At 33.3% G+C, this 57671-nt stretch carries 46 protein-coding genes and 2 pseudogenes (1 of these 48 running past the window's edge); 27 read left to right on the forward strand and 21 right to left on the reverse strand.

Annotated features, from left to right (window positions below; translation table 11 throughout):
- Both NBRC110019_RS13055 and NBRC110019_RS13060 read right to left on the reverse strand, forming a co-directional pair.
- Nucleotides 1-1353: PKD domain-containing protein (locus NBRC110019_RS13055; protein WP_281755553.1), on the reverse strand; the 1353-nt coding region annotated here is incomplete at its 3' end.
- Nucleotides 1354-1374: 21 nt separating this feature from the next.
- On the reverse strand, nucleotides 1375-1779 hold the full coding sequence (locus NBRC110019_RS13060) for a hypothetical protein (protein WP_281755554.1): 405 nt from the start codon (nucleotides 1777-1779) through the stop codon (nucleotides 1375-1377).
- Between the two features lie 308 nt (nucleotides 1780-2087).
- Here NBRC110019_RS13060 and folE point away from each other — a divergent pair, with 308 nt between their 5' ends.
- The 6 genes from folE (at nucleotide 2088) to NBRC110019_RS13090 (ending at nucleotide 7127) form a co-directional block, all read left to right on the forward strand.
- Entirely contained in the window at nucleotides 2088-2768 is a 681-nt protein-coding gene (gene folE, locus NBRC110019_RS13065) for a GTP cyclohydrolase I FolE (RefSeq protein WP_281755555.1), read from the forward strand.
- 63 nt (nucleotides 2769-2831) lie between these two features.
- Nucleotides 2832-4325, forward strand: coding sequence for a cysteine--tRNA ligase (gene cysS, locus NBRC110019_RS13070; protein ID WP_281755557.1), 1494 nt, complete (start codon nucleotides 2832-2834; stop codon nucleotides 4323-4325).
- A gap of 5 nt (nucleotides 4326-4330) precedes the next feature.
- A complete protein-coding gene (gene yidD / locus NBRC110019_RS13075; RefSeq protein ID WP_281755559.1) occupies nucleotides 4331-4573 on the forward strand; it encodes a membrane protein insertion efficiency factor YidD in 243 nt (80 codons plus the stop codon).
- 71 nt (nucleotides 4574-4644) lie between these two features.
- Complete coding sequence (gene lgt, locus NBRC110019_RS13080; protein WP_281755561.1) at nucleotides 4645-5589, forward strand: prolipoprotein diacylglyceryl transferase; 945 nt, start codon at nucleotides 4645-4647, stop codon at nucleotides 5587-5589.
- Between the two features lie 27 nt (nucleotides 5590-5616).
- Complete coding sequence (locus tag NBRC110019_RS13085) at nucleotides 5617-6126, forward strand: DUF192 domain-containing protein (protein WP_281755563.1); 510 nt, start codon at nucleotides 5617-5619, stop codon at nucleotides 6124-6126.
- Nucleotides 6127-6302: 176 nt separating this feature from the next.
- Nucleotides 6303-7127, forward strand: a complete 825-nt coding sequence (locus NBRC110019_RS13090) for an HAD family hydrolase (RefSeq protein WP_281755565.1) — start codon at nucleotides 6303-6305, stop codon at nucleotides 7125-7127.
- A gap of 14 nt (nucleotides 7128-7141) precedes the next feature.
- Here the strand turns inward: NBRC110019_RS13090 and NBRC110019_RS13095 are convergent, their stop codons facing one another.
- The 7 genes from NBRC110019_RS13095 to tgt form a co-directional block, all read right to left on the reverse strand.
- A complete protein-coding gene (locus NBRC110019_RS13095; protein WP_281755645.1) occupies nucleotides 7142-7564 on the reverse strand; it encodes a secondary thiamine-phosphate synthase enzyme YjbQ in 423 nt (140 codons plus the stop codon).
- 14 nt (nucleotides 7565-7578) lie between these two features.
- Entirely contained in the window at nucleotides 7579-8796 is a 1218-nt protein-coding gene (locus NBRC110019_RS13100) for an asparagine synthetase B (RefSeq protein ID WP_281755567.1), read from the reverse strand.
- Between the two features lie 73 nt (nucleotides 8797-8869).
- On the reverse strand, nucleotides 8870-10414 hold the full coding sequence (dnaB, locus tag NBRC110019_RS13105) for a replicative DNA helicase (protein WP_281755569.1): 1545 nt from the start codon (nucleotides 10412-10414) through the stop codon (nucleotides 8870-8872).
- A 166-nt stretch (nucleotides 10415-10580) separates the two neighbouring features.
- Nucleotides 10581-11534 (reverse strand): acetyl-CoA carboxylase carboxyltransferase subunit alpha, encoded by a 954-nt coding sequence (locus tag NBRC110019_RS13110; protein ID WP_281755570.1) that lies wholly within the window; start codon nucleotides 11532-11534, stop codon nucleotides 10581-10583.
- A 52-nt stretch (nucleotides 11535-11586) separates the two neighbouring features.
- Nucleotides 11587-12489 (reverse strand): DMT family transporter, encoded by a 903-nt coding sequence (locus NBRC110019_RS13115; protein WP_281755572.1) that lies wholly within the window; start codon nucleotides 12487-12489, stop codon nucleotides 11587-11589.
- A complete protein-coding gene (locus tag NBRC110019_RS13120; protein WP_281755574.1) occupies nucleotides 12476-13549 on the reverse strand; it encodes an LptF/LptG family permease in 1074 nt (357 codons plus the stop codon). The genes NBRC110019_RS13115 and NBRC110019_RS13120 overlap by 14 nt, the downstream gene beginning before the upstream one ends.
- Complete coding sequence (gene tgt, locus NBRC110019_RS13125) at nucleotides 13549-14679, reverse strand: tRNA guanosine(34) transglycosylase Tgt (protein ID WP_281755576.1); 1131 nt, start codon at nucleotides 14677-14679, stop codon at nucleotides 13549-13551. Before tgt ends, NBRC110019_RS13120 begins: the two co-directional genes overlap by 1 nt.
- Before the next feature lie 245 nt (nucleotides 14680-14924).
- Between tgt and NBRC110019_RS13130 the strand changes: the two genes are divergently transcribed.
- Both NBRC110019_RS13130 and NBRC110019_RS13135 read left to right on the forward strand, forming a co-directional pair.
- Nucleotides 14925-15770 (forward strand): transketolase, encoded by an 846-nt coding sequence (locus tag NBRC110019_RS13130; protein ID WP_281755578.1) that lies wholly within the window; start codon nucleotides 14925-14927, stop codon nucleotides 15768-15770.
- A gap of 26 nt (nucleotides 15771-15796) precedes the next feature.
- Entirely contained in the window at nucleotides 15797-16753 is a 957-nt protein-coding gene (locus tag NBRC110019_RS13135; protein ID WP_281755580.1) for a transketolase family protein, read from the forward strand.
- A 98-nt stretch (nucleotides 16754-16851) separates the two neighbouring features.
- On the opposite strand, the gene lysA is transcribed toward NBRC110019_RS13135, so the two are convergent.
- On the reverse strand, nucleotides 16852-18120 hold the full coding sequence (lysA, locus tag NBRC110019_RS13140; protein ID WP_281755582.1) for a diaminopimelate decarboxylase: 1269 nt from the start codon (nucleotides 18118-18120) through the stop codon (nucleotides 16852-16854).
- Nucleotides 18121-18324: 204 nt separating this feature from the next.
- Between lysA and NBRC110019_RS13145 the strand changes: the two genes are divergently transcribed.
- Nucleotides 18325-19569 carry an ABC transporter permease gene (locus NBRC110019_RS13145; protein ID WP_281755584.1) on the forward strand — a complete coding sequence of 415 codons (1245 nt, stop codon included), beginning with the start codon at nucleotides 18325-18327 and terminating at the stop codon, nucleotides 19567-19569.
- A 2-nt stretch (nucleotides 19570-19571) separates the two neighbouring features.
- Here the strand turns inward: NBRC110019_RS13145 and NBRC110019_RS13150 are convergent, their stop codons facing one another.
- Nucleotides 19572-20042 (reverse strand): DUF6495 family protein, encoded by a 471-nt coding sequence (locus NBRC110019_RS13150; protein ID WP_281755586.1) that lies wholly within the window; start codon nucleotides 20040-20042, stop codon nucleotides 19572-19574.
- A gap of 85 nt (nucleotides 20043-20127) precedes the next feature.
- Here NBRC110019_RS13150 and NBRC110019_RS13155 point away from each other — a divergent pair, with 85 nt between their 5' ends.
- From NBRC110019_RS13155 to uvrB, 4 genes are all read left to right on the forward strand, one after another.
- A complete protein-coding gene (locus NBRC110019_RS13155; RefSeq protein ID WP_281755588.1) occupies nucleotides 20128-21909 on the forward strand; it encodes a T9SS type B sorting domain-containing protein in 1782 nt (593 codons plus the stop codon).
- A 55-nt stretch (nucleotides 21910-21964) separates the two neighbouring features.
- On the forward strand, nucleotides 21965-24268 hold the full coding sequence (locus tag NBRC110019_RS13160; protein ID WP_281755590.1) for a T9SS type B sorting domain-containing protein: 2304 nt from the start codon (nucleotides 21965-21967) through the stop codon (nucleotides 24266-24268).
- Nucleotides 24269-24416: 148 nt separating this feature from the next.
- Nucleotides 24417-29204: a T9SS type B sorting domain-containing protein gene (locus tag NBRC110019_RS13165; protein WP_281755592.1), complete on the forward strand. Its 4788-nt coding sequence runs from the start codon at nucleotides 24417-24419 to the stop codon at nucleotides 29202-29204.
- 151 nt (nucleotides 29205-29355) lie between these two features.
- Nucleotides 29356-31344 carry an excinuclease ABC subunit UvrB gene (uvrB, locus tag NBRC110019_RS13170; protein WP_281755595.1) on the forward strand — a complete coding sequence of 663 codons (1989 nt, stop codon included), beginning with the start codon at nucleotides 29356-29358 and terminating at the stop codon, nucleotides 31342-31344.
- A gap of 187 nt (nucleotides 31345-31531) precedes the next feature.
- Here the strand turns inward: uvrB and NBRC110019_RS13175 are convergent, their stop codons facing one another.
- On the reverse strand, nucleotides 31532-31963 hold the full coding sequence (locus tag NBRC110019_RS13175; protein ID WP_281755597.1) for an Hsp20/alpha crystallin family protein: 432 nt from the start codon (nucleotides 31961-31963) through the stop codon (nucleotides 31532-31534).
- 167 nt (nucleotides 31964-32130) lie between these two features.
- Nucleotides 32131-32538, reverse strand: coding sequence for a TerB family tellurite resistance protein (locus NBRC110019_RS13180; RefSeq protein WP_281755599.1), 408 nt, complete (start codon nucleotides 32536-32538; stop codon nucleotides 32131-32133).
- Nucleotides 32539-32613: 75 nt separating this feature from the next.
- On the opposite strand from NBRC110019_RS13180, the pseudogene NBRC110019_RS13185 reads away from it, so the two are divergent.
- Both NBRC110019_RS13185 and NBRC110019_RS13190 read left to right on the forward strand, forming a co-directional pair.
- Nucleotides 32614-32892: pseudogene (locus NBRC110019_RS13185) on the forward strand (DUF1456 family protein); the annotation flags it as partial.
- 74 nt (nucleotides 32893-32966) lie between these two features.
- Nucleotides 32967-33210: pseudogene (locus NBRC110019_RS13190) on the forward strand (integrase core domain-containing protein); the annotation flags it as partial.
- 60 nt (nucleotides 33211-33270) lie between these two features.
- On the opposite strand, the gene secDF reads toward NBRC110019_RS13190, so the two are convergent.
- The 5 genes from secDF to asnB form a co-directional block, all read right to left on the reverse strand.
- Nucleotides 33271-36261, reverse strand: a complete 2991-nt coding sequence (secDF, locus tag NBRC110019_RS13195; RefSeq protein ID WP_281755603.1) for a protein translocase subunit SecDF — start codon at nucleotides 36259-36261, stop codon at nucleotides 33271-33273.
- A 179-nt stretch (nucleotides 36262-36440) separates the two neighbouring features.
- Nucleotides 36441-37367, reverse strand: a complete 927-nt coding sequence (gene mdh, locus NBRC110019_RS13200) for a malate dehydrogenase (protein WP_281755605.1) — start codon at nucleotides 37365-37367, stop codon at nucleotides 36441-36443.
- 109 nt (nucleotides 37368-37476) lie between these two features.
- Nucleotides 37477-38496, reverse strand: a complete 1020-nt coding sequence (locus NBRC110019_RS13205; protein WP_281755608.1) for a DUF6588 family protein — start codon at nucleotides 38494-38496, stop codon at nucleotides 37477-37479.
- Nucleotides 38497-38591: 95 nt separating this feature from the next.
- Nucleotides 38592-40529: a DNA topoisomerase (ATP-hydrolyzing) subunit B gene (gene gyrB, locus NBRC110019_RS13210; RefSeq protein WP_281755610.1), complete on the reverse strand. Its 1938-nt coding sequence runs from the start codon at nucleotides 40527-40529 to the stop codon at nucleotides 38592-38594.
- Nucleotides 40530-40878: 349 nt separating this feature from the next.
- Nucleotides 40879-42552 carry an asparagine synthase B gene (gene asnB, locus NBRC110019_RS13215; protein ID WP_281755611.1) on the reverse strand — a complete coding sequence of 558 codons (1674 nt, stop codon included), beginning with the start codon at nucleotides 42550-42552 and terminating at the stop codon, nucleotides 40879-40881.
- 246 nt (nucleotides 42553-42798) lie between these two features.
- On the opposite strand from asnB, the gene NBRC110019_RS13220 reads away from it, so the two are divergent.
- The 3 genes from NBRC110019_RS13220 (at nucleotide 42799) to NBRC110019_RS13230 (ending at nucleotide 46638) form a co-directional block, all read left to right on the forward strand.
- On the forward strand, nucleotides 42799-43443 hold the full coding sequence (locus NBRC110019_RS13220; RefSeq protein ID WP_281755612.1) for a DUF2911 domain-containing protein: 645 nt from the start codon (nucleotides 42799-42801) through the stop codon (nucleotides 43441-43443).
- Between the two features lie 99 nt (nucleotides 43444-43542).
- Nucleotides 43543-45774, forward strand: a complete 2232-nt coding sequence (locus NBRC110019_RS13225) for an FUSC family protein (protein ID WP_281755614.1) — start codon at nucleotides 43543-43545, stop codon at nucleotides 45772-45774.
- Between the two features lie 105 nt (nucleotides 45775-45879).
- The gene (locus NBRC110019_RS13230; RefSeq protein ID WP_281755616.1) at nucleotides 45880-46638 is read left to right on the forward strand and encodes a glycosyltransferase family 2 protein; all 759 of its coding nucleotides are present in this window, start codon (nucleotides 45880-45882) and stop codon (nucleotides 46636-46638) included.
- Here the strand turns inward: NBRC110019_RS13230 and NBRC110019_RS13235 are convergent, their stop codons facing one another.
- Nucleotides 46639-47460 carry a glycosyltransferase family 2 protein gene (locus NBRC110019_RS13235; protein ID WP_281755618.1) on the reverse strand — a complete coding sequence of 274 codons (822 nt, stop codon included), beginning with the start codon at nucleotides 47458-47460 and terminating at the stop codon, nucleotides 46639-46641.
- Nucleotides 47461-47526: 66 nt separating this feature from the next.
- Here NBRC110019_RS13235 and NBRC110019_RS13240 point away from each other — a divergent pair, with 66 nt between their 5' ends.
- The 3 genes from NBRC110019_RS13240 to NBRC110019_RS13250 are packed head-to-tail and all read left to right on the forward strand — an operon-like array spanning nucleotide 47527 to nucleotide 50338.
- Nucleotides 47527-48594, forward strand: coding sequence for a glycosyltransferase family 9 protein (locus NBRC110019_RS13240; RefSeq protein ID WP_281755620.1), 1068 nt, complete (start codon nucleotides 47527-47529; stop codon nucleotides 48592-48594).
- Between the two features lie 7 nt (nucleotides 48595-48601).
- On the forward strand, nucleotides 48602-49405 hold the full coding sequence (locus tag NBRC110019_RS13245) for a glycosyltransferase family A protein (protein ID WP_281755622.1): 804 nt from the start codon (nucleotides 48602-48604) through the stop codon (nucleotides 49403-49405).
- A 9-nt stretch (nucleotides 49406-49414) separates the two neighbouring features.
- Nucleotides 49415-50338 carry a glycosyltransferase family 2 protein gene (locus NBRC110019_RS13250; protein ID WP_281755624.1) on the forward strand — a complete coding sequence of 308 codons (924 nt, stop codon included), beginning with the start codon at nucleotides 49415-49417 and terminating at the stop codon, nucleotides 50336-50338.
- On the opposite strand, the gene NBRC110019_RS13255 is transcribed toward NBRC110019_RS13250, so the two are convergent.
- Complete coding sequence (locus NBRC110019_RS13255) at nucleotides 50325-51386, reverse strand: glycosyltransferase family 4 protein (RefSeq protein WP_281755626.1); 1062 nt, start codon at nucleotides 51384-51386, stop codon at nucleotides 50325-50327. The two genes, NBRC110019_RS13250 and NBRC110019_RS13255, sit on opposite strands and share 14 nt — an antisense overlap.
- 45 nt (nucleotides 51387-51431) lie before the next feature.
- Here NBRC110019_RS13255 and NBRC110019_RS13260 point away from each other — a divergent pair, with 45 nt between their 5' ends.
- The 6 genes from NBRC110019_RS13260 (at nucleotide 51432) to NBRC110019_RS13285 (ending at nucleotide 57200) form a co-directional block, all read left to right on the forward strand.
- Nucleotides 51432-51992: an L-threonylcarbamoyladenylate synthase gene (locus tag NBRC110019_RS13260; RefSeq protein WP_281755628.1), complete on the forward strand. Its 561-nt coding sequence runs from the start codon at nucleotides 51432-51434 to the stop codon at nucleotides 51990-51992.
- Nucleotides 51993-52064: 72 nt separating this feature from the next.
- Entirely contained in the window at nucleotides 52065-53483 is a 1419-nt protein-coding gene (locus tag NBRC110019_RS13265) for a CCA tRNA nucleotidyltransferase (RefSeq protein ID WP_281755647.1), read from the forward strand.
- A gap of 1 nt (nucleotide 53484) precedes the next feature.
- Nucleotides 53485-54501 carry a COX15/CtaA family protein gene (locus NBRC110019_RS13270; protein WP_281755630.1) on the forward strand — a complete coding sequence of 339 codons (1017 nt, stop codon included), beginning with the start codon at nucleotides 53485-53487 and terminating at the stop codon, nucleotides 54499-54501.
- Between the two features lie 44 nt (nucleotides 54502-54545).
- A complete protein-coding gene (locus NBRC110019_RS13275; protein ID WP_281755631.1) occupies nucleotides 54546-55073 on the forward strand; it encodes an IS1096 element passenger TnpR family protein in 528 nt (175 codons plus the stop codon).
- A gap of 40 nt (nucleotides 55074-55113) precedes the next feature.
- Nucleotides 55114-56172: a nucleoid-associated protein gene (locus NBRC110019_RS13280; protein WP_281755633.1), complete on the forward strand. Its 1059-nt coding sequence runs from the start codon at nucleotides 55114-55116 to the stop codon at nucleotides 56170-56172.
- The gene (locus NBRC110019_RS13285) at nucleotides 56172-57200 is read left to right on the forward strand and encodes a TlpA disulfide reductase family protein (RefSeq protein WP_281755635.1); all 1029 of its coding nucleotides are present in this window, start codon (nucleotides 56172-56174) and stop codon (nucleotides 57198-57200) included. The genes NBRC110019_RS13280 and NBRC110019_RS13285 overlap by 1 nt, the downstream gene beginning before the upstream one ends.
- On the opposite strand, the gene NBRC110019_RS13290 is transcribed toward NBRC110019_RS13285, so the two are convergent.
- Nucleotides 57189-57671, reverse strand: partial view of a hypothetical protein gene (locus NBRC110019_RS13290; protein WP_281755637.1) — the final stretch only. 582 nt of this gene lie beyond the right edge of the window; only the last 483 of its 1065 coding nucleotides appear in the window; its start codon lies beyond the right edge, outside the window; its stop codon occupies nucleotides 57189-57191. The two genes, NBRC110019_RS13285 and NBRC110019_RS13290, sit on opposite strands and share 12 nt — an antisense overlap.

Raw genomic sequence — 57671 nt, forward strand, 5'->3', positions numbered from 1 at the left:
ATCTACAACAATTAATTGTAATGTGGTGGTGCTGTAACATCCATAAACCATATTCTCTACCTTTACATATAAGGTCTCACCTCCACTTATACTATTCACGTAGTTACTAGATAATGGGTCAATATTGTTCTCTAAATTAAACATACTTTGATAATACACCACATTGTATCCCGTCTGAGCATTTAAAATTTCAGCGTTTTTCTGATTTAACGAAAAATCAGCAAAACCGTCACCGTCATCATCACAACCATACAAAGGTGTTGGATCTACAGGTTCCGGTTTATCGTAAACTTCAATTTCAAAAGAGTTTAAACTGTAGCAACCAGTAGTTCCGTTATCAAGACGTACAAAAATATCCTCTAAATAAGCATTTCCATTAGTATAAGTATCTGGATTTGTAATTTCATTATTTCCAGCTTGTGCATCTGCGAAATTATCATAAAAAGATATACTAACCCCTACTTGCCCATTAATAATATAATCAGACAACGTAGTAAGATCAAATTCTTCGTAACCATCATTTCCGCTCTCATCACACAAACCAATACCATCTATAGAACTTAACATACTAGGTACATCATGATATGTAATCTCAATAGAAGTAATAGATGTATTACCTATACTATTTGTAACTTCAAGACTATATTCACCCGATTGCCCCATAGGAACTGTATAAGTACCTCCAGTAGCTCCGGCAATTACCTCTGGTCCTACTCCATTGGTATAATCCAAATCATCATAATACCACTGATAACTTGTAATTTGCCCAGAAGTTGAAGAAGTAATAGTTACTGTCTCTCCGTCACAAGGATCTGTCTCAGCTGATAACGACGGTTCTAATACAGAACAGTCTGTACTACCAGAACCCGATTCAATTAAACTAATGGTTCCAGCGGCACCATTAAAATTAGTAATTAAAAGAATATAAATTTCTCCTGCTTGCGCTCCGGATATAGTAAATTGTTCAGTAGCCGATCCCGAATAACTACATCCGACTTCATTTCCAGAATTTAAATTAGCAGAACCACAAGAGGCTTCAGATGTAAAAGGCCCCCACGCAATAAAATCTACATCAATAGGGGTTCCTGAGTTACTCGTTTGGCTAATGTCAAAAGTTATATCTCCACTAGTTCCTATCTGCAGGTAATACCATGCAGGATTAGGTTCAGATCCTAAACAACCATAATCTATACCACTCTCTGCAGTAGAACCATCACTTACATTATCAAAATTTAAAGAACCGTTCGCATCTGCACAAAAAGGTTGAATATCTGCACAAGTAGAACCACCTTGAGCCTGAACATAGCTTAAGCTTAAAACAAAAAATATAAATAGGTATAAATATTTATTCATCGATATCATTTAGTTTAGAGATTAATCAATAAAGGAAAAATAATTCCATTCAGTTGTTTTTTCACATGCGCCAGAGCTAATAACTAGTCTGTACTTAAAACATTTAGCCATCATCTTAATATGATACACTTTTTGCTCTCCTTTAGCCTCTTCTATTTTCATCTTAAAAGAGTCTCTAAAATCTTTAGCGTGTATTTCGTTCCAGCAATCTAAAACGGGTACAACTTCAATCTGAACATTAGAATCAGTGAAGTTTAATTTAGAAAAGTCCCAAGCAAATGTTGCATATTTATCTCTGTTAGATAAGAGCTCATCGCATTTTTTAATCTCAAAACTGTACATAAAATCACAAGTATTTGTAGATTTTTGAGCAAACCCTTGGACAAACACCAAAAACACAGGTAAAAACAATAATAATCTTTTCATCTTGTTAACGGGAAAATAAAATATGTTAATTAATTCGGTTTCGTTAGTTCATTAACAGTTTCATAATAATTAAGCCTTCCATCTATAAAACAATAAAAAAACTTTATAATGATTAACTTATCATTAAATTGTATTGTTATAAACTTCAATATATCATCATTATTGTTAACTAATTATTGCTAACAGGGTCGAAATTTAACAATTTTTAAGTAATTTATAGCTTTTTTCTAAATATTTTGTCATTATTTAACTAACAGGAATTAAATGCAGATTACGTATCTTTGCATCTTTGACTTAAGATTGAATACATGAAAATTGATAAAGCTTTAGAGCAACGTTTTGAAGAGATTGGTGATAACCATATAGCTTCTTCTGCAGATACTCCTTTAAGAAAGGACGCTTTTGACCTTTCGGATGATGAAAAGATGGAACGTATAGAAAGCAACGTCTACGATATACTAGAAACGTTAGGAATGGATCTCACTGATGACAGTTTAAAAGGAACCCCTAGAAGGGTAGCTAAAATGTTTGTAAGAGAAATTTTTGGAGGTTTAAATCCTGATAAAAAACCTAATGCTTCTACTTTCGAAAATAAGTATAAGTATAACGAAATGTTGGTAGAAAAGAACATTGTTTTATATTCTACTTGCGAACACCATTTACTACCTATAGTAGGAAGAGCCCATGTTGGATATATTTCTAATGGTAATGTTGTTGGTTTATCTAAAATGAACCGTATTGTTGACTATTACGCTAAAAGACCTCAGGTTCAAGAACGCTTAACTATGCAAATAGTGCAAGAACTGCAACGTATCTTAAATACAGATGATGTTGCTTGTGTAATTGATGCTAAACACTTATGCGTTAATTCAAGAGGTATTAGAGATATTGAAAGTAGCACCGTTACAGCTGAGTTTGGTGGTAAATTTAAAGATGAAGCTACACGTAAAGAGTTTTTAAATTACATTAATTTAACTACCGAATTCTAAATTTTACTACAACGCAAAAAATAAACAATTTTTTTAGTCATCATTTCCTAAAACTAAAATAGAATGCAACCTTATAAAGAGCAGGAAATACAAGTTTACAATTCCATATCGGGAAAAAAAGAAAAATTTATTTCAATTCACGAAGGTTATGTAGGTATGTATGTCTGCGGACCAACAGTATATAGCAACGTCCATCTTGGTAACGTTAGAACGTTTATGTCGTTCGATTTAATATTCAGATATTTTAAACATTTAGGATATAAAGTTCGTTATGTGCGAAATATTACAGATGCAGGACATTTGGAAAATGATGCAGATGAAGGAGAAGATAGAATTGCTAAAAAAGCAAGATTGGAACAAATTGAACCGATGGAAGTTGTTCAACGGTATACAGTTGATTTCCACAATATTTTAGATAAATTCAATTTTCTACCTCCTAGTATTGAGCCTACTGCTACCGGACATATTATTGAACAAATTGAAATTATTAAGGATATTCTTGAAAAAGGATATGCTTACGAAATAAACGGATCTGTTTATTTTGATGTGGTAAAGTATAACGAAGATCACCAATATGGTACCTTAAGTAAGCGTAATATTGAGGATATGATTCATAACACTCGTGAATTAGACGGACAGAGTGACAAGAAAAATCCTCAAGATTTTGCATTATGGAAAAAAGCCGAACCACAGCATATTATGAGATGGCCTTCTCCATGGAGTGACGGATTCCCAGGATGGCACCTTGAATGTACCGCAATGAGCACAAAGTATTTAGGCGAACACTTTGATATTCATGGTGGTGGAATGGATCTTAAGTTTCCGCATCACGAATGTGAGATTGCGCAAGCTGAAGCATGTAATGGTCACAATCCTGTAAATTATTGGATGCACGCCAATATGCTTACCCTAAATGGTAAAAAAATGGCCAAGTCTACCGGTAATAACATTTTACCAAATGAATTATTTACAGGTGACAACCCTAATTTAACGAAAGCATACACGCCCAATGTTGTTAGGTTCTTTATTTTACAGGCACACTATAGGAGTATTTTAGATTTTAGTGATGACGCATTACTTGCAGCTGAAAAAGGATATAATAGATTAGCTGAAGGATTAAAGTTAGTAGATAAACTTACTACTTCTTCAAACTCTTCTATAGACATAGCGAAATGGAAACAAAGTTGTTACGACGCTATGAATGATGACTTTAATTCTCCTATTGCCATTGCAAACTTATTTGATGCTGTTAAGTACATCAACCTTATTAAAGACGGTAAGGAAACCATCACAGTTGAAGACTTGAATACATTACAAACAACATTAGAACATTTTGCACATGATATTCTTGGGTTAATTAAAAGCAATGAAGGAGGAAGTTCTTCATCAAGTAACAAGAAAGCATTATCGGGTTCTGTTGAGCTTTTAATAAAATTAAGAGCTGAAGCACGGGCTAATAAAAACTGGGAATTATCTGACCAAATTAGAGATGAGCTTTTAGAAGCCGGTATTCAACTTAAAGACAGTAAAGAAGGTACAACCTTTACTATTATATAATTACAATGAAAGGAGTTATGCATTTTTTAAAACAAGTAAGTATAACTCCTTTTATTTTGTTAATTAAGTTCTACAAAAGATTTATTTCTCCCTTCACTCCTGCTACCTGTAGATACACCCCTACTTGTTCTACTTATGCATTAGAAGCACTAAAAAAGTACGGTATTTTTAAGGGTGGCTGGTTAGCATTAAAAAGAATTATAAGTTGCAACCCATGGGGAGGATCTGGACACCATCCGGTTCCGTAATTTTATTTTCAAATTATAATAACTTTAGATTAATTGATATTCTATATCTTTAGAGCAAAATTTTAGCACACATGACCTTTTACAGTATTACGTGGAATCCAAGTGAAATATTAGCCGATCTTGGCATTATACAAATAAGATATTATAGTTTAATGTTTGTGGTAGCCTTTACTTTAGGCTGGTTTATAATGAAAAGAATTTTTATTAATGAAAACCAAAGCTTAGATAAATTAGACTCCCTTTTTGTATATACTGTATTAGCTACACTTATTGGAGCACGCTTAGGGCATGTGATTTTTTACCAGCCAGAATTATTTGAAGAAGATTGGGTGCAAGTATTTTTACCTATAAGAACAAAACCGAGTTTTGAATTCACAGGATTTTCAGGCTTAGCTAGTCATGGTGCGGCAATTGGTGTTATTATAGCCATGTTTTTTTATATTAGAAAATACAAAGACATTAAATTATTATGGCTTTTAGATCGCATTGTTATACCTGTTAGTATAGGTGGTGTATTTGTAAGATTAGGAAATTTTATGAATTCAGAAATCTTAGGGACAGTAACCAAAAAATCATTTCCATTAGCTGTACAATTTGTAAGAGGTGAAGAAAACCTAAATAAGTATGACGCAATGCGTATAACAGGTGCTAAAACAGCCAACGAAGCGTACAAACTTATTGGTAACGATCCTAAATATGCTGAAATTTTAAACAGCATACCATATAGACATCCCGCTCAAATATATGAGGCAATCTCCTATGTATTCGTCTTCTTATTATTATGGTTTCTGTATTGGAAAACGAACAAGAAAAATGAACCTGGATACATTTTTGGGCTATTTCTTGTTTTATTATGGACAGTGAGATTCTTAGTGGAGTACGTAAAACAAAGTCAGGGTGGTTTAGAAAGCACCTTTCATAACATACTCTCTACAGGACAACTTTTAAGTATTCCGTTTATTTTGGTTGGTTTCTATATGATGTTTAGAAAAAATAAGACTGAATTTTTTTCATAATCTCTAATTAACAAACTATGGAAAACTATGAAAAAGTACACAACCAAAATAGTAATCGGATTAATATCTTTAGGTTTCCTGTCATCATATGTCATATCTACATATAAAGGCTATAAAAATCAAAATCAAAGTATTACGGTAAAAGACATCCCTTTCACTAAGGAAGGTAATCTTCAAATACTAGATTCGACAGAAACTATTCTAAAGAATCTTGAGATTGAAATAGCAAATACCGACTATGAAACACAAACCGGGCTCATGTACAGAAGTACCATGAAAGAAAATAGAGGCATGCTATTTGTTTTCAACAAAGAGGCTATGCATTCCTTCTACATGAGGAATACTAAAATTCCTTTAGATATTATATACATAAATAAAGATTTTGAGATTGTAAGTGCTGCAAAGAATACAATACCTTTTGATAAGACTTCTTTACCATCAGAATACCCTGTAATGTATGTCTTAGAAATTAACGGTGGTAAAATGGATGAATGGAATATTTCTATAGGTGATAAAATTGCTTTTACTAAGGATTAAAAAACACTTCTCTTCCTTATCCACTTAAATAAACAGTACTGTTTTTAAACGTATCATTATTGCAAAGTCTATAAGTGTAAAACAATAACTTATCATACAACATTATCATTTTTATAACATAACACAATTCTGCAATCTCACAAATACGAGTATTTTTGTATCTTAATTTACAGCATATGAATTTAGCAGATATAAAATTGATTGCAACTGATATGGACGGGACATTACTAGATACCAAAGGAAATGTTCACCCTAAATTTTTTCATCTTTATAAGGAATTAAAAAAACACGACATTCATTTTGTAGCTGCCAGTGGTAGACAATACCATAGCATTGTTAGTAAACTAGACCAAATAAAAGATGAAATAACCGTTATCGCAGAAAACGGTGCCGTTACCAAAAAACAAGAAGACGTTTTATTACTTACAGGATTAACTAAGCAAGAGGTTGAAGACTTAGTTACCATGTTAAGAGCTTTTAACGATAATGAAATCTTCTATGTTTTATGCGGTAAAAATCAAGCTTATATTGAACAACAAGACGAAAACTTCATTAATTTTTTTCAGGAATACTACTTTAAATTTCAATTAGTCGAAGATTTGTGCAAAGTAGAAAATGATGACTTTCTAAAAATAGCCATCTTTTGCGCTAAAGGTTCTGAAAACCATTTATATCCGAAAGTAAAACATCTTGAAGGTAAACTACAAGTAAAAGTATCTGGTGAAGTATGGTTAGATTTATCACATATGAATGCAAACAAAGGTTTTGCCTTATCTAAATTACAAAACCAGTTAGGCATTTCTCAAGAAGAGACTTTAGTATTTGGAGATTATAACAACGATCTTGAAATGTTTGCTCAAGCAGGTATTAGCATTGCCATGAAAAATGCGCATCCCAATATTTTAAATGCCGCAACCTATATTACCAAAAGCAATGATGAGCAAGGTGTAGAACATATTTTAGAGCAATTATTAGAAGCTAAACTCAACAAATTTAAATAATTAATTAAGCTGTTTTAACTCCCGAAAGCTGTTATCACAATTTTTCTAGAACCACCGTAATCTCTATGCTCGCATAAATACACACCTTGCCATGTACCTAAATTTAGATTTCCTCTTGTTATAGGTATTTGTACACTAGCGCCCATAAGTGACGATTTTATATGAGCCGGCATATCATCCGAACCTTCATACGTATGTATATAGTAAGGGGCATTTTCTGGCACCATAACATTCATATGACTTTCAAAATCCTTACGTACCGTTGGGTCTGCATTTTCATTAATGGTGAGACTAGCAGATGTATGTTTTATAAACACTTGTAACATCCCTACATTAATATGCTTTAATTCAGGAAATTCTCTTTCTATAATATCCGTTATAAGATGAAATCCTCTTTTATAACTAGGTAGTCTTATTTCTTTTTGAAAAAATTGCATCACAAAATATACCGTTACGTTTTTTGATGTTTTTTCTTAGCCGCAGGGAATAACACGTTATTAAGTATTAATCTATACCCCGGTGAATTAGGATGCAGCTCTAATTCAGTTTTCGGATCTCCTACTTTATGCTGATAATCTTCAGGGTCATGCCCTCCGTAGAATGTAAAAAAGCCTTTCCCTTTAACTCCATGAATATAACGAGCCTCCCCATTACTTCTATTCTCTCCCATAATAAGAACAGTAGGTTTAATTTCACTTCTATCGAAACTAGTAGTTTGCCCCATGAATCCTTTCACCAATGCTGTATGATTTTGACAAAGCATAGTAGGCACAGGATCCCATTTTGCTGAAAATTCCATAAGAGTAAAGTAGTCTAAATCCATTGGAATTTTTCTTTTGGTGGTCATATCTATGGTAGAAAACTCATATTTCAAAGGGCTTCTTTCTAAAGTAAAATCCGTAAAAGCAAAAGTATTACTATAATCAAGCTTAGCTTGATAATTAGGTGCGGAAGGATCGCCGTCAAACATAGGTTCACAAATATCTACTCCCTCTGCAGCAAGAGCAATATCAAAACTATCTGTAGCAGAACACATAGCAAACATAAACCCTCCTCCTATCACATAATCTCTAATTTTTAGCGCCACTGCCAATTTCTCTTCTGAAACCTTATTATAGCCTAATTTTGTAGCTAGCGCCTCCGCTTGTTTCTTATCCTCTATATACCAAGACGCTGCTCTATAATGTCCATAAAACTTACCATACTGCCCAGTAAAATCTTCGTGATGTAGGTGCAACCAATCATACATCAATAACTCATTATTCAATACCTCTTCATCATAAACGGTGGTATACGGTATTTCGGCATAGGTTAACACCATAGTAACAGCATCATCCCACGGTAAATTACCCTTAGGCGAATACACTGCTATCTTAGGAGCCTTTTCTAAAATAACAGCCTCCATATTCTGTGACGGACTAGCTATCTCTTCCAGAATACTTTCTCCTTCTGCATTAGATATTACTTCATAACTAACCCCTCTAATTGTACACTCTTTACGTACATCACTATCATCGGCCATTAAAAAAGAGCCTCCTCTATAATTTAAAAGCCATTGTACTTTATGCTGCTTATTAAGCACCCAATAGGTTATTCCATAAGCTTTTAAATGATCGTGTTGCGACTCGGCGTCCATAGGTATTAAAATAAAATTTGCCGATGCTACCATATAGTTTAAAACCAAAAAGGTAAAGAGAATACAGCCCTTTACCTTTTTAGTATCATGTATTTTATGTAATAATTTAAAACGGAACTTCATCATCACTTGGATTAAAATTATCGTTCATACTACTACCAAACGCCTCATTAGCATTAGGCAATCCTTTTACAGAAAAGTTATCTTCTCCTTCATTCATTTTAGACTGAAATTCAAAAGGCGTATCAAACTCATCTAAATTATCAAATTTACCCAAATGACCAAGGAATTTTAACCTAATATTATCTAACCCACCATTTCTGTGTTTAGCTACAATAAACTCCCCTTGGTTAGCAGTAGGAGAACGTTCCTCATCATCCCACTCTTCTATTTTATAATATTCGGGTCTATAAATAAACGACACAATATCGGCATCCTGCTCAATTGCTCCAGATTCCCTAAGATCTGAAAGTAACGGACGTTTACTTCCTCCTCTGGTTTCTACTGCACGAGACAACTGAGAAAGTGCTATAACAGGTACATTCAATTCTTTAGCAAGCGCCTTCAAGTTACGAGAAATCATCGATATTTCTTGCTCCCTGTTTCCTCCCTTAGAAGTACCTCCAGCAGTCATTAACTGCAGGTAATCAATCACAATTAACCTAATACCATGTTGAGAAGCTAAACGACGAGCCTTCGCCCTTAAGTCAAAAATAGAAAGTGATGGTGTATCATCAATAAATAGAGGAGCTTTTTCTAAACTCTTTACCTTTACATTTAACTGCTCCCATTCGTGCTTTTCTAATTTACCGGTACGCAATTTTTCTGAAGAAAGCCCTGTTTCAGATGAAATCAAACGCGTAATTAACTGTACCGATGACATCTCCAAAGAAAAGAACGCTACCCCAATATTTTGATCTACCGCAATATTACGCGCCATAGATAAAGTTAACGCTGTTTTACCCATACCAGGACGGGCTGCAACAATAATTAAATCACTCGGTTGCCATCCCGATGTTAATGCATCCAATTTATGAAATCCGGTAGGTACACCACTTAACCCTTCTTTATTAGAAATTTCTTCAATCTTTTTCTTTGCCTGAAGTACTAAACTCATAGCAGATTCCGAAGATTTTTGAATATTCCCTTGAGTTACTTCATAAAGCTTAGCCTCCGCATTATCTAAAAGATCAAACACATCAGTGGTTTCATCGTAAGCCTCTTCTATAATTTCAGAAGAAATTTTAATTAGCTGACGCTGAATATATTTTTGAAGTATAATACGTGAATGAAACTCAATATGTGCTGATGAAGATACTTTTTGAGTTAATTGAATAAGATAAAAATCTCCTCCTACAGCTTCTAATTTCCCATCCTTTTTTAACTGAGTGGAAACTGTTAACAAGTCAATTGGCTCTGTAGACTCGAAAAGTTTTATGATAGATTCAAAAATAATTCTATGACTCTCTTTATAAAAAGCCTCAGCGTGTAAAATATCAATTACCTCATCAACGCCTTTTTTATCAATCATCATTGCCCCAATTACAACCTCTTCTAAATCAATAGCTTGAGGAGGTAATTTACCTTTACCTAAGGCAATAACATCTCCACTTAATTCTTTGTATGATTGTATTGGTTTGGTGTTTTCCATAAATACGAAAGTATTAAAATGATATTGTTAAGCAGCTAAAAAACACTTCTATAGTATTCACCACTCTTCAACAATTACAGTGTTTATAACTTTTATTTTTTGTTAATAACAAAAAAAACCGAAGTATATTACTTCGGTTTCTGTATATACTTTATTACTATCAGGGTTATTCTTTATAAACACCCATGTTAAAATATTTTTCCATCCTCTTGTCTACAAGCTCCAAAACGGGTAGATCTTTTAACTCATTATAAGAATCCACAATTGCTTTAGTTACAGATTCAAAAGTAGCCTCTCTATCAGAATGCGCTCCACCAAGTGGCTCCTTAATAATATCATCTACTAAATGAAGCTTTTTCATATCAGGAGCAGTAAGCTTAAGTACTTCTGCTGCTGTTTCTTTATACTCCCAGGTTCTCCATAAAATAGATGAACAAGACTCAGGAGAAATAACAGAATACCAAGTATTCTCTAACATCATTACTTTATCTCCAACCCCTATTCCTAAAGCCCCGCCTGAAGCTCCTTCACCAATAATAAATACAATTACAGGAACTTTTAGGCGCGTCATTTCAAGTATATTTCTAGCTATAGCTTCACCTTGTCCTCTTTCTTCTGCCTCAATTCCAGGATATGCCCCCGGAGTATCTATAAAGGTAACAACTGGAATATCAAATTTCTCGGCCATTTTCATTAAGCGTAATGCTTTACGATATCCTTCCGGATTAGCCATACCAAAGTTTCTATATTGACGGGTTTTGGTATTATAGCCTTTCTGAGTACCAATAAACATGTAGCTCTGATCCCCTATTTTACCCAATCCACCAATCATGGCTTTGTCATCCTTTACATTTCTATCTCCGTGAAGTTCAAAAAATGTATCTCCGCAAATCGCTCTTATATAATCAAACGTATACGGACGAGAAGGATGTCTTGACAATTGCACACGTTGCCATGCAGTAAGATTTTTATATATATCCTTTTTGGTATTAATAAGTTTCTTTTCTATTTTTTTGCAAGTATCAGTCACATCCACTTCACTTTCTTCTCCAATAACCTGACATTTTGTTAACTGTTCTTCCAGTTCTTTAATGGGTAATTCAAAATCTAAATATTCCATTAGTTTTATTTTAAATTATGTTAGCTTACAAATATAGAATTTTCTCTACAACTCAACTTGTCTGAATTGGTGTTTTTCTCTTTTTTCTGTTTTTCAAATAACCGTTTAACAAAACTGTCGAAAAAATAATCAAACCTCCTACGTAAAATCCCACACTCATTTTCTCAGATTCATTTAAAAATAAATATGCTAAAATTATTCCGTACACTGGCTCTAAATTAATTGTTAGCATTACCGTATACGGACTTAAAAAACGCATTACTTTCACAGAATTCATAAAAGCATAAGCCGTACAAAGCACTCCTAGTACTAAAAGCGCTAAAAAATCATTCAAGGAAAGATCTAAAACAGAAAATATAAAGTTAGGTGTCTTTATAAATAACAGTACACTCACAAAAAGAACACCAAATAATAATTCGTAAAATGATATTACACTTGCTTCATATTCCTTTGCCATCCTCCCGTTTAAAATAGAGAATAAAGCAGACAACAAGGCTGCCAATAAAGCCAATACTATTCCTAATATATAATGTGTATTTAAATTAAAGATAAAAAGTAAACCAATAATGGTTATACCTCCTAAAATTAATTCATAGGGCACTATTTTTCTTTTGTAAATAACAGGCTCTAAAATAGCGGTAAAAAAAGCTCCTGTAGATAAACAAATTAAGGTTACTGAAACATTAGAAGCCTTAATAGCTGCAAAAAAACTAATCCAATGCAATGCTATAATACATCCTGCAAAAAAGAACTTAATCAGCATTTTAAAAGTTAGTTTCACTCGTTGCCTCTTAACAAGTAATACTAGCCCCAAAACAACTACCGAAATTAAAATACGATACCAAACAAGAGGCAAGGCATCAATAGAAATAATTGCTCCAAGTACGGCAGTAAAACCCCAAAGAAATACAATGAAGTGTAGGTGCAGATAGTTTTTTAATTTATCGCCTAGCATTCCTAACTAAAACTACCGCTAATAAGCCAAAAAATACAATAGGAATAGCAACTGCTAACATTGGAGGGAATCCGGACTGTTCTGCTAAAACTCCAAATACCTTATCAAAAAAGATAAATATAAATGCTACAGCCACACCAAAAAGCAAGTTTATCCCCATACCGCCTCTTCGTTTCATAGAAGATACTGCTACAGCAATTAGTGTTAAAATAAATGCCGTAAGCGGAGCACTCCACCTTTTATATAGGTTGAATTGATACATACTAATATTAGCTGAACCTTTTAGTTTTTCTCTTTCTATAAAAGTGTTTAACTCCAATAAATTCTTTGTGTCGGCTACATAAGATACGGGCACCAAGTCTTCCGCTTTAAATTCAAAGAGGGTATCTTTCTTTCGCTTCGTTTCAATAATGTCTTCACGTTCACCAATAGTTCTCTTAACATAATTGTTAAGCGTATACACACTATCTTTTATTTTAATAGACTGAGCAGCTATTTTATATACCATTCTATTACCATCAAAATGCTCTAGTGTAAAATCATATCCGGTCGCATTCGATTTATTAAAACTTCGTACATAAATTATCTCGTTATCATTAATCTGATTAAATAGAGCTCTATTGTTTTTATTATTATTTCTATTCTTATGAATATAAACCTGTCTAAACTCATTATACCCCTTACTTGCTTGTGGCACAATAAACATCCCCATAAAAAACACTACTATAGCCACTAAAGTAGCACCTATTAAATAAGGTCTTAAGAAACGCATAAAAGAAACACCAGAACTTAAAATAGCTATAATTTCTGTATTATTAGCGAGTTTAGAAGTAAACCAAATGATAGATAAAAACAAGAAAAACGGAAAAAGTAGGTTGGCGTAATGCAAAGTAAAATGAAAGTAGTACCATAATATAGCACTCATAGGAGCCTGTTGCTCTATCATTTTATCTACATTTTCAGAAATATCAATCATGATACCTATAGGTACAAAAAGTACCAACATTAATGTAAATGTTACAAGATATCTTCTAAGAATATACCAATCTATTATTTTCACTACAAGCGTTTATTCATTTGTTGAACCATAGTATTTTTCCATGCAGAAAAATCCCCTGCTAAAATATGTTTTCTTGCCTCACGAACCAACCATAAATAGAACCCTAAATTATGAATTGACGCTATTTGCTTTCCTAAAAACTCATTAGCTGCAAATAAATGACGTAAATAGGCCTTTGTATAATAGGTATCAACAAAAGTTATGCCCATTTCATCTATTGGAGAAAAATCATCTTCCCATTTTTTATTTTTTATATTAATGGTTCCATGAGCAGTAAATAACATTCCGTTACGAGCGTTACGCGTAGGCATTACACAATCGAACATATCTACCCCTAATGCAATATTCTCTAAAATATTAATAGGCGTACCCACTCCCATAAGGTATCTAGGTTTTTCCTCTGGTAATATATTACAAACCACATCTGTCATAGCATACATCTCTTCTGCGGGCTCCCCTACAGACAATCCTCCAATGGCATTTCCAGCGGCACCAGCATTGGCTATATATTCTGCAGACTGCATTCGTAAATCCTTATAAGTAGATCCCTGTACAATAGGAAATAAAGTTTGTTCGTAACCGTATTTAGGTTCCGTCTCATTCAAACGGTTAATACATCTATCTAGCCATCTATGCGTCATATGCATAGATCTTTTTGCATAACTATAGTCACAAGGGTAAGGTGTACATTCATCAAATGCCATAATAATATCAGCACCTATACTACGCTGAATATCCATTACATTTTCGGGAGTAAAGAAATGATATGAACCATCTATATGACTCTTAAACTTAACCCCTTCTTCTTTAATCTTTCTGTTATCGGAAAGGGAATATACCTGATATCCTCCACTGTCGGTTAAGATATTCCGATCCCAATTCATGAATTTATGTAAACCACCTGCTTTCTCAAGAATATCAATTTGCGGTCGTAAATATAAATGATAGGTATTCCCTAAAATAATATCTGGATTAATCTCCTCCTTTAATTCTCTCTGATGCACCCCCTTAACAGTACCAACAGTACCTACCGGCATAAATATCGGAGTTTCTATAACACCATGATCTGTAGTAATTTTTCCAGCTCTGGCCTTCGTTCCTTCACACTTTTTCTCTAAATCAAATATCATTCGAAAAACTTCTCTTTTTTAAACCCGCAAATATAGACAACCACAGCGTTTTTTTCTCTTAAAACCATCAAATAAGTTTATTAATTATACAAATAGTAAAATTTGGAATCAATTTTTTATAAATAATAAGTGCGTTTTTTACATTTATTTATATATTTCAAATAAAGATTCGTTATAGTTTTATAACTATAATTTTGTACTCGTAATTCAATTAACGTATTTTAGCGGTAATAAATAAAAAAAACATGTCTAATAAACAACAGCTTAACGATCTAGTAGTACAAGTTCGAAGAGACATCGTTCGAATGGTACATAAAGTAAATTCAGGTCACCCAGGGGGATCTTTGGGATGTACAGAATTTCTTGCAGCACTTTACAACGAAATAATGGAAGTAAAGGATGAATTTAAGATGGATGGTATTGGAGAAGATTTATTCTTCTTATCTAACGGACACATCTCTCCTGTCTTCTATAGTGTTTTATCCAGAAAAGGATATTTTCCAGTAGAAGAACTAAGTACTTTCCGTTTAATCAACTCTAGATTACAAGGTCACCCTACTACACATGAAGGATTGCCGGGAATACGTATTGCATCAGGATCACTAGGACAAGGCATGTCTGTTGCTTTAGGTGCCGCCGAAGCAAAAAAACTTAACAAAGACAGCCACTTAGTATATACATTACATGGTGATGGTGAATTACAGGAAGGTCAAAACTGGGAAGCCATCATGTACGCAGGATCTAAAAAAATTGACAACTTGATTTCTACAGTAGATTATAACGGTCAGCAAATTGACGGATCTACGAAAGAAGTTATGGATATGGGCGATCTTAAAGCTAAATTTGAAGCTTTTGGATGGGACGTTCTTGATATTGAAAAAGGAAATGACCTTGAAGCTATTATTGAAGGTATGAATGCGGCGAAAGCCAAAACAGGTAAAGGTAAACCTGTTTGTGTATTATTACATACCGTAATGGGTAATGGGGTTGACTTTATGATGGGTACTCACGAATGGCACGGTAAAGCGCCTAACGATGCTCAATTAGAAAGTGCTTTAGCACAAAACCCTGAAACTTTAGGTGATTATTAATATTTCCTTTTTTTAAAAAGACAATTATGAAAAAATACACATATACAGAGAAAAAAGATACAAGAAGTGGTTTTGGCGCCGGTCTTGCTGAGCTTGGTAGAACAAATGATAAAGTTGTAGCTCTTTGTGCCGACCTTACTCCTTCTCTTAAAATGGCTGAGTTTATCAAAGAAAACCCAGAGCGTTTTTTCCAAATTGGTATTGCAGAAGCAAACATGATGGGAATTGCTGCTGGTTTAACTATTGGTGGATATATTCCTTTTACTGGTACATTTGCTAACTTCTCTACCGGTAGAGTTTATGACCAAATTCGTCAAAGTATAGCTTATTCTGGTAAAAACGTAAAAATATGTGCTTCTCATGCAGGAGTTACCTTAGGGGAAGACGGTGCTACACACCAAATTCTTGAAGATATAGGGTTAATGAAAATGCTTCCGGGCATGACAGTAATCAACCCATGTGATTATAACCAAACCAAAGCTGCTACTATTGCCATTGCAGCGCATGAAGGTCCTGTTTACCTTCGTTTTGGTAGACCATCTATTCCTATCTTCACACCAGCTGACCAGAAATTCGAAATTGGAAAAGCGGTTATGTTTAATGAAGGTACAGATGTTACTATTATTGCTACAGGTCACTTAGTTTGGGAAGCTATTCAGGCAGGTGAAGTACTTGCTGAAAAAGGCATTTCTGCTGAAATTATAAACATTCACACTATTAAACCATTAGACGAAGAAGCTATCATAACATCTGCTGCTAAAACAGGCTGCGTTGTTACTTGTGAAGAACATAACTACCTTGGTGGTCTAGGAGAAAGTGTTGCTGGCTTATTAGCAACTAAACTACCTACTCCACTAGAGTTTGTTGCTACTATGGATACTTTTGGAGAATCTGGTACACCAGCTCAATTAATGGAAAAATATGGCTTAAGCAGTAGTGCTATAATTGAAAAAGCAGAAAAAGTAATTGCTCGTAAAAACTAATATTATTTAGTTATTTCCATATTTAAAAATCCTGTAGATATCTAGATATCTACAGGGTTTTTAAATATTTCACTAAACAATTATAGAGAAAACCTTTTTTAAGTAGTTGCTACCTCTATATTACGTTTTTTTTTATCTGTTTTTGCCACTTCAGAAAAAACTTCTAAATCCGCTTCTACCTGATTTCTTAGTAAATCATCAAACGTTTCTCGCTTTCTAATCAATTGCGCTTTGCCATTATACCAAAGCACCTCAGCAGGTCTGTAACGAGAGTTATAATTACTAGTCATAGTAAAACAATACGCTCCCGAATTTTTAAAACGTAGTATATCTCCTTCGTTAATTTCCGCTATTCTTCTATTGTTACCAAATGTATCGGTCTCACAGATATATCCTACTACCGAATAAAAACGTTCTCTTCCTTCCGGATTGGAAATATTTTCAATCTGATGATATGAATTGTAAAACATAGGACGTATTAAATGGTTAAAACCACTATCAATACCCGCAAATACAGTAGAAGTAGTTTGTTTCACTACATTTACTTTTGCCAAAAAGCTTCCTGCTTCACTTACCAAAAACTTACCAGGTTCAAAAGCTAAGGTTAATTCTTTTCCATAATCTGTACAAAACTCATTAAATCTAGCAGATAACTTTTCACCTAGCTCTTCAATATTCGTTTCAATATCTCCAGGTTTGTAAGGTACCTTAAATCCACTTCCAAAATCTACAAACTCTAAGTCTTTAAATTGTTTTGCAGTATCAAATAAAATTTCGGCAGCATACAAAAATACTTCAATATCTAAAATATCACTACCCGTATGCATATGAATACCATTCACTCTCATTTTGGTATTATCAACAATCCGTAATAAATGAGGTATCTGATGTATACTAATACCAAATTTAGAATCTATATGACCAACAGAAATATTGCTATTACCACCTGCCATCACATGCGGATTAATACGAATACAAACAGGTATACTGGGGTGCTTACTACCAAACTGTTCCAATATTGACAAGTTATCTATATTGATCTGAACACCTAACTTAGCTACCTCTTCTATTTCTTCTAAAGAAACACCATTTGGTGTATAGATAATTCTATGCGGCTCGAAACCGGCTATAATACCAAGCTTTACTTCTTGTATTGAAACCGTATCTAAACAGCTACCAAGCGTTTTTAATAGCTTTAAAATTGATATATTGGAAAGTGCCTTAACAGCATAGTTAAGTCTTAAATTAGAAACATTACTAAAAGCCCCAGTTAATCTATTATATTGGCTTATGATTTTATCTGCATCATATACATATACCGGACTCCCATATTCACCGGCTATATTCAACAAGTCGTTATGTGTCATTTTAAACAATTTTAATCAAAAGTAAAATAGTCTCATAAACTCTAAAAATTTTTAAATGAAATAAATAAAAATAAAACAAATTGTTACAAATACAACGATTGATAAGTTTTAGACACAAATACAACCTCTTTTACAGACTAAATCACATAATTTTTTTTAAAATATCTGTAACATTCACAAGCTTCTAAAGTCTTATTGGGTATTATGAAGTTAAGTCAAGTTTTTGAGAATATAAGAATTGCTTTTGATGCGATCAAAAGCCAGATATTAAGAACCATTTTAACTGTTCTAATTATTTCTATTGGTATTACAGCTTTGGTAAGTATCTTAAGTGTTGTTAGTGCCCTTGAAAATACGATTAGAAATGACTTTGCTTCCATGGGAGCTAACACCTTTTACCTTACTAGATATAGTAGTGATTACAGAGCTGAAGGTTCTGGAGAAAAAGTTAAGATTAATCCTCAAATCACCTATGCACAGGCAACTGATTTTAAAGAAAAATTTGCATATGCGTATGCTGAAACTAGTATTTCTTTTACAGCTACAGGTGCTGCCGAAGTAAAATATCAGAATGAAAAAACCGATCCCGAAGTTTCTGTATTGGGAGTAGATGAATTCTACACTACGAATAGTGGTTTAGCTGTAGATAGCGGTAGAAACTTCTCACCTACCGATATTAAAAACAACATATATGTATGCATTTTAGGTTCTTCTTTTAAAGACAAATTATTTAAAGATATAAATCCTATTGGTAAAACTATTAGTGTACGAGGTGCTCGTTTTAAAGTAATTGGTATTTTAGAAGAAAAAGGTTCTACTTTTGGTAATAACCAAGATAATCGTGTGTTAATACCAATTCAATTAGCACGTTCTATATATTCTCTGCCTAATATTAATTATAGCGTTAGCGTTAAAGTAAGTCAAAAAGAATTTTTAGAAACCTCTGTAGATGACGCAACCTTAATTTTTAGAAATATACGATCTTTAACTCCTATTGAAGATAATGACTTTGGCATAAGAAGATCAGACGATTTGATAAACCGTATTACCAGTACCATAGACTATTTAAAATACGCCGGATATATTATTGGCGCCATTACCATTTTTGGCTCCTCTATAGCCCTTTTAAACATCATGCTCGTTTCAGTGACTGAAAGAACCCGAGAAATTGGTATTAGAAAAGCCTTGGGTGCAAAGAAAAACACTATCGTATCTCAATTTTTTGTAGAAACTATGATGATTGCACAAATAGGTGCCTTAGTAGGTATTTTACTAGGTATTCTTATAGGTTTCGCAATTTCAAAAGGGATAAAATTCGATTTTATAATTCCTTGGTCAGCAATTATAGCCGCTGTAATTATCTCTGGGGTGGTTGCCCTTATCTCTGGCTTATACCCAGCCATTAAAGCTGCTAAATTAGACCCTGTAGAAGCTTTACGTTATGAATAAGGTTAACCAATAACAGTACTAAAATGATTATATAATTCACCTTTTGATATAACCGCCCCCTGTTGTATCAAAGTAAATATATCCATTTTTTTATCTACTGAATATGCCTTATTTGCTTTAAAGACACGAACTGTATCTTCTTTACAATTAGCAATAAGCCATTCCATACCTTTATTAGTGGTTAAATCTATAGCTACATTGCTAACCTTAAAAGCAATAAGTTTCATATCCTTTTCACCAAAATAAAATAAGAAAATGTTTTGTTGGTCAACTTTATCGGCATACACTACATTCTCCAATACTTTCTCCCATACCAAATCGCTAAAAATATCTATTTCCTGCTCTGCTACATCAGGAGATTCTATTTTTATTTTATTCCATTCATCGGCCGTAATTTGTTGAGTGGCTAAAAATCTAGAAAACTCCTCGTGCATTTCTTCCAGTTGCTCTTTTGTCAATCGAGAATATTTCATAAAATAAATTTTGGCAAAAATATAATTTTGTACTCAAAATATTACAAAAGGTTTATTATATTTAAGATTTCATAACCTAAACCAAATGCTAACTATCAAAAAGTTAATTATATACCTTTCATTTTTATATGTTTTTATAGGGTACTCACAAAGTTCTTCTATTTCATTATACTCTCAATTTAGTGGAAGATATGATTACACTACGATAGGTAATACGTTAAATACGATCGAAAATAATACCATAGGAAGCCCATGTACTATATTAACAAGTTCATCGGCATCCCTGTCGCTTTCAACAGGTGATACCGTGGAAGCTGCCTATTTATATTGGGCTGGTTCAGGTTCGGGTGATTTTGACGTTACTTTAAACGGGCAATCATTATCCGCCCAACGAACCTTTAACCTTACTTATAGTGGACGCACATATTTTTCAGGTTTTACAGATGTAACCACTTTGGTGCAAAATACCGGTTCGGGCACCTATACCCTATCCGATTTAGACTTAACTACCTTAATTACTACCGATCCCTTATATTGCAACAATGCCACCAATTTTGCAGGATGGGCAATTGTCATCGTATTGCAAAACGATTCATATCAATTAAGAGATATAAATATATATGACGGTTTTGAAATAGTACCGAGTAGTATTGATATCGTTTTGAATAATTTACAGGTTTATGACACACAGGGCTCTAAAATTGGTTTTTTAGCTTGGGAAGGCGACGCACTATTGGCAACAGAAACGTTAACCATTAACGGAACTATAGTTGATAATTTACCAAACAATCCAGCTAATAATGTTTTTAACGGAACGAATTCATTTACCGGAATTTCTGATCTATATAATATGGATATAGATTACTATAATTTAGAAAACTATATTTCCACTAACGACACAAGCCTCAGCATATCTCTTACTTCCTATCAAGATGTTGTAATTGTAAACAATATTGTAACTGTTTTAAATAGCTTTGTAATACCAGATGCAGCTGTTCAAATAAATAGTTCTACAATAAATTGTGACAGTAGAGAGGCTGCTATAGACTTTTCGGTAACCAATTACAATAGCTCAGGGGAATTACCGACGGGCACAACAATTAGTATATACGTAGACGGACAATTATTAGAGAGTATGGTTACCTCTAATAGTATTACCCCAGATGAGGAGGAGTATTTCACGGTGTTATTATCTATTCCAAATACGGTACCAGACGACTTTACAGTAACGATTATTGTAGATGAAAATAATTTAGTTGATGAATATGAAGAAACGAATAACTCATCTACTCTAGATTTAGCTATTCGCTACTCTCCCGAAATTCCGCAACTCGCTAATATGACTTCGTGTGACCTTGGACATAATTCGGCAATCTTTAATCTAGAATCCCTACTCCCAGCTGTAACCGACATTACATTTACTGGTTTTTTCACATCGGAAGATAATGCCATGTACCTAACAAATGAAATACTAACCCCTACAACTTACACAAGTACTGCAAATCCACAAACCATTTACTTCAGATATGATAATGATTATTGTTATTCAATAGGTTCCTTTGAACTTTCAGTATACAATTGCCCACCTATAATTCCACAAGGCTTTTCTCCTAATGGAGATACCAAAAATGATTATTTCAATATTCAGGGATTATGGACCGTTTTTGACAAGTTCGATTTAAAAATATACAATAGGTATGGCTCCTTATTATATCAAGGTAATCAAAATACTGAACCTTGGAACGGAATTGCCAACACTAATATGATGATCGGTAAAACAGCAACTGTGGGCACCTATTTTTATGTTCTTCGATTAGAAGACGAATTATTTAACGTTTATACCGGATGGGTTTATTTAAACAAATAAATCTAAATTAAAATAATAACGTACCTTTGAATGCCCCAATTTATAATGGTGTATTATGAAAAGGTTTTTTTTACTTATCATATTATTTTACAGTAGTATACAAGCACAAAACGTTCAAGTAGATGCTACTTCATATACCCCTCAGCAATTGGTAGAAAATATTCTTATCAATAGTGGTTGTGTTTCAAATATAAGTGTCACCAATTCTGTTAGCGGAAATTTTACTGACGGCATGAAGAGCTTTGGCTATTTTGACGGATCAGGAACATCATTCCCATTTGAACAAGGTATTGTAATGAGCACTGGTAGGCTAGACAATGTACCAGGCCCCAATAATAGCCTTAGTGATGATAATGCTAACAACTGGGGAGGTGATACCGACCTTAATAACACACTTGGAATCAACAATACCTTAAATGCCACTATATTAGAATTTGATTTTACCCCATCTTCAAGCAACATTCGTTTTAATTACATTTTTGCCTCCGAAGAATATCAAGAAAACAATAGTAACACTTGTATCTATTCAGATGTATTTGCCTTTTTAATAAAACCACAAGGAGGCACCTATACCAATATTGCAGTAATACCCAACACTACTACTCCGGTTCAAGTAACTACCGTACACCCTGAAATACCTGGTGGTTGTGCTGCTGAGAACGAATCCTATTTTGGATCATTTAATAATAGTAATGCTCCAATAAACTTTAATGGTCAGACGGCGGTATTAACAGCCAAAGCAGATGTTACCCCTAATACGGTATACCACATAAAATTGATTATAGCAGATGAACAAAATTACCGATACGACTCTGCTGTTTTCTTAGAAGCTGAAAGCTTTACAACATCCGTTGAATTAGGAGAAAATCATACGTTTGCAAATCAAAACCCTTTATGTCCAAATGAAACACTTCTCTTATCTCCGCAAACCAATCAAACTATAACCGGATATCAATGGTATAAAGATGACGTAGTATTATCAGGAGAAACGAATAGTACTTATGAAGTTACCACAGCCGGTACCTATAAACTTGAAGCTACTCTTGCTGCAGGCTGTAATGCTACCGATGAAGTAGTTGTTGAATTTAGCGATGATATAGTTACCAACGACATAACCTTAACTGAATGTGATTTGGATGGCAATGGACTGACCGTTTATAATCTTACCGGGAATGATCAAACCTTGTTAAATAATGATCAAAATTTAACCATAACCGGATATTATTTAAATGAAACCAACGCTTTAAATGGTAATGGTGCTATTGCGAATCCTGATACTTTTTATAATACTCAACCCAACCAAACTATATATGTTGGTGTAAGTAATAATTATGGATGTGTATCTACTGCACATATTATATTATCAACCATACAAAATCCTGTTGCTACGGCTTATTTATCAACTTGCACAGCAGATTCAAATAACAATGGCTATGCTACCTTCAATCTTTCAGATGCAGATAATCAAATTACAAACTCAATAGCAACTTCAGTAAACGTAACTTACTTTCTTTCAGAAGAAGATGCATATTTAGATAACAATCCATTAACCAATACATTTACAAATACGATAGCAAATAACCAAACATTGTACGTACGGGTAGCCAACAATGATGGGTGCTACGGGATTAGCACTTTAGAATTAGAAGTATTTAATACCCCTAATATACCGGAAGATTCAGAAGTTATTTATTGTACAGATATATATCCGGCAACTAAAAAGATCACATCTGGTGTACAAACATCACCTTATTATAGTTTTCTATGGAGTACAGGGGAAACAACTCAAAACATACATGTAAACCAACCCGGGAACTACACTGTTACTGTAACAAATCAATATGGTTGTAGCAGTAGTAGAACAATTACCGTTAGTGCCTCTTCTATGGCCGATCTATCATATACCATAACCGGAACTTACGGTAATAATAATGTAACAATTACCGCAAACGGAACTGGTGATTATATCTACGCTTTAGATTTAGGGGACTATCAAGAAGAAGCTACTTTTTATGACCTATCCATAGGAGAACATACCGTATATGTTTCTGATACTAATGGATGTTCAACCAGTTCTATAACATTTAACATTATAAATTTCCCTAATTATTTTACTCCAAATAACGATGGTGTTAACGATTATTGGAATGTAATTGGTGATGACACATCAAATTCCACTATCAATTATATTGAAATTTTTGACAGATACGGAAAACCTATATATAGCTTTAAACCTAACAATATAGGATGGGATGGCACTTATCACAATATCCCTCTCCCCTCTACAGATTATTGGTTTGTAGTACACTTTAATAACAATAATAATAGCTACCAAAATAACTTCTCATTACTAAGATAAATTTTAAGTTTTTTTTTATATTTGTTTTGCCTTAAATTTATGTTAAACCTACTTATGTAAGAGTCTTTCCCCAAAGATTTTTGCTGCGCTATGTTATTGGAGTATGAATTACAAGTTATTATTTGCATGCATATGTTTATCTTATTTCATGCATGCACAACAAATAGTTGTTGATAACAACTACAGCCCTGAACAATTAATTGAGAACATCCTTTTTCAAGGATGTATTGACGTTTCTAATGTTAACTCCCCTATAAATGGTAGTATCAATGGCTTAGTAAGTTATGGCTATTTTGAAAGTTCTAGTTCTAATTTCCCGTTTTCTAATGGAATTGTTTTAACTACAGGAAATGTTCTTGATGCAGGAAACACTTTAAACTCAGACTATCTAAACCGAGGAGAAACCGACTGGGGCACAGACAGCGATCTTGAGAGTGTTTTAGGTGTAAGCAATACCTTAAATGCTACAGTACTTGAATTTGACATTATTTCAGCTTCTAATCAAATTAATTTTAATTACATTTTAGCTTCCGAAGAATACCTTAATGACTATCCATGTAATTATTCCGATAGTTTTGGGTTTCTAATTAAGCCAACAGGTAGCTCAGGCAGTTATAACAACATCACATTAGTACCTGGTACAACTACAAATGTATCTACACAAACTATTAGACCTCAAATTGTAGGTTTCTGTAATTCCGAAAATGAACAATATTTTGAAGGATACAATCTAGGAGATACAAACTACAATGGTAGAACAACGGTTTTAACAGCCACTGCAGCTATACAACCCAACACTTCTTATCATATTAAGTTAATCATAGCAGATCAATTTGATGAAAATTTTGATTCCGCTGTATTCATTCAAGGGAATACTTTTTCTGCTGATATAGATTTAGGAGGTACTTTAAGCACCTGCTCTGGCAGTATTGCTTTAGATACAGGAATTGATAATCCGCAAGCCACCTTTGAATGGTCTTATAATGGCACGTCACTATCCGACACTACCTCTGAGATTGTTGCAGGGCAGTCGGGCACTTACAATGTAATTGCAACCATACCCTATGCCAACTCGCAATGTGTTATTGAAGACACTGTTGAAGTTACGGTTAATGGAAATGAAATAGCATCGGCTGTTACTGATTATGAATTATGCGAAGAAACCGAAGGAAGTAATACCGCTACATTTAATCTAAGCAGTAAAGATCCTGAAATAGAAGGATCCGTTTCTTTTCTTAATCCAACCATTAGCTACTACCCTACAGCTCTTGATGCAGAAAACGAAACAAATGAAATTTTTAACGCTATTACTAACAGTAGTAATCCTCAAACTGTTTATGTAAAGCTACAAGACCCTACCTCAAGTTGTGTTGCATACAATTCATTCGATTTAATCGTAAATGAGCTACCTAATATAACTCAACCAGATACGCTTGTGGCTTGTGGTGCAGAAAATGCTACCACTGCTATTTTTGATTTATCTATTGCAAGCAATCAAGCCATAGGAACCAACAGTTATGAACTAACTTATTTTGAGACAATAAACGAAGCGGAAAACAACATTAATCCTATAGATGAACTATATACTAGTTCTCCAAAAACAGTCTACATAAAAGCTACTGATACTAATACCGGATGCTCAAACATCATTGCAGTTAGTTTAGACATAAACTATGGACCACAATTATTAATTAGTGCGTATGATGCCGACGCCTGCGACTCTGACAGTAACGGTTTTACTATATTTAGTTTAACTGACTATACTCAGTACTTTGTTCAAAACCCAACAGATTATACATTCGAATTCTACACTACAGCGGCAGATGCTGCCAGTGGGACCAATACCATTTCAAATCCGGATACCTTTTCTAATACAGTGCAAGATATTCAGGTTATTTATGTTAAAGTAATTGATCCAATCACAGGATGTTCTACAATAGCCCAAATTAACCTATACAGTTCTATGATTGTATCTGAAACTCAAACAAACATTTATTACACCTGCGATGATGTATCAAATGATGGGGTTGAAGAGTTTAATTTAGCAGCTATTGAAGCTTATATACTTAATAACTTAAGTGACACCAATGTTATTTTCTATGAAAACATGAGTGACCTTAACAATAATACAGGAGCTTTAGATGAAACAATTCCTTATATAAACACACAAAACCCACAAACATTATATATTCTTATTGAAAAAAATGGACTGTGTTCATATGTAGAAGATATTGTATTGAAGGTTAACCCTTATTTTGAAGCTACTTCTATTGGAGATCAAACTTTCTGTGATACCGATTCAGATGGTTTTACATCTATTAATTTAGCAGATAATTATACCAACTCTATTATTAACGGAAATAACTATACTGTAGCATACTATTTATCTGAAAACGATGCTACGAATTGGACAAATCCTATTACTGTTTTAAACAATACCTCCAACCCACAAACAGTTTGGGCTGTTGTAAGAGACGAAACCGGATTTTGCTCAGATATTATTAGTTTTGATATCTTAATTGAAACAGCACCTGAAACAACTCCAGTAGATGATATATTTATTTGTGATGATAATAATGATGGATTTTATAATGTAAACTTATCCAATCTATCAACGCAATTATTAAACAATAACACCACCAATGCTTCTGTAGAATTTTATCCATCGGAAGCTGATGCTGTTAATAGCAGTAATATAATTACAACACCCGATAATTATAACACACAATCTGCAACTGTTTATGCCAAATGTATAAATGATACTACTGGGTGTTATAATATTCAAACAATTAATGTCATTGTAATATATTTTGAAGCCTTAACAAGCAACAATAATAGCTTTACAGTTTGCGAAAGTGATAGCGATGGTGTTGAAGGTATTTTCTTTGAGGATTATGACAATGCTATTGTGCAGAATAATTCTGATATTGAAGTATTATATTTCACTAATATAACAGATGCTGAAAATAACACCAATGCTATTGATAAAACAACTGCTTTTTTCAACTCCTCAAACCCTCAAGAAATTTACATCAGAAGGCAAGGTATTGGGTTAAACGATTGCTATACAGTAGACTTAATAACTTTTACAGTTAGTAGCAACCCCGTTTATACAGATCCTAAAGGTATTTTTCTTTGTGATGATATTAGCAATGATGGTGTAGAACTTTTTGATCTAACAACCGCTTATGATACAGCTACTTTAAACAATTCTGATATAACAATAACATACTATACCAGCCAAAACAATGCACTTAACAACATCAACCCAATAAGCGATACCGATTCATACGAGAATACAACTAACCCGCAAACTATCTATTCTAGAATTGAAACAAATCAGGGATGTTTTGATGTTACTTCTTTTGAATTAAATGTAGTTCTGGTTGGCTTAATTAACGAACCATCTCCTATTTCATATTGTGATACAGACGAAAATGGATATGAAATTGTTGATCTTACCTCAGATGATGTAGAAGTATTAATGATTAGACAAAATGATATCAACCTATCATATTACGCAACTGAAAACGATGCTCAAAACTTAACTAACCCAATAGCCAATCCGACAAACTATACTGTAAATAACACTACAGATGGTTCTGCTACAATTATTTATATAGTAGCCACCAACACTGTAAGTAATTGTTCTTTATATGTGCCGTTGGAAATTACAGTTTACAGCTTACCAGAGTTTAATGATGATTCTTTAACATTTAACATCTGTAGAGAAGATATAACCCATTTAAACCTTCCTTCATTAAACGAATTAGTAATAGACAACTCAGATGATTACGAATTAACCTATTATGAAACATATGCTGATGCCGATGCAGAAACCAATGCTTTACCCAACGATATAGTACTTACTAACTCTACCGCTAATCTATTTGTTAAGGCTACAGGAATCATATCAGGATGTTCATCTATAGAAGAAATTACTGTTATTGTACACCCCACTCCGGGACCATACACCTTAACCAATTTAGAAGAATGTGCAGATGACACAAGTGTTCATCAAATGGATATAACTTCTGGAGTACCCCAGAACATATTAGACGATGCTAACTTAACCATTAGTTATTACACAAGTCAAACAGATGCTGAAACAGCAGAAAATGCTATTGAACACCCTGCTAACACTACAACTTATGATGGTCTCATAATATACACTCGATTTGAAAACAACACCACAGGCTGCTATAGTGTTTCAACATTCTCAATTACATTAAATAGAACACCTACAATCCCTTTAGAAAATAAATATGTAATTTGCTCTATAGACAATTCAATTACAGTAGATGCATATACTGGATACCCTGACGATATCTATGAGTGGTCTAACGGTGACTCAACTTCGTATTTAGAAATCTCTGAACCAGGTGTATATTCAGTAACTGTTACTGCTATCAGTGGGTGTTCAAATGTAAAATACTTTGGTGTTAATGTTTCCGAATCTGCTCAGCTTGTAGATATTCAAGCAACCAGTTTTACAGACAACAATACCATTACAGTAAGTGTTACAGGAAGTGGCTCCTATGTATTTTCATTAGATGGTGAAACTTATCAGGAATCAAATCTATTTGAAAATGTAGAAATAGGATATCATACAGTAGAAATTATAGATTTAAACGGATGTGATAGTATTATAGCACAAGATGTTGTGGTACTAGGTTTTCCTAAATACTTTACTCCAAACGGAGATGGAATAAATGACACTTGGAACATCTTTGGTTTTGAAACCTTAGAGCATTCTACCATCTTCATTTTTGATAGATATGGTAAATTATTAAAAGTAATTAATCCGGGAGATGATGGCTGGGACGGCACCTTTAATGGAAACGATTTATATTCTAATGACTATTGGTTTGAAGCTAACATTAAAGACACAGATGATCCGTTCGTATATAGAGGACATTTTAGCTTAATTCGTTAAAAACATTACAACTTCAAAATAACAAGCCCTTTTCATATTGATTAGGACTTTTCTTTTAATCACCATAAAAACAACTAAGCTGTTTTTTAAATATGATATAATTATATTTTCTTTATACTCCTATATGAATATTTGTTAATAGTTTTGCAACATGAAATTTACTATAACATCAGAATTTAAACCTACAGGAGATCAGCCGAAAGCTATTAAGCAGCTTTCTAGCGAAATCGAAAATAACGAACAATGTCAAGTACTCCTTGGAGTTACCGGATCTGGTAAAACCTTTACCGTAGCAAATGTTATAGAATCTGTTCAACGACCAACTTTGGTTTTAGCCCATAACAAAACTTTAGCTGCACAGTTATATTCTGAGTTTAAATCATTCTTCCCAAATAATGCTGTAGAATATTTTGTTTCGTACTATGACTACTACCAGCCAGAGGCCTATATTCCCGTAAGCGGTACCTATATAGAAAAAGACTTAAGCATTAACGAAGAAATAGAAAAACTAAGATTAAGTGCTACCTCCTCTCTTCTATCTGGTAGAAGAGACATTTTGGTGGTTGCTTCAGTATCTTGTTTATATGGTATTGGTAACCCCGTAGAATTTCAGAAAAATGTAATCTCTATTGAAAGAGATCTGGTTATTTCAAGAACTAAATTTATGCAAAAGCTAGTGCAGAGTTTATACTCTAGGACTACAGCTGAATTTACAAATGGTAATTTTAGAGTTAAGGGAGATGTTGTAGACGTATTCCCTAGTTATGCCGATGAAGCATTCAGAATACATTTTTTTGGAGATGAAATTGAAGAAATAGAATCTTTCGATCCAGTCAACAATGCAGTAATAGAAAAATACGAGAAAGTAAACATATATCCTGCTAATATGTTTGTTACCTCTCCTGATGTATTACAAAATGCTATATGGCAAATACAGCAAGACATGGTAAAACAAGTTGACTATTTTAAAGAAATAGGAAAACCACTAGAAGCTAAAAGACTAGAAGAACGTACCAACTTCGATTTAGAAATGATTCGTGAGTTAGGGTATTGTTCTGGTATCGAAAATTATTCTAGATATTTAGATGGTAGAGAACCTGGCACACGCCCTTTCTGTTTGTTAGATTATTTTCCAGATGACTATTTAATGGTAGTAGACGAAAGTCATGTAACTATACCTCAGGTACACGCCATGTTTGGAGGTGATAGAAGTCGTAAAGAAAATTTAGTAGAATACGGTTTTAGACTACCTGCCGCTATGGATAACCGACCTTTAAAATTTGAAGAATTTGAAACACTTCAAAATCAAGTAATTTATGTTTCGGCAACACCGGCTGATTACGAACTACAAAAATCGGAAGGTACGTATACTGAACAAATTATTAGACCAACCGGACTACTTGATCCTGTAATTGAAATACGCCCAAGTGAAAATCAAATAGATGATTTAGTAGAAGAAATTCAATTACGAATTGAAAAGGACGAACGTGTTTTAGTGACTACCCTTACCAAACGTATGGCAGAAGAACTAGCTAAATACCTTACAAGAATTGCCTTACGATGTAGATATATACACTCTGATGTAGATACGTTAGAACGCGTTCAGATAATGCAAGATTTACGTAAAGGATTGTTTGATGTATTAATTGGTGTTAACCTATTAAGAGAAGGACTAGATTTACCGGAAGTATCTTTAGTAGCCATTTTAGATGCAGATAAAGAAGGCTTTCTTAGAAGCGCAAGGTCACTTACGCAAACTGTAGGTAGAGCAGCAAGAAATTTAAATGGTAAAGCCATTATGTATGCCGATAAAATAACTGCTAGTATGCAAAAAACAATAGATGAAACGGAATACAGAAGAAGTAAACAAATAGCACACAATAAAGAAAATAATATAACACCCAAAGCCCTTAACAAGAAAATTGAAAGTTCTTTAACGAATACAACCAATGAAGAAAACGATTACCTAACCAACGCTAAAAATGCCGCTGAACCAGATACTACTTACATGACTAAATCGGATATTGAAAAACTAATCCGTGAAAAACGAAAGGCAATGGAAAAAGCAGCTAAAGATTTAGACTTTATGCAAGCAGCTAAACTGCGTGACGAAATTAAACTACTTCAGGAAAAAAAATAAATAGATAAACCTATTCAACAACATAAAAGCCCTTGGTAGTAAAATACCAAGGGCTTTTTTTAACCAACTAACATTATGAAAAAAATCTACTCGAATATTTAATGCTCATTACTATTATAAACTCCAAGATTTTCTAATCATTTCATTACATCCTTATCAATAACCTTGGAGCTCTACTACCCTAAAGTTATCCAATCTCTATAAAGCGTTTTGCTTTTGGTAAAGCCTCTTCTTTTTTTGGCAGTGTAATTGTGAGTACACCATCTTCATAAGTGGCTTTAATCGCATCTTCATTAACTGTTTCCGGTAAAGTAAAAGCACGCCTAAATGAAGTATAGTTAAACTCTCTACGCGTATAATTTTTATCTTTCACTTCATTTTCACTTTTTACCTCAGAAGAGACAGTGAGTACGTTATCATCTACTTCCAAGTTAAAATCTTCTCTCTTTCTTCCTGGTACAGCTAACTCAACAAAAAATTCTTTTTCTGTATCTTTAATATTAACGGGCGGAGTTGAAGTTCCTAAATTCTGTACTCCTCCAAAAAAGTCTGGTTTCATAAAAAATTCATCTAATAAATTAGGTAACCATACATTGTTGTTTCTTTTTACTAAGCTCATAATTATAATTTTTTAGTGTTTAACAATTTTTCTAAATCAAATACGCCTAGTAATAGACAAATCTTGTACCACTACCCAAAAAAGCCAAAAACATGACTTTATGTCGTTTTAAGAAACAAAAAAAGCGACAAAATGTCGCTTTACTAATATTTTAAACTGTCAAATTGCTAATTATAATGTGTTTTAAAAAAGCCTAACAACACCGATACTGGCACAATCTTATCCTCATAAGTATCCATTACAGCTAACACTTTATCCATAGCTATAGGATTCAACCCCATACGTAGTCCGCATTCCTTTACTAATTTAATTTCTTTAGGATGCTGTTCCTCATCTATATTCATCATCAAAACCAATCGGTAAAACTGAATAATACGCTCTGTTTCCGACTTTTGAGGCTTAAAAGGTGCAGGATTACGAAACAACCTATCTAAATCTATTTTAGGCACTTCTAATTGCTTTGCAACGGCTAACAAAAAATTATATTCTCTTTCTTTTAAATAATCATCTACCGTAGCCATCGAAATCATATCCGATAAAATACTAAGTTTTACTTCTTTGCTTTTGCTGTTCATTGTAATTAATTAGTTTAATGGCTGAATTTAATAAATAAATAATTTAATTTTAAATTTTCTAACATAAATTGAGATATGACGAATAATGATATTTTAAAAAAGCTTCGTGTTGCCCTTGCCTTAAGAGATGATGATATAGTGGAAATTCTTCAAGACGTAGACTTTAAGATTTCTAAAACAGAGCTTAGCGCTTTTTTTAGAAAAGAAGACCATCCTAACTATAAAAACTGTGGAGATCAAGTATTACGCAACTTTTTAAATGGCTTGGTAATACATTTAAGGGGTAGTAAAGAAAAGCCAAAACTACCTGGTGATGTATTACTAGAAAAACATAAAAGAAACAATTTAAAGAAATAAAAAAAGCCACTTCTAATGAAGTGGCTTTTTTTATTTCTTTGTCCCGTCCTGAAATAAGTTGACATAAATACAACCACATTACTCCATCAATGACAGATGGATATGATTGTTATCAAAATGCTTTAACTGAAAGAATTAATGGAACACTAAAACAAGAGTTACTTATTTATAAATGCAAAAACAATAAAGTGCTTGCCAAGCTTATAAAAGAATCCATTGATATGTACAATAACCTAAGACCGCACTTGAGTTACATAAAAAACACTTAACTATATACATAACAAAAAAACCAGAGAGGCAAGCCTCTCTGGTTAATATATATTTTTAATCTAAAATAGTCAACCTACTTTAAGACAACTCAATTTATACAAACTACTACTCTTCTTCAGTGGTAGTTTTAGCATTTTTCTTTTCAATTGTATCGTACATAATCGGTGTAGCAATAAACAATGATGAATACGTACCCACAACAACACCAACAATCATTGCAAACACAAATCCTCTTAAAGACTCACCTCCAAAAATGAATATCGAAATCATTACCACTAATGTAGTTAATGATGTATTCAAGGTTCTTCCTAAGGTACTGCTTAACGCTTGGTTCACGTTTTCACCACCTTTCCATCCACGCTCATTTGTTATCTCCCTAACACGGTCAAATACAATAACCGTATCATTAAGTGAGTAACCAATAACCGTTAAGATAGCCGCAATAAATGCCTGATCAATCTCCATGCTAAATGGCATAAAAGAATAGGTAACAGAAAATACTCCAAGTACTAATAATACATCATGGAATACTGCAACAACAGCACCTAAAGAGTATTGCCATTTTCTAAATCTTAACAATATATACAAGAATACAACTGCTAAAGATCCTAATACAGCCCATAAAGCACTTTTCTGAATATCATCAGCAATAGTTGGTCCTACTTTAATCGAATGTAATATACCATATTTTTTATCTGAACTACTATCTACAAAGTCACTCTTAGAAAAACCTTCTGGCAAATACTTTTCTAACCCACTATATAATAGACCTTCAATCTCAGTATCAACTTCTTGACCTTCTTCATCTACTTTATATTTTGTAGTAACTTTAATTTCACTATTGTTTCCAACCGTTTTAACCTGAACATTACTGTTAAATACCCCTTCTAAATCTTTAGAAATTTCAGAAGAACTAACTTCTTTGTCAAAACGAATTTGATAAGTTCTACCTCCAACAAAGTCAACCCCTTGATCTAATCCTTTTGTAAATAAAGAAGCTAACCCAGCTAAGATTAAAACACCAGATACTACATAAGCTATTTTTCTCTTACTTAAGAAATCAACATTAATATTTTTAAATAAGTTTTTGGTTGCACCTGTATAGAAATCTAAACGACGTTTGTTCTCTCCAATATACCCTTCTATCATAACTCTTGTTATAAAGATAGCTGTAAACAATGAAGTAAGAATACCTATTAATAAAGTAGTAGCAAAACCTTGAATTGGCCCTGTACCAAAAATCAATAAGATGATAGCAGTTAAACCTGTTGTAATATTTGCATCTAAAATAGAAGACAATGCATTACTAAATCCATCCTTAATAGCCTCAGTTATGGTCTTACCTACAGCCATCTCTTCTTTAATACGCTCGTAGATAATTACGTTTGCATCTACTGCCATACCAATGGTAAGTACAATACCTGCAATACCAGGTAAAGTTAACACAGCACCAATACTAGCCAGCGCACCAAATATTAAAAGTATATTAAATACTAATGCTATATTTGAGAATATACCAGCTTTACCATAGTATATCATCATCCATATAAGCACTAATACCATTGCAATCATAAATGACATAAAACCGCTATCAATAGCTTCTTGCCCCAAGGTAGGACCAACGGTCTCAAACTGAATAATATCAGCCTTAGCAGGTAATTTACCAGCTCTAAGAACGTTTGCTAAATCTTTAGTTTCTTCAATAGTAAACTGCCCGGTAATAGTAGTACGACCTCCTGTAATTGCTTGTTTTGCGCTAGGAGCAGAATACACTGTATTATCTAAAATAATAGCAATACAAGTACCATTAGTAGCACTCTTACCAGTTAAGGACTCCCAAGCCCTTGAACCAATACCGTTCATAACTATACTAACCATTGGATTACCAGCCTGATCAAAAGTATCTTCAGCATCTACAATAACATCACCACTTACAGGCGGAACGTTGTCACGATTTCCTTTTATTGCGTATAAGTTTACAACACCAGTATCTTCATCTACCTTATCCCAAACAAATTTTACATTATCTAAGCTAGCAGGCAACAATCTTTTAGCCTCAATTGTATTTAAGTACTCATTAACTTTCTCTACATCTTTTTCAGTAGTATAACCTACAATAGCAGTTTTTTGTCCTGAATTTGGGTTAGGAACTCCCATCACTTCAAATAATGGATTAACTGCCTTTGCCTGATTTAATGAATCTGTTTCAGAATCTGCTAATAACTCTTCAAATTCATCACCACTCGTTTTGGTTGTATCAACTTCTTCATGAGCTTTTTCTTCAGCCTCTACTTTTGCTTTTAACTCATTATTTAATTGAGAGAAATAATTTAATACATCAGTATTCATATAGGTTTCCCAAAACTCTAACTGAGCTGTAGATTGCAGTAATCTCTTAGCTCTATCAACATCTTGAACACCTGGCAATTCAACCAAGATTCTTCCAGAAGTACCCAAACGTTGAATATTTGGCTGAGTAACCCCAAATTTATCAATACGTTGTCTTAAAACTTGAAATGCTGAAGTAATAGACTCATCTACCTTTTTTCTGATAGCAGACATTACTACGGCATTATCATCACCCATATTAAATTCTTCATCCAGTAAACGGTTGTAGAAAATTTGAGGAGACGAAAGTTTTACCTGACCGTTCGAAAGTTTTTCAAACTCTTTAAAAAACAAATCCAAGTATGGCTCATCACTACTTTTAGAAGCTTCATCTGCTGCTGCAAGAGCATCTAAAAAAGTTTTATCTGTTGATTTGTTAGAAAGTCCTATTAATATATCTTTTACAGAAATCTGTAAAATAACATTAATACCGCCTTTTAAATCAAGCCCCTTGTTCAATTGTCTTTCCTGAACATCAGATAGGGTAAACCCTAAGAAAACATCTTGTGTTTTCAAAGAATCCAAATACTTACTTTCTTCTTCTTCTCTTAAAGCTACATAATTGTCTTCTGTTTCCGGAATTCTACTCTGAGCAACCGTTTTCGCTTCTTCTTCTAACTTATTGGTTATGAACGTAAATGATAATTGATAAATACTTACAATCCCAAATAAGAAAGCAAACAGTTTAATAAGTCCCTTGTTCTGCATTATTATTTTATATTAATAGGTCATTTTTTTAAAACGAGCAAATATATAATTTACAATATAGAATGCCAATTATTTTTTTAATATTTCAATAAGAACCATTTATACCTTTCGTTAAATCATAAAAAAAGGAGCCTGAAAAAACTCCAGACTCCTAAAATCATATATTTTAAAATATGCTTTTAAAGAGCTAATAAACCATTTGTTTTAGAAACTCCTTCAGCACTATTTTTAATGTATTCTTTTTCCTCTTCAGAAAGTTCTATTTCAACTATCTTTTCAATACCAGAAGCTCCTAAAACAACAGGAACACCAATACAAATATCAGATAAACCATACTCTCCTTCTAACATTGTAGAACATGGGAATATCTTTTTCTGATCACAAGCAATAGCCTGAACTAGAGCAGATACCGCTGCACCTGGCGCATACCAAGCAGAAGTTCCTAATAGTTTAGTAAGTGTAGCTCCACCTACTTTAGTATCTTCTTTTACTTGAGTTAATCTTTCTTCAGAAAGGAATTCGGTAACAGGAATACTGTTACGAGTAGCCAAACGAGTTAAAGGAACCATACCGGTATCACTATGTCCACCGATAACCATACCATCAACATCAGAAATTGGAGCTCCTAAAGCTTCTGCTAATCTATATTTAAAACGAGCACTATCTAAAGCACCACCCATTCCTATAATTCTATTTTTTGGTAATCCGGTAGTTTTATGAACTAAATACGTCATCGTATCCATCGGGTTACTAACTACAATGATAATAGCATCAGGAGACTGAGCAATTAAATTAGAAGACACTTCTTTAACAATTCCTGCATTAATACCAATAAGTTCTTCACGAGTCATTCCAGGCTTACGAGGAATACCACTTGTAATAACCACAACGTCACTACCAGCTGTTTTAGAATAATCATTAGTACTTCCTACAATTTTAGTATCAAAACTATTTAAAGAAGCTGTTTGCATAAGGTCCATTGCTTTTCCTTCTGCATACCCTTCTTTAATATCAAGCAAGACTACTTCAGAAGCAAAATCCTTAATTGCAATATACTCGGCACAACTGGCACCTACCGCTCCGGCACCTACTACAGTAACTTTCATGTGTTTATTTTTTAAAAGATTGATTAATTTTCACTTTATAAAAATAAAGAAAATCAAATAAACAAACCTGTTTTTTATCATATATTACATCAGAAATATTGCTAATTAACTATCTAAATCCGAAACTAACCCCAACGGAGGTTGTATTATACTCTGCAAACGTATAGTCCGCATTCAACCTGAAAAACCCTAATTTAAGTCGAGTTCCTAATGTAGTCCGTACTCCTGAGATATCATGCGTAATAGACAACGGATCTTTTACAGAGGTTACAACACCTGTATCTACATCATACACTTCATACTCCCCTTTTAAATCGGAAGTAGAGCTTCCTGTTATATACCCAAATCCTGCATAGAAATTAATCACAGGTAATCGTGTAGATACAATACCTTGAAACAACCATGTTTTGGTTAAATTCTCAATGCGCTGCTGATCTCCATCTACCACAGATACATCTTCCATTGCATACTCTGCATCTAATTGAGAATACGCTACCAACCCTGAAATAGCAACAGGCCATAATTTATCTGACGGCAACCATTTGGTAAATTCATGCTGAATACCCCCTCCAAACAAACCAACTGTATTTCCATTAATTTCGATATTCGGAAAAACCCTCACCTTCAATTCTGTGCCTTTTAACAGCCCTATACTCGCTTGCAAGAAACCACTAGGTAACATATTCACGTCTTCACTAGTCAAACTTTCCGGCAATTTAATTTCAATTGTCTCGGTTTGCCCTGTTACCGGATCCTGAAACGTATATTCCATCATTACATCCGGATCAACCACTCCTAATACAGTAGCTACCTCATTTGAAGTTGAACCATCAGAAAACGTCAAACCATCTAAATTGGTCACATTAAATGTAAATGTTCTTTTACGCTCATCTACCACTGCTACATTACCAATAAACGATATCTCAAACCCTAAAAAAGGTTTTGCTTCTGCAGTGCTAAACCAGCCGTTATTTATAGAATACATTAGCGATTCTGTTCCTGGCTTTAAATATCCATGCATAAATGCTTTAGAGTCTTCCAACCCAGCTGCAAGAATACTGGTGTAACTAGTTTGAGCTTGTAGACATGAAAACGAAATAAAAGCAATCAAATAAATAAGTTTTTTCATGGGGAGTTTTTTAAAAAAAAAATTAACCTAAGTATACAAAAAAAGCCTGTACAAAAACAGACTTTTTTCAAAAAACAATATTATTTTATCAGAATTTACGCATCAATATTAGCATATACTGCATTTTTCTCAATAAACTCTCTTCTAGGCGGTACATCATCTCCCATTAGCATAGAGAAAATTCTGTCTGCCTCAGAACCGCTATCAATAGTTACTCTACGCAAGGTTCTAAATTCAGGGTTCATTGTTGTATCCCATAGTTGCTCCGCATTCATTTCTCCTAAACCTTTATAACGTTGCACACCAGCCGAGCCTCCAAATTTTTCGTTTATCTCATCACGCTGTTTATCATCCCACGCATATTCCTTCTTAGCACCTTTCTTAACTAAATATAAAGGAGGTGTAGCAATATACACAAATCCATTTTCTATCAACTCCCTCATATACCTAAAGAAGAATGTTAAAATAAGTGTTGCAATGTGCGATCCATCAACATCCGCATCACACATAATAACCACCTTGTGGTAACGTAACTTTTCTAGATTTAACGCTTTACTGTCCTCTTCAGTTCCTATGGTAACACCAAACGCAGTAAAAACATTTCGAATTTCTTCATTCTCAAACACTTTGTGCTGCATTGCTTTTTCTACATTCAAAATCTTACCTCTTAATGGTAAAATCGCCTGAAAATTACGGTCTCTACCTTGCTTAGCAGTACCCCCCGCAGAATCTCCCTCCACAAGGAATATTTCACATTTTTCAGGATCTTGTTCAGAACAATCAGAAAGTTTACCCGGTAATCCACCACCACTCATAACGGTTTTACGCTGCACCATTTCACGCGCTTTCTTAGCAGCATGTCTTGCCTGAGCAGCTAAAATAACCTTCTGAACAATTGTTTTAGCATCATCAGGATGTTCCTCCAAATAATTGGTAAGCATTTCCGAAACCGCTTGAGATACCGCAGCAGACACCTCACGGTTCCCTAATTTAGTTTTTGTTTGACCTTCAAACTGAGGCTCCGCTACCTTTACAGAAACAATAGCAGTAAGTCCTTCTCTAAAGTCATCACCTGAAATTTCAAACTTCAACTTATCAAGCATACCAGAATTATCTGCATACTTCTTTAAAGTACTAGTTAATCCTCTTCTAAAACCAGCTAAGTGTGTCCCCCCTTCATGGGTATTAATATTGTTTACATACGAATGTAAATTTTCACTAAATGAAGAATTATACACCATAGCTACCTCAACCGGAATATCATTTTTCTCCCCTTCAATTGAAATCACATCTGTGATAATCATTTCACGGTTTCCGTCAAGAAATTTTATAAATTCTTTTAATCCTTCCTCAGAGTGAAATTCTTCACCTTCAAAAGAACCATCTTCTTTCGTACTTCTTTTATCAGTTAGCGTAATTCTTATTCCTTTATTCAAATAAGCCAACTCTCTCATACGAGAAGCCAATGTATCATAACTATATTCTAACGTTTGTTGAAATATAGTAGCATCGGGTTTAAAAACGACCACAGTTCCGGTTTTATCTGTTTCTCCAACAGACTTTACAGGATAAATAGCTTTTCCTCTCTCATACTCCTGCTCCCATATTTTACCATCTCTATATACTGTAGCTTTTAAATGATCAGACAATGCATTCACACACGAAACACCAACCCCATGCAAACCACCTGATACTTTATAGGAATCTTTATCAAACTTACCTCCTGCACCAATCTTAGTCATTACAACCTCTAAAGCAGAAACTCCTTCTTTTTTGTGTAAATCTACCGGAATACCTCTACCATTATCTTCAACCGTAACGGAGTTATCCTCGTTAATAGCAACTGATATCGTATCACAATGTCCGGCTAAAGCTTCATCTATAGAGTTATCTACTACCTCATATACTAAATGGTGCAAACCTCTAACCCCAACATCTCCAATATACATAGAAGGACGCATACGTACGTGCTCCATTCCTTCAAGGGCCTGGATACTATCGGCCGAATATTGCTTTTTAACCTCTTCGCTCATATATACTATATTATTTTAAACGTAAATTAAACAGTCAGAACCCGACTATTTAACGAGTGAACTACAAAGATAAAAAATAACCCCGTAATTTGAAATTATTTAAACGAAGAGCACAAGGAATTATCAACAACTTATCAATAACACCAAAAGTGTCTTAAAAAAGCTAAAACACCCCTTAAATTAAATATTCAGCTCTATTTTTAAGGAAGATTTAAAAAACAAAGAGTTTTTTGTACAATTAAAACCACAACATACAGAATAATAACAACTTAGTAATAAAGAAAAAGGTGTTGCAAAAGCAACACCTAATCCCCAATTTATTAACCATCCAACATTACATAAATTCAAATTAATTAGAGACGTAGGCATCAGTATGAACTTTAGAGATAGCTCTACCCGAAGGTTCGTTCATATTTTTAAACGCTTCATCCCACTCAAGAGCAATTGGTGTACTACAAGCTATAGATGGCACCGAAGGCACACTTAACGCAGCAGTATCGCTTGGAAAATGCTCCTCAAAAATAGTTCTATAATAGAACTCTTCTTTTGTTCGTGGAGGTTGTACCGGAAATCTAAAATGGGCATTTTCCATTTGTTCATCGGTTACTTCCTCGTTTACTAATTCTTTCAAGGTATCAATCCAACTATATCCCACCCCGTCAGAAAATTGTTCTTTCTGTCTCCAAACTACACTTTCCGGAAGATATTCTTCAAAAGCCTTACGCACTACCCACTTCTCCATCTTCTCTGGCGTAATCATCTTATCTTTCGGATTTAAGCGCATGGCTACATCCATAAATTCTTTATCTAAAAATGGCACACGTCCTTCAATTCCCCAAGCAGCTAACGATTTGTTAGCTCTTAAACAATCATACATGTGCAATTTATCAAGTTTACGAACCGTCTCTTCATGAAATTCTTTTGGACTTGGTGCTTTGTGAAAATACAAATACCCACCAAACAATTCATCTGCTCCTTCTCCAGAAAGTACCATTTTAATACCCATAGACTTAATTACTCTTGCCATTAAGTACATTGGTGTAGAAGCTCTTACCGTTGTAATATCATACGTCTCCAAATGATAAATCACATCCCTAATTGCATCCAACCCTTCCTGAATCGTAAACTTTATTTCATGATGAACAGTTCCAATATGATCTGCCACTTTTCTTGCTGCTGCTAAATCAGGAGACCCTTCTAAACCAACAGAAAACGAATGCAATTGCGGCCACCAAGCATCAACTGTATCACCTGACTCAATTCTTTTTTGAGAAAACTTCTTAGCTATGGCAGAGGTTACAGATGAATCTAAACCACCCGATAACAACACTCCATAAGGCACATCTGACATTAATTGACGGTGTACCGCAGCCTCTAAAGCATCTCTAAGATCATCTATACTGGTTTCATTTTCTTTTACATCTTCATACGAAGCCCAATCTCTTTCATACCACTTCACATATTCACCAGTACTGCTACTCATATAATAACCAGGAGGGAACAGCTCTATTTTAGTACACGTACCCTCTAAAGCTTTCAATTCAGATGCTACATAAAATGTACCATTCTGATCCCAACCTATATACAAAGGTATAATTCCTACATGATCTCGTGCTATAAAATATTGATTTTTTTCAACATCATATATTGCAAAACTAAAAATACCATTCAAATCATCAAGAAATTTTTCACCTTTTTCTTTATATAATGCTAAAATAACCTCACAATCTGATTTCGTTTGAAAATTATAGTCTACATTTAATTGTGCTCTTAAATTTAGGTGATTGTAAATTTCACCATTCGCAACTAATACAAATTTTTCGTCTTCGCTTATTAAAGGTTGTGAACCAGATGCCGGATCTACAATAGCCAATCTTTCATGAGTTAAAATGGCTTTGTCGTTACTATAAATACCACTCCAGTCTGGTCCGCGATGACGTACTTTCTTAGACATCTCTAATAACTGAGGTCTTAAGACTTCTGCTGATTCTTTTAAATCAAATGCACAAACAATTCCACACATGGTAAACTAATTTTATAAAAATTTATAAGCCAAATATTGATATTATATTTCATTTTAAAAACACAATCGCTATTTTACATTACAAATTATAACCAAAATAAAATATTTTAGTTCAAAACTAAAACTAAAACGCGTTTTAGACGTTATGAAATATAACAATATATAAGAACTCGAATCACCCCTAATATTTTATGCAATATTTAACTTGAAAAATTTAATAAAATAAAGATATTTAGCCCAAAAAAAATGATGATTAGATTTAAGACGCATTTAACACTCTTTTTAACTTTTGTACTAATTGTATTAGCATCTAATTTTTGCCACGCTCAAAAATTTAATGGATTAGACATGAGTCCTCATGACATTTCTTACTTTAGAATTGATAACAACGCAGCACCTCTAATTAAAGTTCTTTATGGAAGACCTCAATTAAGAGGACGGTCTATAGGCAAAGAAATTGTTCCTTTTGGCAAAATATGGAGAACAGGAGCTAATGAAGCAACAGAAATTAGATTTTACTCTGATGTTATTATAAATGACACCTTATTAAAAGCCGGAACCTATTCCCTTCTAACCATTCCTGAAAAGAGAGAATGGACCTTTATAATTAATAAAGATGTAGATGTTTGGGGAGCTTATTCATATGATGAAAACAAAGATGTTGTTAGAATAAAAACTCCATCAGAAAATGGAAAAGAATCACTTGATGCGCTTTCTATTGCTTTTAACAAAGAAGAAGATGATACAGTTAATCTAGTTGTGGGATGGGGAAAAACAAGAGCATTTCTCCCTATTACATTCCCTACTAAACCTCAGGAACAACTAGCTAAAGAAGAAACTACTCCTGAAAAAAATATTGAAACAGAAGAAAAAACAGAAAAAATGGAGTGATTTTTACAACACTTTACCAAACCTTTGTGCGGTATAGCGTTTGAATATTTATTATTTCGGTGAGTATACGTAACTTTGCAATCAATCCGCAAATAATAGATGATACAAAAATTACTCTTATTTTTAAAAACATACGACTTTAGAAAAGGAATCCTATTCGCTACATTAGGATTTCTTTTATTTTTATCTGGTTCTTATTTTTTCCCTGACACTCCATTCGGAATTGCTATGGGGATGGGCATTTTATTATCTGCCATAAGTGATGTACCAGGCACTAAAAAACATACTTATATTGGTATTTTAACAGGTATCGCCCTAGCCATAATTTCATTTTTACTGGTTCACTTAACTATTTACAATACTTGGATTTTACTAGCTACAATAACCGCTTTAGTATTTGCCAATTCCTATATTTCAGTTTACGGATTAAGAGCTTCTATGGTTTCCTTTTCAGGATTACTAGCAATCGCTTTAGGTTTTATACCAATGGGATCTGATGGTGAATTTTACAAAAGCGCCATTTTTATACTTTTAGGAAGCGGCATATACATATTTACTTCGTTTATAATTAACCTTGTTAAGCCAAAACAAATAGGAGAACAATTGGTAGTAGAGTGCATGCAGTTAACTGCTGCATACCTTAAAACAAGAGCTGCTATACCTCTATCTAATAATAAAGAGGTCTTATTACAGAAACTCCTTTCTCTTCAAATCACCATTAATGATAAACATGAAAATTTAAGAGCTGTGATACTTAAGCAACCCTCTAAAGTTATGGGAAGTGGTTACCACAGAAGACTCCTTTTAATTTTTATAGAATTGGTGGATATTTTGGAATTAGCAGTTGCCAATCCTATTAATTACAAAGACTTTAGTAATAGGTTTGGGAGCGAAATAAAAATATTAAACGCTTTTTCCGAACTACTTAAAAGCAATGCTGAGCTTTTAATGGATTTATCCTATAAAATATCAGATAAAAAAGTTGATCATAAAGCCCCCAAATTAAGGTTTTTACTAAACAACATACAAGAAGCTATTGAACACTATAAAGAAACGCATGAGGTTTCTAACGTACGTAGAAACAATGTAATTTTATTAAGAAATTTAGTTGACTACGAAGAACAACAGGTTCAAAAACTAGAAACCATAGAGCGTATTTTGGCAAACGATTTTAATCTTGAAGATGCAAAAGATCCAGACCAACCTAATCGTTTCATTACTAATCAGGATTACTCTTTAAAAAAACTAAAAGACAATTTCAACTTCAATTCAGTTATTTTTAAACATGCCTTACGCTTAACACTTTGTGTTATGGCCGGATTTTTAATAGGCACCTTTTTTAAATTACAAAACACCTATTGGATTATTATTACCATATTAGTAATAATGCGCCCTAACTATGGTCTTACCAAACAAAGAACCATACAACGGGTTATTGGTACACTTATAGGTGCGGCAATTTCATTCCTTGCCATATATCTTACCAACAATATGTACATCTATGCCGGCATTACATTTATTGCAATGATTTTTGCCTTTGCATATATACAACGCAACTATTTAAAAGCAGCCACGTTTATTACCATAAACATTGTTTTTGTTTTTGCCATGTTTTCGAGTGATCCGTTTGGCATCATTAATTCACGTATTGTAGATACCATAATAGGTGCGGCTCTTTGTGTGATATTTAATTACTTCTTCTACCCCGCCTGGGAATCATCTAACATTAGCAACACATTAAAAAACTCATTACTAGCAAATCAACATTACTTAAAAGAAATTTCTGCTATTTATATTAATAAACAAAAAAGTATCACAGAATATAAACTTTCAAGAAAAACAGCATTTATTCAAATAGGAAATTTACACGCTGCGTTTCAGCGCATGTCACAGGAACCTAAATCTAAAAAGTCTAAAGTATCAGAACTTTATGAAATAGTAATACTACAACACACCTTTTTATCAGCTGCCGCTGCATTAGGGACTTACATTCAAAGTCATAAAACCACTGAAGCATCACATCATTTTGAAGCATATATAAACTCAATTATTAATATACTAGATGCCTGCATTCTAACCTTAGAAGACAAAAAAAATACCGTTGAAGCAGCTGTAGACAATATTAAAAATGCCAACAACTATCTTTCTGAAACGTATAACAACTTATTAATCAAAAGACAAGAAGAACTTAATACCGGACAGATAAAAATAAGTGAACAACTTAGAAGTGATCTTAAAGAAATTAAGTTACTTTACGACCAGTTAAAATATTTAACAAAACTTTCCGTTAAACTGGAAAAACAAGTTACCCATTTTACTAAACAACCATGAACACCATCGTAAGAATACCCTCAAATACAATTAAATTTTCGATTAGTTATCTTCGTCTAAATAATACTATATTTGCCTGAATTGTAAAAAGGCAAAATTCATATAATGCACAAACTATCTGCTGTTTTAATAACCCTAAATGAGATCAATTGCATCGATCCATGCATCGATAGCATTTCTTTTGCCGATGAAATCATTGTTGTAGATTCCTACAGCACAGATGGTACATGGGAGTATTTAAATACGCATGATAAAGTAAAAGCTTCTCAACGAGTTTTTAAAAACTACACAGATCAAAAATCAAACGCATTAAGCTTAACATCTCATAACTGGGTGCTTTTTGTTGATGCCGATGAAATTATTACAGAGGAATCGAAAAATGAGATTTTAAGTGTTTTAAAAAATCCTAAAGCAGATGCGTATTATATTTTCAGAAAGTTTATTATGAACAATAAGCCTTTAAAATATTGCGGATTTCAAACGGATAAACAACTCCGCTTATTTGATAAAAGAAAGGCTCATTTTGCACCCGACAGATTAGTTCACGAACACCTAGTTACCATAGGATCTTCAAGAATATTAACTCATAAATTAGATCATCACTTTTATAAGTCGTACAACGACTACAGTAGAAGAATATTATTTTACGGTCAATTAAAAGGTCTTGAATTATATAGAAAAAACAAAAAGCCAAATCTGTTCCTTCGTATCATAAAACCTTCCTTTAAGTTTTTCTACATGTTTTTTGTAAGATTCGGGATACTTGACGGAAGCAGAGGTTTTACTATTGCTAAAATAAACGCTAAGGGCGTTTTAGAAAGATACAAACATCTTAAAAAGCTTATAAAAGAGCATAAAAATTAGTTACTCCTTCTCTATTCCATCTGGTGTTCTAACTATTTTCTTTTGCGCTACTTCATCTCTAACAGCTCGGTTAAACGCAATTGAATCAGGAGTTTTATACCCCCTAGCATGATCTAAATGCACACAAACAGCACTATAGCGTATTTGTTTAGATTTAATCCCTAAATTAAACAAACGCTCTCCAAGCTCTCTATCTTGTCCACCATACTTCATTTTCTCGTTCATTCCATTAACAGCCAAAATATCCTTTTTCCACCCAGAAGCATTATGACCATTCCAGCTGGCATTGGTAGGGGTCACTTTGTTTAAAAATTTAGCCTTTGCTCCTGTAGCAGTCAGTTTAGAATTTTTAAAAGAGGATTTCAACCCATTCTTCTTCAACCAATCAACATCAAAACAATTACCCTCAATAATATCTTCCTTAGTAATCATTTTAGATATATTCATAGGCAATTTAAAATAACCCCCAGATAAAAAATATCCCTCTTCGCGATACGCCGCATGTACCTCTAGAAAATCTTCTCTAGGAATACAATCTCCATCGCTCATTAAAATATAATTATGAGCACAAGCTACAATAGCCTTATTTAATATTCTTGATTTCTGAAAACCTTCATCTTCCTGCCAAACATGAACTATAGGATACGAAACCTCTTGTTGCATTTGTAGAATTAAATTTTTTGTAGCCTCACCGGAACCATCATCAGCAATAACCACTTCAAACCCCCTAAACGTCTGATTTTCATAACCCCACAATACTTTTTTTAGCCATTCTTCTGCGTTATAAGTACTTATAATAACAGATATCTGATCGGTTTTCATAGAAAATTTCATTTTCACAAAAATAGATTGTTTTATTTTCTTAAAAAAACCAATACTTTCGTATTTATGTATTCCAAACCCAAATTTTTAATCATTCAGCAAAAAATGATTGGTGATGTGCTCACAAGCACTATGATTTGCGATAACCTAAAGCTTAGGTATCCAAAGGCTACAATTGATTTTGTAGCTAATGAAAATACATTAGCTGTGTTAGAAAATCATCCGCATATAGATTCTGTTATTGTTTTTAAAAATGAGTTTAGAAAAAACAAAATAGCCTTTTTAAAATTTCTTAAAGAAATTAAACAAAAGAAGTATGATGCTGTAATAGATGCTTACGGAAAGATAGAAAGTAATCTTATATCCTTATCTGCCAAAGCTGATCTTAAAATATCGTATACAAAAACATACACTTCCTGGATCTACAATGAAACACACCATACACACGACAATCCAGATCCAAAAATGACATTGGCGATTAAAAATAGAGTGAGCCTTTTAAGTTCATTTAAAATACCTGAAAATCAGCTAATATTATCACCATCTATTTACTTAAGTGATAAAGAGAAAGAAGATGCAAAGCATTTTTTAAAAACCAATGGTATTAGCAGCGATGAAAATATTATTATGATTAGTGTTTTAGGAAGTAGCAATATTAAAACATACCCTGCAGCCTATATGGCTAAAGTTATAGATACCATTGTAAGCTACAAACCGTATACAATACTGTTTAACTATATCCCTTCACAAGAACAAAAGGCTAAAGAAATTTTTGATTTGTGTACACCGAAAACACAAAAACATATCAAATTCAATATATTTTCTAATTCGTTAAGAGGTTTTTTAGGAATTGTATCGCAATGCAAGGCACTCATTGGCAATGAAGGCGGCGCTATAAATATGGCAAAAGCCTTACAAACACCTACATTTGCTATATTTGCCCCATTCACAGGAAAAGCAGGATGGTTTATAGATCAAAACAATCATAAAGCGGTTCATTTAAAAGATTATAAACCAGATCTTTTGAATCATTTAAAACGAAAAGAAATCATTGAGCAAATAGATACTTTTCACAAAGAATTTACTCCTGAGATGTTTTCAGAATATCTAACAGATTTTTTAAAAAACCTATAGCACTTACATGAAGTTAAAAGAACTACTTCCATCTATTTACCATACGGTTAAGTTACTCTTATTGGGTACAAAAAAAATAAAAGCAGCTAGCAACAGCTTTCAAGTGGTTGTTTCTTTAACCACCATTCCCTACAGATTAGGTAAAGTGCATATTACCATAAGAAGTATTCTTGTTCAGGATACTCCTCCTGAAAAAATTATTCTGTGGCTTCATAAAGATTTACAAAATAGCATTCCAAACAGTTTAAAAAAACTCGAAGGCGACATTTTCGAAATTCGGTTTTCAGAAATTTCTTGTCCTCATTTAAAACTGGTTGAGACCTTAAAACTATATAACAATAAACCTATTGTCACCTGCGATGACGACATGATATATCCTTCTCATTGGTTGCCTACCTTGTATAAAGCTCATATAGAGCATTCAGCTACAGTAATTGCTAATTTCACCAGACAAATAACTTATAACAAAGAAGGAGTTATTAACCCCTATAAAACATGGCATTATAACCACGGTGAAGATACAGAAAAACTAGTCCCTCTTGGTGTAGGAGGTGTTTTATACCCACCGAACTCTTTATACAAAGAAGCTACAAACACAAAACTTTTCTTAACGTTATGCCCTAAAGCAGATGATCTTTGGTTTAAAGCTATGGCATTGCTTAACAACACTATGACTTATAAATTACCAGAAACAATTGATTTAATTCCGGTAATGTTTACTCAGAAAGTTTCTCTTAAAAAACAAAATATAGAAAAAGATTTTAATGTTAAACAATGGAACAACATTACAAAACATTTTAATCTAAAATAGGCTAAACGTATGAATTACACAGTTGCTATTATTATTATAAACCACAATACAGCTTCTTATACTTTAGACTGTGTTAAAAGTATTATTGAGAAGACCGATACTGGGATTTCTTATCAGATCATACTTGTAGACAATGCCTCTAATACTGAAGATTACTTAATTTTAAAAGCTTATATAGAAAAGCTTAATAATCGGGATATTACATTATTTAGAAGCTCAATAAACACTGGTTTTGGCGGCGGAAATATGCTAGGTGTACAATTTGCAAACGCAGATTACTATGCATTTGTAAATAATGATACTCTTTTTAACAATGACTGTATAGCTACTTGTTTGGAGTTTATGAATAATACTCCAGATGCTGCTGTTTGTGGCCCTCAAATTTTACTTAGTAAAAAAGAGCAATCTCAAAGTTTTGAGCATTTTCTATCATTAGGTAAAGTATTTCTTGGAAGTTCTGCTTTAGAAAAACTTGCAGGAAAGCCCAAAAGAAAAGCAACTTACAGTACCCCTATAAAAGTTGACTATGTAAACGGAAGCTTTATGTTTTGTAAAGCAGAAGACTTCAATACTATTGGTGGTTTTGATACGAATATTTTCCTGTTTTACGAAGAAAGTGATCTTTGCTATCGTTTAAAGAAAAACGGAAAGAACACTTATTTTGTTCCGCAGGCCTTGTACATTCATTATGAAGGCAAAAGTCTAAAAACAAACATTAAGAAAAAGATAGAATTAAAAACCTCTATGCTTTATGTGATGCAAAAAAATAATGGGTACATTAGTTATCTAATCACCCGATATTTTCTGTTTATAAGATATATGCTTACCGCTTTGATAAAACCCAAGTACTTTCCATTAGCTAAAGGGCTATTTACAGGCCTACCACTCAGTAAATCCCTAAAACAAGAACAACAAATAGTTAAACTAAAATAGCCTCCCAGCGGCGCGCTATCTCTTTTTCTGTGTACAACTGAGCAATCTCATAGGCAGCATTTTGTAAAGAAGGAATATTTATAGTACCTAATTCAGATTCTAAAAATAGAATAAACCGATCTTCTTCTATAAGAAACCCGTTTACTCCGGAGGTTACTATTTCCTTTGGCCCGCTATGTAACGTTGCCAATGGTATTGTTTTACATGCCATAGCCTCTACAATAGCCATTCCAAATAGCTCTTCCCAAGTCTTGGTTTTCTGAGAATTCATTACTAAAAAAGTATGTTCACGATACAACTTTGCAAGTTTATCTTTATCAGAAACATATCCTAGATAATTAATATTCTCACATTTATCAGAAAACATTTTTACCGTTTCTTCTTCGCTTCCACTACCAACTATTGTAAAGGATAAGTCTGGATGCTTTTCAAAAAACGTTACTAAAGATATAATTCCTTTCTCCTTTAACAACCTACCTACATAAATAAAACTATTGGCTTTTTTCTCAACAGTAAAATCTGTAAAAAAATTTGAATTTACAGTATGATATACAACACTTATAGAAGTTTTTTTAATATTGTAATTAGCTAACAATTCTTCTTTAGTTTTACCGGAAACTGCAAAAATATGTTCAGCGGTCTCCTCTAAAAATTGTTTCCATTTGTTTTTAACCCTTTTACCAACAAATTTCTTTTTAGGATAATAACTACCATCCCAGCTAGTCCAACTGGTATGATAATACACCTGATGCCCTCTTAGAAAAATCAACACCGATAACAACTTGTAATCAAATGGAGCAATTCCTAAAACAACTTTTTTATTTTTTGTAAACAACAATCCTACTAAAAAAAATAAGTTTATCCATTGCTTTACATACATAGCCCCATTACACTTAAAAATAGCCTTAATGGTGCGTCCCAAAATTGAGAATTCTCTAAATTTCAATTGCATCCCTTCTCTTTCTGCAAGCGCAACCAAACCAGTATAATGACTATTTTCTCCTTTTTTGTGTAAAACATAAATAATTCGGGATGCCGATGAAACCATAAAATTTTAATTAATTGGGTTACCTTTGCACAAAGGTAATTTTTTATGAAAGAAGAAATTCATAATACGTTAAAAACACTAAAATCGGGTGGTACTATACTGTACCCTACCGATACCGTATGGGGATTAGGATGTGATGCCACCAATGCAGAAGCGGTTAAAAAAATCTATGAATTAAAAAAGAGAGAAGAAAGTAAAGCGCTTATCTGTTTGGTTAGCGATGTAGTAATGCTTGAAAGAATATTTAGAGAGATCCCAGATGCTGCTTATGATATTATTGATTATTCAGATAACCCCACTACAATTATCTACGACAATCCGTCTGGTATAGCTAAAAATTTAGTAGCAGAAGACAATTCTCTTGCCGTTAGAGTGGTTAAAGATGAATTCTGTAAACAACTTATCTATAAACTAAACCGACCAATAGTTTCAACATCTGCCAATATTAGTAATACACCTACACCAAATTCATTTAAAGAAATTGACAATGAAATTTTATCAGGTGTTGACTATGTAGTAAATTTGCACCGCGAAAAAATTTGCTCCCAGCCATCCACTATTATTAAGCTCAGTGGTAGTGGTTTAGTAAAAATAATAAGAAAGTAATAAGAACAACTTCTTATACACAAAGCAAAAGGCTACTGTAAGAAGTTATTAATGTAATAGAACTTGAGAGAAATAAATCCCATAGAAGCCATACAAGATCCTATATTTAAAATTATAACACAAGCTGCTCAAAACATTGGTGTAGATTGTTATGTAATTGGGGGCTTCGTAAGAGATTTTTTGCTTAAAAGAGGTACACCTAAAGATATAGATGTAGTTGCAGTTGGTCGTGGTATTGAACTAGCCCAAGAAGTAGCAACACTATTTCCTCAAAAAACAAAAGTTCAGGTTTTTAAAAACTATGGTACAGCCATGGTAAAAACCAGCGATATAGAACTTGAGTTTGTAGGCGCAAGAAGGGAAAGCTATCGTAAAAATTCTAGAAATCCGATTGTTGAAGATGGAACTTTGCAAGACGATCAAAACCGTAGAGACTTTACCATTAACGCCTTAGCCATATCGTTAAACAAAGATTCTTTAGGATTCTTATTAGACCCGTTCAACGGACTCCAAGATTTAGAAGAGGGCATTATAAGAACCCCCTTAGATGCAGATATTACGTATTCTGACGATCCGTTACGAATGATGCGTGCTATACGTTTTGCTACACAGTTAAACTTTACAATTGAAGAAAAATCATTACAAGCAATTACTAGAAATAAAGACCGTATTAAAATTATTTCTAAGGAGCGTATTGTTGATGAATTACATAAAATTCTAAGTAGTAAGACTCCTTCTATAGGTTTTAAACTATTACTGCAAACAGGGTTATTAAAAATTATTTTGCCCGAGTTAACGGCACTTCAAGGTATAGAAGAAAAAGAAGGACAAAAACATAAAGATAACTTTTGGCACACGCTAGAGGTAGTAGATAATATTGCTACAGCTACCGATGATGTTTGGTTACGATGGTCTGCCCTGTTACACGATATTGGTAAAGCACCAACCAAACGATTTGATAAAAAAATTGGCTGGACATTTCACGGACACGAATTTGTAGGTTCTAAAATGGTATATAAACTATTTAAGCGTTTACATATGCCACTGAATGATAAAATGAAGTTTGTACAAAAATTGGTTTTAATGAGTTCTAGACCTATTGTATTAGCTCAGGATATTGTAACCGACTCAGCGGTTAGAAGATTAATATTTGATGCTGGAGACCATGTAGATGATCTTATGACCTTATGCGAGGCAGATATTACCACTAAGAACCCTAAGAAGTTTCAAAAATATCATAACAATTTTAAAATTGTTAGGCAGAAAATAGTAGAAGTTGAAGAGCGTGATCATGTTCGTAATTTTCAACCTCCCGTTAGTGGAGAAGAAATTATGAAAATATTTAATCTAAAGCCCTCCAGAGAAATCGGGATTATAAAAGATGCTATTAAAGAAGCTATTTTAGAAGGTGAAATCTCAAATGAGTATGAAGCTGCTTATCAATTTATGCTAGAACAAGGAAAAAAATTAGGCCTTAAAGCCGTAAAATAAAATGAAAAAAGACAACAAATACGTAGTGTACTGGTTACTTACCGGTTGCTTTTTAATTTTCATTATGGTGTTAGTTGGGGGGATTACCCGATTAACCCATTCCGGATTATCTATTTCAGACTATAAACTTATCACCGGTACAATACCTCCGATGAATGAGAAAGAATGGAACGATGCCTTTGAATTGTACAAGCAATTTCCTGAGTACCAAAAACTAAACAATCACTTTGCATTAGAAGATTTTAAAGACATTTACTTTTGGGAATGGTTACACAGACTTATAGGTAGACTTATTGGGGTTGTATTTATGATTCCTTTTGTCTACTTCCTTATTAAAAAGCAGTTATCTAAAGCTACCATAAAAAAATCAATTGTATTATTATTTCTGGGAAGCTTACAAGGTTTCTTTGGTTGGTACATGGTAAAGAGTGGATTAATAGACAGACCAGACGTTAGTCATTACCGCCTTGCTTTACACCTAACTACTGCCTTTATAACCTTTGCTGCTACACTTTGGGTGGCATTAGATATAATTTACCCTAATCGTAAAGCTATTAATAAGCAGTTTAGAAACTTAATTAGAATAGCGTTGGTAGTACTCCTAATTCAGATTATATGGGGTGGTTTTGTAGCAGGATTAGATGCTGGTTTTATTCATAACCACTGGCCTTTAATGAGCGAAGGAAAACTTATACACCCAACAGTATATACCGAACAAGAACCTTTTCTTTTAAACTTTTTTGAAGGCAAAAGTGGGGTGCAGTTTGCGCATAGGTACATTGCTTATATAGTAGTTGTTCTTATAGCAGCTATCTACTTTAAAGCTAAAAAATTAGCCATTACTCCTACTCAAAAAAAAGGGATAAATGCCCTTATGGTTATAGTAGGAATTCAATTTATACTTGGTGTATTTACATTATTACTAGTTGTACCGGTATGGTTAGGTGTTGCACACCAAATTGGAGCATTTTTCTTATTAAGCGCCATGACCTATACACTGCATCAATTTAGTAAATAAATACCGTATCTTTATTAAATTCAACACATTAAACAAATTTACAAATGATATATAAGTTTAGAATTATACTTGATACAGAAGAAGATATCTTTAGGGATATTGCCATTAAGGCTAATGTATCTATGGAAGATTTTCATAACGCTATTACGCAAGCTTTTGGTTTTGACGGAACTGAAATGGCTTCTTTTTACATGAGTGATAACGAATGGAGCCAAGGAGAGGAAATCTCTTTGTTTGACATGAGTGAAGGTACTTCTGAAGTAAAATTGATGAATGAGACCATTCTTGAAGATGTTGCTACCGAAGATCAACCTAAATTAATCTATGTATATGATTTCTTTAGTATGTGGACCTTCTTTGTAGAATTAGCAGAAGTGAGCGAAGAAGAAAGTGGCGAATCATATCCAATACTTTTATTTTCTCACGGAGAACTTCCCGAATCGGCTCCGGTTAAAGATTTTGAAGCGACTAATACACCAAGCGACCTTGGAAACTTTGACGCCCCAAACGACGATGAGGGTGATGATTACTCAGGATACGACAATCTTGACTTTGACGAAAACTGGAATTAAACAATAATATCAATAACCAAAAAAATAGTTTGCACCAATAATGATTAACTTATATCCTACACATATCGAAAGTCTATCTATACACAAGGTAGGTAACAAAAGTAAAAATGAAGGAGTATTCTTTTCTGAAAATCCATACCAGTTAAATGATGAAATTATAGGATTACTTAAAGAATATTTCTTTAGACCTTTTAGAGATAAGGAAGAAAATTATTTGCGTTTTGATGATGACGTAGATATTGAATTTAACGAGTTATATAAAATTTCATCTGAAATTTTTTCTAATCCATCTTCTATTCATGATAACTCTAAAAAGATTGCCACACACCTTTTTGAACAATCCAATCACCCTCATATAAAACCAGGAGAGCTATATGTTACCTATTTATCTGATGTGGTTTTAGATAACACTAAGATGGATGCTATTGGGATATTTAAAAGTGAGCTAAAACAAGACTTTCTGCAGTTTGAAGAAAATGGCGCAGATATTGACATTCTTATTAAACAAGGTATTAACATTAATAAATTAGACAAAGGCTGTATTATTTTAAATGTTAATAAAGAAGAAGGATACAAGTTATTATCTATTGATAGTAACAGATATGATGCTAAATATTGGTTAGAGAACTTTTTAAATGTAGATGCCTTAACAGATGAAACTTTCTATACCAAAAAATATTTAAAATTCTGTAAAGATTTTGCCAAGGATGTCGTTTTACCTGCTGAAGATAAAAAGGAAGAGGTTATGTTTATGAATCGTGCAGTTAATCACTTTGCAAAGAATGATGAATTTGAAGAAACATCATTTCTTAACGAGGTAATTGACAATCCTGATTTAATACCAGAATTTAAACACTATAAAGTAGAAAAAGGGCCTAAATATAGTATTGAGGATGTTTCTAATTTCCCGATAGCAAACAAGGCGGTGTCTGATGCTAGAAAAAAAATTAAAAACGTTATTAACTTAGATACAAACGTTCAGATTAAAATGGACTTTATTAATCCTGAAAGTGCTGAAAAATTTGTTGAAAAAGGCTGGGATGAAGAACGTCAAATGTACTACTACTTAGTGTATTTTAATAAAGAAGAAAAAAATTAATGAAATATTTACACTATCTAATGTTATGCAGTTTATTATTTATAGGCTGCTCTAATAAGGAAACTAAAGAAATAACGGATGGCTACCATATAGAAGGCTCTTTTATTACAGGTAATTACAGCGGTTATATCTTTTTAAACACACCTTATACAAAGGATAGTATATTAGTAAAAAACAATCGGTTTTTCTTTGATGGAAAAACCGATTTCCCTATTCAAGGATGGCTTACTACCACCAATAGCACTAATTTAGCATGGCTATATCTTGAAAATAGTAACATTGAGATTAAGCTTACCAACCCCGAAGCGTTACACGTAATCACTGTAAAAGGTTCTGAAAGTTATATTAAGAAAACTCGCTTTGAAAATTTCATTAATAATCATTACAATGACGCTAACTTTTATGATGCCGTAAAAGATTCTTTAACAATCTTCATAAAAAAGAATCCTAACCATAGTTTAAGTGGTAAATTTTTAGGGCAGATTGCCTCACAAAGTTGGATATTATCTGCAAAAGAAGTAGCTAATTTTAAGAAGCAGCTTGATACTACCAAACAAACCGGAAGTGATTTATTTGTAATTAATCAAGCTATTAAAAAATTAAACACCTATGGTATAGGAAATCAATTTAAAGACTTTGACATTTATAATCTTGACGGAAAGATTGTTTCTACCAATACAGTAAATGCTCCTTATTTGTTAGTAGACTTTTGGGCTAGCTGGTGCGTGCCTTGCAGAAAACAAAACCCAGAATGGGTTAAACTTTATCAAGAATTTCATACCAAAGGATTTAACATCCTTAGCATATCAATTGAAGACGGCATAGATACTTGGAAAAAAGGGATTGAAAAAGATCATCTTGAATGGAATCACCTGCGATCAGGAGAAGAATTTGATAGTCCTTTAGCTCAATATTACCAACTATATAGCATCCCTTACAATATCGTAATTGATAAAAACAGAAAAGTAATTGGTGTAAACGTTGAACCTAAACAACTAAAATATCTACTAGAAAAATCACTGCATTAATCTGGTCATATTTACATCTTCATAATTTCTTTTAATAAAGTCTATTGCTGCAATTAACACCTCTCCCATATTAGTAGCTCTTTTAAACTGCAGATCATTAGTAAAGTTAAAAATTTCCATTTTTAAACTTTCAACATATTCAGATTTCGAAATATGATCATCTTTCATACACTCTAGCAAATCACCTAATTGTTCTATCGAGTTTAAAATACGCTTTGCCACTATTGAACGTTCCTCTACCTTATATTGATTAATGGATGTTTTTAAAAGTTTAGAACGCACTAGTTCAACCATAGTACTATTCTCTTTAAAAAACTGAGGACGGTATATTTTCAATCTCCCCTCATAATTCTGCTGATCAAAATCTATAGCTCTCACTTTATATACCACATGATCAAAATCGGGTGTTACCACAAAGACATAATTATAGCTCCGCATATCACCTAAAAGTCTAATCATACAACGTTCATT

It is taken from the genome of Neptunitalea chrysea (assembly GCF_027924145.1).
GTDB classification, from domain to species: Bacteria; Bacteroidota; Bacteroidia; order Flavobacteriales; family Flavobacteriaceae; genus Neptunitalea; species Neptunitalea chrysea.

Bases quoted from the DNA above. Each gene is read 5' to 3' on its own strand.
- NBRC110019_RS13110 (WP_281755570.1), bottom strand. From the start codon at position 11,534: ATGGAATATTTAGATTTTGAATTACCCATTAAAGAACTGGAAGAACAG.
- lgt (WP_281755561.1), top strand. From the start codon at position 4,645: ATGACCTTTTACAGTATTACGTGGAATCCAAGTGAAATATTAGCCGAT.
- secDF (WP_281755603.1), bottom strand. From the start codon at position 36,261: ATGCAGAACAAGGGACTTATTAAACTGTTTGCTTTCTTATTTGGGATT.
- NBRC110019_RS13245 (WP_281755622.1), top strand. From the start codon at position 48,602: ATGAAGTTAAAAGAACTACTTCCATCTATTTACCATACGGTTAAGTTA.
- asnB (WP_281755611.1), bottom strand. From the start codon at position 42,552: ATGTGTGGAATTGTTTGTGCATTTGATTTAAAAGAATCAGCAGAAGTC.
- NBRC110019_RS13240 (WP_281755620.1), top strand. From the start codon at position 47,527: ATGTATTCCAAACCCAAATTTTTAATCATTCAGCAAAAAATGATTGGT.
- NBRC110019_RS13145 (WP_281755584.1), top strand. From the start codon at position 18,325: ATGAAGTTAAGTCAAGTTTTTGAGAATATAAGAATTGCTTTTGATGCG.
- NBRC110019_RS13165 (WP_281755592.1), top strand. From the start codon at position 24,417: ATGCATGCACAACAAATAGTTGTTGATAACAACTACAGCCCTGAACAA.
- mdh (WP_281755605.1), bottom strand. From the start codon at position 37,367: ATGAAAGTTACTGTAGTAGGTGCCGGAGCGGTAGGTGCCAGTTGTGCC.
- NBRC110019_RS13235 (WP_281755618.1), bottom strand. From the start codon at position 47,460: ATGAAAACCGATCAGATATCTGTTATTATAAGTACTTATAACGCAGAA.
- NBRC110019_RS13130 (WP_281755578.1), top strand. From the start codon at position 14,925: ATGTCTAATAAACAACAGCTTAACGATCTAGTAGTACAAGTTCGAAGA.
- NBRC110019_RS13275 (WP_281755631.1), top strand. From the start codon at position 54,546: ATGATATATAAGTTTAGAATTATACTTGATACAGAAGAAGATATCTTT.
- NBRC110019_RS13225 (WP_281755614.1), top strand. From the start codon at position 43,543: ATGATACAAAAATTACTCTTATTTTTAAAAACATACGACTTTAGAAAA.
- yidD (WP_281755559.1), top strand. From the start codon at position 4,331: ATGAAAGGAGTTATGCATTTTTTAAAACAAGTAAGTATAACTCCTTTT.
- uvrB (WP_281755595.1), top strand. From the start codon at position 29,356: ATGAAATTTACTATAACATCAGAATTTAAACCTACAGGAGATCAGCCG.
- NBRC110019_RS13270 (WP_281755630.1), top strand. From the start codon at position 53,485: ATGAAAAAAGACAACAAATACGTAGTGTACTGGTTACTTACCGGTTGC.
- NBRC110019_RS13220 (WP_281755612.1), top strand. From the start codon at position 42,799: ATGATGATTAGATTTAAGACGCATTTAACACTCTTTTTAACTTTTGTA.
- NBRC110019_RS13180 (WP_281755599.1), bottom strand. From the start codon at position 32,538: ATGAACAGCAAAAGCAAAGAAGTAAAACTTAGTATTTTATCGGATATG.
- cysS (WP_281755557.1), top strand. From the start codon at position 2,832: ATGCAACCTTATAAAGAGCAGGAAATACAAGTTTACAATTCCATATCG.
- NBRC110019_RS13160 (WP_281755590.1), top strand. From the start codon at position 21,965: ATGAAAAGGTTTTTTTTACTTATCATATTATTTTACAGTAGTATACAA.
- NBRC110019_RS13135 (WP_281755580.1), top strand. From the start codon at position 15,797: ATGAAAAAATACACATATACAGAGAAAAAAGATACAAGAAGTGGTTTT.
- lysA (WP_281755582.1), bottom strand. From the start codon at position 18,120: ATGACACATAACGACTTGTTGAATATAGCCGGTGAATATGGGAGTCCG.
- NBRC110019_RS13150 (WP_281755586.1), bottom strand. From the start codon at position 20,042: ATGAAATATTCTCGATTGACAAAAGAGCAACTGGAAGAAATGCACGAG.
- NBRC110019_RS13205 (WP_281755608.1), bottom strand. From the start codon at position 38,496: ATGAAAAAACTTATTTATTTGATTGCTTTTATTTCGTTTTCATGTCTA.
- NBRC110019_RS13175 (WP_281755597.1), bottom strand. From the start codon at position 31,963: ATGAGCTTAGTAAAAAGAAACAACAATGTATGGTTACCTAATTTATTA.
- NBRC110019_RS13280 (WP_281755633.1), top strand. From the start codon at position 55,114: ATGATTAACTTATATCCTACACATATCGAAAGTCTATCTATACACAAG.
- NBRC110019_RS13285 (WP_281755635.1), top strand. From the start codon at position 56,172: ATGAAATATTTACACTATCTAATGTTATGCAGTTTATTATTTATAGGC.
- NBRC110019_RS13090 (WP_281755565.1), top strand. From the start codon at position 6,303: ATGAATTTAGCAGATATAAAATTGATTGCAACTGATATGGACGGGACA.
- dnaB (WP_281755569.1), bottom strand. From the start codon at position 10,414: ATGGAAAACACCAAACCAATACAATCATACAAAGAATTAAGTGGAGAT.
- NBRC110019_RS13250 (WP_281755624.1), top strand. From the start codon at position 49,415: ATGAATTACACAGTTGCTATTATTATTATAAACCACAATACAGCTTCT.
- tgt (WP_281755576.1), bottom strand. From the start codon at position 14,679: ATGATATTTGATTTAGAGAAAAAGTGTGAAGGAACGAAGGCCAGAGCT.
- NBRC110019_RS13255 (WP_281755626.1), bottom strand. From the start codon at position 51,386: ATGGTTTCATCGGCATCCCGAATTATTTATGTTTTACACAAAAAAGGA.
- NBRC110019_RS13155 (WP_281755588.1), top strand. From the start codon at position 20,128: ATGCTAACTATCAAAAAGTTAATTATATACCTTTCATTTTTATATGTT.
- NBRC110019_RS13230 (WP_281755616.1), top strand. From the start codon at position 45,880: ATGCACAAACTATCTGCTGTTTTAATAACCCTAAATGAGATCAATTGC.
- NBRC110019_RS13100 (WP_281755567.1), bottom strand. From the start codon at position 8,796: ATGGTAGCATCGGCAAATTTTATTTTAATACCTATGGACGCCGAGTCG.
- NBRC110019_RS13115 (WP_281755572.1), bottom strand. From the start codon at position 12,489: ATGCTAGGCGATAAATTAAAAAACTATCTGCACCTACACTTCATTGTA.
- NBRC110019_RS13095 (WP_281755645.1), bottom strand. From the start codon at position 7,564: ATGCAATTTTTTCAAAAAGAAATAAGACTACCTAGTTATAAAAGAGGA.
- NBRC110019_RS13085 (WP_281755563.1), top strand. From the start codon at position 5,617: ATGAAAAAGTACACAACCAAAATAGTAATCGGATTAATATCTTTAGGT.
- NBRC110019_RS13260 (WP_281755628.1), top strand. From the start codon at position 51,432: ATGAAAGAAGAAATTCATAATACGTTAAAAACACTAAAATCGGGTGGT.
- folE (WP_281755555.1), top strand. From the start codon at position 2,088: ATGAAAATTGATAAAGCTTTAGAGCAACGTTTTGAAGAGATTGGTGAT.
- gyrB (WP_281755610.1), bottom strand. From the start codon at position 40,529: ATGAGCGAAGAGGTTAAAAAGCAATATTCGGCCGATAGTATCCAGGCC.
- NBRC110019_RS13060 (WP_281755554.1), bottom strand. From the start codon at position 1,779: ATGAAAAGATTATTATTGTTTTTACCTGTGTTTTTGGTGTTTGTCCAA.